At 68.7% G+C, this 57,671-nt stretch carries 45 protein-coding genes and 1 tRNA gene (1 of these 46 running past the window's edge); 21 read left to right on the top strand and 25 right to left on the bottom strand.

The features are described 5' to 3' along the window. Positions 1 to 600, top strand: the 3' portion of a protein-coding gene (locus tag ACFO60_RS24905) for a response regulator (RefSeq protein ID WP_380844205.1). The gene continues 54 nt to the left of window position 1, outside the view; only the last 600 of its 654 coding nucleotides appear in the window; the start codon falls outside the window, past its left edge; its stop codon occupies positions 598 to 600. 226 nt (positions 601 to 826) lie between these two features. Beyond that, positions 827 to 1,504 (top strand): DUF4328 domain-containing protein, encoded by a 678-nt coding sequence (locus ACFO60_RS24900; RefSeq protein ID WP_380844024.1) that lies wholly within the window; start codon positions 827 to 829, stop codon positions 1,502 to 1,504. On the opposite strand, the gene ACFO60_RS24895 is transcribed toward ACFO60_RS24900, so the two are convergent. Then, the gene (locus tag ACFO60_RS24895; protein WP_380844022.1) at positions 1,398 to 5,363 is read right to left on the bottom strand and encodes a DNA polymerase III subunit alpha; all 3,966 of its coding nucleotides are present in this window, start codon (positions 5,361 to 5,363) and stop codon (positions 1,398 to 1,400) included. The genes ACFO60_RS24900 and ACFO60_RS24895 overlap by 107 nt on opposite strands. Continuing rightward, positions 5,363 to 5,629: a DUF6504 family protein gene (locus tag ACFO60_RS24890; protein WP_380844020.1), complete on the bottom strand. Its 267-nt coding sequence runs from the start codon at positions 5,627 to 5,629 to the stop codon at positions 5,363 to 5,365. Before ACFO60_RS24890 ends, ACFO60_RS24895 begins: the two co-directional genes overlap by 1 nt. Before the next feature lie 315 nt (positions 5,630 to 5,944). Between ACFO60_RS24890 and ACFO60_RS24885 the strand changes: the two genes are divergently transcribed. From ACFO60_RS24885 to ACFO60_RS24865, 5 genes are all read left to right on the top strand, one after another. Beyond that, complete coding sequence (locus tag ACFO60_RS24885; RefSeq protein ID WP_380844018.1) at positions 5,945 to 7,093, top strand: ABC transporter substrate-binding protein; 1,149 nt, start codon at positions 5,945 to 5,947, stop codon at positions 7,091 to 7,093. Positions 7,094 to 7,126: 33 nt separating this feature from the next. After that, the gene (locus ACFO60_RS24880; RefSeq protein ID WP_380844016.1) at positions 7,127 to 8,014 is read left to right on the top strand and encodes an ABC transporter permease; all 888 of its coding nucleotides are present in this window, start codon (positions 7,127 to 7,129) and stop codon (positions 8,012 to 8,014) included. A gap of 49 nt (positions 8,015 to 8,063) precedes the next feature. After that, a complete protein-coding gene (locus tag ACFO60_RS24875) occupies positions 8,064 to 8,936 on the top strand; it encodes an ABC transporter permease (protein ID WP_380844014.1) in 873 nt (290 codons plus the stop codon). Further along, positions 8,933 to 10,009 (top strand): ABC transporter ATP-binding protein, encoded by a 1,077-nt coding sequence (locus tag ACFO60_RS24870; protein ID WP_380844012.1) that lies wholly within the window; start codon positions 8,933 to 8,935, stop codon positions 10,007 to 10,009. Before ACFO60_RS24875 ends, ACFO60_RS24870 begins: the two co-directional genes overlap by 4 nt. 83 nt (positions 10,010 to 10,092) lie before the next feature. Then, positions 10,093 to 11,925 (top strand): serine/threonine-protein kinase, encoded by a 1,833-nt coding sequence (locus ACFO60_RS24865; protein ID WP_380844010.1) that lies wholly within the window; start codon positions 10,093 to 10,095, stop codon positions 11,923 to 11,925. Between the two features lie 90 nt (positions 11,926 to 12,015). Here ACFO60_RS24865 and ACFO60_RS24860 read toward each other — a convergent pair whose 3' ends face one another. After that, positions 12,016 to 13,368: an MFS transporter gene (locus ACFO60_RS24860; protein WP_380844008.1), complete on the bottom strand. Its 1,353-nt coding sequence runs from the start codon at positions 13,366 to 13,368 to the stop codon at positions 12,016 to 12,018. 451 nt (positions 13,369 to 13,819) lie between these two features. On the opposite strand from ACFO60_RS24860, the gene ACFO60_RS24855 reads away from it, so the two are divergent. The 4 genes from ACFO60_RS24855 to ACFO60_RS24840 are packed head-to-tail and all read left to right on the top strand — an operon-like array spanning position 13,820 to position 19,685. Next, positions 13,820 to 14,122 (top strand): CU044_2847 family protein, encoded by a 303-nt coding sequence (locus ACFO60_RS24855; RefSeq protein ID WP_380844006.1) that lies wholly within the window; start codon positions 13,820 to 13,822, stop codon positions 14,120 to 14,122. Beyond that, on the top strand, positions 14,119 to 15,849 hold the full coding sequence (locus tag ACFO60_RS24850) for a VMAP-C domain-containing protein (RefSeq protein WP_380844004.1): 1,731 nt from the start codon (positions 14,119 to 14,121) through the stop codon (positions 15,847 to 15,849). The genes ACFO60_RS24855 and ACFO60_RS24850 overlap by 4 nt, the downstream gene beginning before the upstream one ends. A 10-nt stretch (positions 15,850 to 15,859) precedes the next feature. Further along, the gene (locus ACFO60_RS24845; RefSeq protein WP_380844002.1) at positions 15,860 to 16,876 is read left to right on the top strand and encodes an AAA family ATPase; all 1,017 of its coding nucleotides are present in this window, start codon (positions 15,860 to 15,862) and stop codon (positions 16,874 to 16,876) included. Continuing rightward, positions 16,866 to 19,685, top strand: coding sequence for a TIR-like protein FxsC (locus ACFO60_RS24840; RefSeq protein ID WP_380844000.1), 2,820 nt, complete (start codon positions 16,866 to 16,868; stop codon positions 19,683 to 19,685). Before ACFO60_RS24845 ends, ACFO60_RS24840 begins: the two co-directional genes overlap by 11 nt. Here the strand turns inward: ACFO60_RS24840 and ACFO60_RS24835 are convergent. Continuing rightward, the gene (locus ACFO60_RS24835) at positions 19,638 to 22,043 is read right to left on the bottom strand and encodes a GH1 family beta-glucosidase (RefSeq protein WP_380843998.1); all 2,406 of its coding nucleotides are present in this window, start codon (positions 22,041 to 22,043) and stop codon (positions 19,638 to 19,640) included. The two genes, ACFO60_RS24840 and ACFO60_RS24835, sit on opposite strands and share 48 nt — an antisense overlap. A 302-nt stretch (positions 22,044 to 22,345) precedes the next feature. On the opposite strand from ACFO60_RS24835, the gene ACFO60_RS24830 reads away from it, so the two are divergent. After that, positions 22,346 to 23,308, top strand: coding sequence for a quinone oxidoreductase family protein (locus tag ACFO60_RS24830; protein WP_380843996.1), 963 nt, complete (start codon positions 22,346 to 22,348; stop codon positions 23,306 to 23,308). 268 nt (positions 23,309 to 23,576) lie between these two features. Here ACFO60_RS24830 and ACFO60_RS24825 read toward each other — a convergent pair whose 3' ends face one another. The 6 genes from ACFO60_RS24825 to ACFO60_RS24800 all read right to left on the bottom strand — a co-directional run bounded on the left by ACFO60_RS24825 (position 23,577) and on the right by ACFO60_RS24800 (position 29,501). Continuing rightward, positions 23,577 to 24,578, bottom strand: a complete 1,002-nt coding sequence (locus ACFO60_RS24825) for an SHOCT domain-containing protein (RefSeq protein WP_380843994.1) — start codon at positions 24,576 to 24,578, stop codon at positions 23,577 to 23,579. Positions 24,579 to 24,664: 86 nt separating this feature from the next. Then, entirely contained in the window at positions 24,665 to 25,735 is a 1,071-nt protein-coding gene (locus ACFO60_RS24820; protein WP_380843992.1) for a PucR family transcriptional regulator, read from the bottom strand. After that, positions 25,735 to 26,535, bottom strand: a complete 801-nt coding sequence (locus ACFO60_RS24815) for an ABC transporter permease subunit (protein ID WP_380843990.1) — start codon at positions 26,533 to 26,535, stop codon at positions 25,735 to 25,737. Before ACFO60_RS24815 ends, ACFO60_RS24820 begins: the two co-directional genes overlap by 1 nt. Next, complete coding sequence (locus ACFO60_RS24810) at positions 26,516 to 27,421, bottom strand: ABC transporter ATP-binding protein (protein WP_380843988.1); 906 nt, start codon at positions 27,419 to 27,421, stop codon at positions 26,516 to 26,518. The genes ACFO60_RS24815 and ACFO60_RS24810 overlap by 20 nt, the downstream gene beginning before the upstream one ends. Before the next feature lie 140 nt (positions 27,422 to 27,561). After that, positions 27,562 to 27,927 carry a thiol-disulfide oxidoreductase DCC family protein gene (locus tag ACFO60_RS24805; protein ID WP_380843986.1) on the bottom strand — a complete coding sequence of 122 codons (366 nt, stop codon included), beginning with the start codon at positions 27,925 to 27,927 and terminating at the stop codon, positions 27,562 to 27,564. Positions 27,928 to 27,956: 29 nt separating this feature from the next. Next, positions 27,957 to 29,501: a cobyric acid synthase gene (locus tag ACFO60_RS24800; protein ID WP_380843984.1), complete on the bottom strand. Its 1,545-nt coding sequence runs from the start codon at positions 29,499 to 29,501 to the stop codon at positions 27,957 to 27,959. Positions 29,502 to 29,754: 253 nt separating this feature from the next. Here ACFO60_RS24800 and ACFO60_RS24795 point away from each other — a divergent pair, with 253 nt between their 5' ends. Beyond that, positions 29,755 to 30,714 (top strand): aminoglycoside phosphotransferase family protein, encoded by a 960-nt coding sequence (locus ACFO60_RS24795; protein ID WP_380843982.1) that lies wholly within the window; start codon positions 29,755 to 29,757, stop codon positions 30,712 to 30,714. Between the two features lie 263 nt (positions 30,715 to 30,977). Continuing rightward, entirely contained in the window at positions 30,978 to 31,916 is a 939-nt protein-coding gene (locus ACFO60_RS24790; protein WP_380844203.1) for an alpha/beta fold hydrolase, read from the top strand. A 277-nt stretch (positions 31,917 to 32,193) separates the two neighbouring features. Here ACFO60_RS24790 and ACFO60_RS24785 read toward each other — a convergent pair whose 3' ends face one another. Together ACFO60_RS24785 and ACFO60_RS24780 are read right to left on the bottom strand one after the other, a co-directional pair. Then, positions 32,194 to 33,141 (bottom strand): cobalamin biosynthesis protein, encoded by a 948-nt coding sequence (locus ACFO60_RS24785; RefSeq protein WP_380843980.1) that lies wholly within the window; start codon positions 33,139 to 33,141, stop codon positions 32,194 to 32,196. A 172-nt stretch (positions 33,142 to 33,313) separates the two neighbouring features. Next, positions 33,314 to 34,066 carry a phosphotransferase enzyme family protein gene (locus ACFO60_RS24780; RefSeq protein ID WP_380843978.1) on the bottom strand — a complete coding sequence of 251 codons (753 nt, stop codon included), beginning with the start codon at positions 34,064 to 34,066 and terminating at the stop codon, positions 33,314 to 33,316. Positions 34,067 to 34,294: 228 nt separating this feature from the next. Between ACFO60_RS24780 and ACFO60_RS24775 the strand changes: the two genes are divergently transcribed. The 4 genes from ACFO60_RS24775 (at position 34,295) to ACFO60_RS24760 (ending at position 40,809) form a co-directional block, all read left to right on the top strand. Continuing rightward, positions 34,295 to 35,038 carry a ZIP family metal transporter gene (locus tag ACFO60_RS24775; RefSeq protein ID WP_380843976.1) on the top strand — a complete coding sequence of 248 codons (744 nt, stop codon included), beginning with the start codon at positions 34,295 to 34,297 and terminating at the stop codon, positions 35,036 to 35,038. An 858-nt stretch (positions 35,039 to 35,896) separates the two neighbouring features. Beyond that, entirely contained in the window at positions 35,897 to 38,272 is a 2,376-nt protein-coding gene (locus ACFO60_RS24770; RefSeq protein ID WP_380843974.1) for an endo-1,4-beta-xylanase, read from the top strand. Between the two features lie 231 nt (positions 38,273 to 38,503). Continuing rightward, positions 38,504 to 40,234: an HAD-IIB family hydrolase gene (locus tag ACFO60_RS24765; protein WP_380843972.1), complete on the top strand. Its 1,731-nt coding sequence runs from the start codon at positions 38,504 to 38,506 to the stop codon at positions 40,232 to 40,234. 278 nt (positions 40,235 to 40,512) lie between these two features. Then, on the top strand, positions 40,513 to 40,809 hold the full coding sequence (locus ACFO60_RS24760; protein ID WP_380843970.1) for a hypothetical protein: 297 nt from the start codon (positions 40,513 to 40,515) through the stop codon (positions 40,807 to 40,809). 234 nt (positions 40,810 to 41,043) lie between these two features. Here ACFO60_RS24760 and ACFO60_RS24755 read toward each other — a convergent pair whose 3' ends face one another. Then, positions 41,044 to 41,262: a hypothetical protein gene (locus ACFO60_RS24755; protein WP_380843968.1), complete on the bottom strand. Its 219-nt coding sequence runs from the start codon at positions 41,260 to 41,262 to the stop codon at positions 41,044 to 41,046. Between the two features lie 428 nt (positions 41,263 to 41,690). Here ACFO60_RS24755 and ACFO60_RS24750 point away from each other — a divergent pair. Further along, a tRNA-Arg gene (locus ACFO60_RS24750) sits at positions 41,691 to 41,764 on the top strand. Positions 41,765 to 42,067: 303 nt separating this feature from the next. Beyond that, on the top strand, positions 42,068 to 42,379 hold the full coding sequence (locus ACFO60_RS24745; protein WP_380843966.1) for a hypothetical protein: 312 nt from the start codon (positions 42,068 to 42,070) through the stop codon (positions 42,377 to 42,379). Positions 42,380 to 42,481: 102 nt separating this feature from the next. On the opposite strand, the gene ACFO60_RS24740 is transcribed toward ACFO60_RS24745, so the two are convergent. From ACFO60_RS24740 to ACFO60_RS24720, 5 genes are all read right to left on the bottom strand, one after another. Beyond that, entirely contained in the window at positions 42,482 to 43,327 is an 846-nt protein-coding gene (locus tag ACFO60_RS24740; RefSeq protein ID WP_380843964.1) for a protein phosphatase 2C domain-containing protein, read from the bottom strand. Further along, complete coding sequence (locus ACFO60_RS24735; RefSeq protein ID WP_380843962.1) at positions 43,328 to 44,173, bottom strand: sigma factor-like helix-turn-helix DNA-binding protein; 846 nt, start codon at positions 44,171 to 44,173, stop codon at positions 43,328 to 43,330. It lies immediately after the preceding gene. Positions 44,174 to 44,389: 216 nt separating this feature from the next. Further along, positions 44,390 to 44,830, bottom strand: a complete 441-nt coding sequence (locus ACFO60_RS24730) for an ATP-binding protein (RefSeq protein WP_380843960.1) — start codon at positions 44,828 to 44,830, stop codon at positions 44,390 to 44,392. A 93-nt stretch (positions 44,831 to 44,923) separates the two neighbouring features. Then, a complete protein-coding gene (locus ACFO60_RS24725) occupies positions 44,924 to 45,766 on the bottom strand; it encodes a helix-turn-helix domain-containing protein (protein WP_380843958.1) in 843 nt (280 codons plus the stop codon). A gap of 205 nt (positions 45,767 to 45,971) precedes the next feature. Further along, entirely contained in the window at positions 45,972 to 47,354 is a 1,383-nt protein-coding gene (locus tag ACFO60_RS24720) for a Shedu anti-phage system protein SduA domain-containing protein (protein ID WP_380843956.1), read from the bottom strand. A gap of 898 nt (positions 47,355 to 48,252) precedes the next feature. Between ACFO60_RS24720 and ACFO60_RS24715 the strand changes: the two genes are divergently transcribed. Continuing rightward, positions 48,253 to 48,375: a hypothetical protein gene (locus ACFO60_RS24715; protein WP_380843954.1), complete on the top strand. Its 123-nt coding sequence runs from the start codon at positions 48,253 to 48,255 to the stop codon at positions 48,373 to 48,375. Between the two features lie 25 nt (positions 48,376 to 48,400). Here ACFO60_RS24715 and ACFO60_RS24710 read toward each other — a convergent pair whose 3' ends face one another. The 7 genes from ACFO60_RS24710 to ACFO60_RS24680 all read right to left on the bottom strand — a co-directional run bounded on the left by ACFO60_RS24710 (position 48,401) and on the right by ACFO60_RS24680 (position 56,998). Further along, positions 48,401 to 48,781, bottom strand: coding sequence for a very short patch repair endonuclease (locus tag ACFO60_RS24710; RefSeq protein WP_380844201.1), 381 nt, complete (start codon positions 48,779 to 48,781; stop codon positions 48,401 to 48,403). A gap of 398 nt (positions 48,782 to 49,179) precedes the next feature. After that, positions 49,180 to 50,466: a DNA cytosine methyltransferase gene (locus ACFO60_RS24705; protein WP_380843952.1), complete on the bottom strand. Its 1,287-nt coding sequence runs from the start codon at positions 50,464 to 50,466 to the stop codon at positions 49,180 to 49,182. A 90-nt stretch (positions 50,467 to 50,556) separates the two neighbouring features. Then, a complete protein-coding gene (locus ACFO60_RS24700; protein WP_380843950.1) occupies positions 50,557 to 51,894 on the bottom strand; it encodes a hypothetical protein in 1,338 nt (445 codons plus the stop codon). After that, positions 51,894 to 52,466 (bottom strand): hypothetical protein, encoded by a 573-nt coding sequence (locus tag ACFO60_RS24695; protein WP_380843948.1) that lies wholly within the window; start codon positions 52,464 to 52,466, stop codon positions 51,894 to 51,896. Before ACFO60_RS24695 ends, ACFO60_RS24700 begins: the two co-directional genes overlap by 1 nt. A 32-nt stretch (positions 52,467 to 52,498) precedes the next feature. Beyond that, positions 52,499 to 54,154, bottom strand: coding sequence for a DEAD/DEAH box helicase (locus ACFO60_RS24690; RefSeq protein ID WP_380843946.1), 1,656 nt, complete (start codon positions 54,152 to 54,154; stop codon positions 52,499 to 52,501). Continuing rightward, on the bottom strand, positions 54,151 to 56,466 hold the full coding sequence (locus tag ACFO60_RS24685; protein ID WP_380843944.1) for an ATP-binding protein: 2,316 nt from the start codon (positions 56,464 to 56,466) through the stop codon (positions 54,151 to 54,153). Before ACFO60_RS24685 ends, ACFO60_RS24690 begins: the two co-directional genes overlap by 4 nt. A gap of 91 nt (positions 56,467 to 56,557) precedes the next feature. Next, positions 56,558 to 56,998: a hypothetical protein gene (locus tag ACFO60_RS24680; RefSeq protein WP_380843942.1), complete on the bottom strand. Its 441-nt coding sequence runs from the start codon at positions 56,996 to 56,998 to the stop codon at positions 56,558 to 56,560. Positions 56,999 to 57,671 lie beyond the last annotated feature (673 nt).

Below are 57,671 nucleotides of genomic sequence, written 5' to 3'. Positions count from 1 at the left end.
TTCCAGATGATCCTCGACGCCCAGCCCGACATCGAGGTGGTCGCGGCCGTGGCCGACGGCGTCGCCGCCGTCGAGCAGGCCCGCCGCCTGCGGCCGGACGTCTGCCTGCTGGACATCCGCATGCCCCGGCTGGACGGCCTGGAGGTCACCAGGATCCTGGCCGGCCCGGGGGTGCCCGACCCGCTGCGCGTGGTGATCGTGACCACCTTCGACCTCGACGAGTACGTGTACGGGGCGCTGCGCGCGGGCGCGTGCGGGTTCCTGCTGAAGGACAGCGGTCCGGCACTGCTGATCGAGGCGGTGCGCGCCGCCGCCAACGGCGACGCGCTGGTCTCGCCGTCGATCACGGTGCGGCTGCTGTCGCACCTGGCCGGGCCGCTGCCCGTCCAGTCGAGGCCGCCGCGCGAGCCGCTGACCGAGCGAGAGATGGACGTCGTGCGCCTGATCGCGCGAGGGCGGACCAACCAGGAGGTCGGCGGCGAGCTGTTCATCTCCCTTTCCACGGTGAAGACGCACCTGGCGAGCATCTTCGCCAAGCTGGGCGCCCGCAACCGCGTGGAGATCGCCGCGTGGGCCTGGGAGGCCGGCATCGTCCGCTGACCGGCGTCGGGCGGTCGCCGACGGGCATGTATCGATCAAGACAGATGTGCCCTTTTCACAGCTCACGCCCGGTTCGGACAAACCCTAGATCATCTCGTGGAGATCCAGGATCTTCTCCGCCGCCTCGCCGATTAGCGGAGAGGCGCACGGGATAGGAGTGAGTCAGGCGTCGCGCTACGTCGCAGACGAAACCACGACTTTCAGCGCATGCCGGGGGGAGACACTCATGCGCTATGCCCGATCCGCGGTGAGCAGGTCGGCGGTCGGCGTCTACCTGGCGCTGGCAGCCCAGATCGCCACCCTGACCTGCCTGGTCGTCTTCGAGGAAGCCCGGGGCAAGCTGCTCGCGCGGCAGGTCGCGCAGCTCGGCAACGACCCGCACGCGCCCGGGGCCGAGGCCGTCGCGGGCGCGGTGTCCTGGTTCGCCGTGCTGATCCTCCTGGTGGTCGCGGCGACCGTCGCCGCCGGCTTCTCCTACTTCGCCTGGCTGCGCCACGCCGGCGCCACCCCGCGCATGATCGCCATCGCCTGGTTCGTGCCGGTGCTCAACCTGGCGGCGCCCGCGCTGCTGGTGCACGCCCTCCGGCAGGACTCCGGGCTGCGGGAACCCCGCCGCAGGTCCTGGCTGGTGCTGCTCACCGCGTGGTGGGGGTGCTGCCTGGCCATGGTCTTCCTCATCTTGATGCGGCTGCCGGTCACGCACTCGCCCCAGGGCAGAGATCTGACCGGGCTCGGCCCGGCCGAGCTGGTGGTGGCGGTGGTCGCCGCGCTGCTGTGCGCGGCGACCGTCAGAGAGATCACCCAGGCGAGGGCCAGCGCCCGTCCTCCTTCGATCGCGCACTCTTTGAAGCTTCTGCCCGCTCTGCGGTCGCTTCCCCGGCATACCTATCCGGCCGGGGAATGAATCCCAGCGGCCCGGAGCTTCCAGGGCTGGCGTGCCAGAGCTTGCGGGGCGGGCCGGTCACGCCCGGAGCGGCGCCGAGGTCGGCGTAAGGGGACAGCCGATAGCCGTTGCCGTACTCGATGCGGCGCCCGCCGACCGCGGCCTTCTCGTCCCGCGCGCCGCGAGCCCCTTGCGCTGGACGCCCCTCGGACGCCGGACGCCCCTCGGACGCCGGACCGGAAGCGGCCCCGGCCGCCTCTGAGGTGACGCCGAGCGCGGCCCGCACCGCGTCGAGGCCCTCGGTGCGCCACAGCCGGTCGAGCTCGACGAGGTTCCAGCAGTCGACGGCGCGCAGCGACACCGCCCGCGCGCCGACCCGGCGCAGGACCCCTCGGGCGACCATCATCCAGGACCCGAACACCGTGGCGGCGCAGCGTCCCTGGACCGACTCGAAGAAGGTGAGGTCCACGGGGCCGGTCGAGTCGTCCAGCGTGGTGAAGATGATGCGCTGCCCTGAGCGGATCGCCGGGGTCTGCGTGGCGACCTTCACCCCGGCGACCAAGATCTCGGCGCCGTTGCGCAGCGTGAGCAGCTCGCGGGACCTGACGACGCCGATCGCGTCGAGCAGCTCGTCGTAGAAGCCGATGACGTGCCGGCTGACGTCCAGGCCGAGGATCTCCAGCTCGGCCTCCACGGCCTCGGCCTCGGTCATCTCGGGCAGCTCGCCGGGCTGGACGTGCTCGGTGAACGCCATGGGGATCTGCACGGCGGACGGCGGCCCGCCGGCCCCCGAGCCGGCGGCCGCTCCGGCCGAACCTGCCGGACCGGATCCCGGACCCGCGCCCGTGGAACCGGGGGCGGTCGGACCGGAGGTCAGGCCGGTGCCGGTGGGACCGGCTGCGGTCGGGCCGGCGCCATCGCCGACGCCAGCGCCGACGCCGACGCCGGGGGCGGGGCCGGCGGGACGTGAACGACCGCCCGGGCGGGCCTTGCGGCGGGTGGTCACGCCGGTGGAGGAGGCGCGATCGAGGGCGCCGATCTGGGCGATGAGGTCGCGCCTGGTCAGCTCGCCCGGACGCCAGCGCGGGCCGCCGGGGTGCAGCCCGTGCAGCGCGTCGAGCCCGCCGATCTGCACGATGCGCTCGGCGACCGGCCGCGACGGCCGGGCCCGCTCCCAGAAGTCGGCCAGCGAGGTGTAGGGCTGTCCGGTCACCATGCGCTCGACCTCCGCCTCGCTGATGCCCTTGACCGCCGAGAACGGCACCCGCAGGCCGTACCCGGCCGAGAACGCCCCTGAGTCACCGGCCTGCGGTGCGTCGTCGCCGTCACCGGCCTGCGGCGCGTCGCCGGCCTCGGGGACGCGTTCGACGAGCCAGTGGCGACCGGAGTGGCCGACGTCCAGGGGCAGGACGGCCACGCCGCACTTGCGGGCCTCGTCGAGGATCACCCGGCCGGGGTACATGCCGGGGTCGTGCGTGAGCACCCCGGCGAGGAACGCCGCCGCGTGGTGCCGTTTCAGCCACGCCGACTGGTAGGTGGGCAGCGCGAACGCCGCCGCGTGCGCCTTGCAGAACCCGAACGAGCCGAACGCGTCGAGCACCTGCCAGGCCCGGTCGGTGGTCGCGCGGTCGAACTCGGGGAGCACCTCGGCCTCCCACCACGCGCGCACCCGCTCGCGTCCCTCGGAGCCGCCGAGGGCGCGGCGGACCCTCTCGGCCTCCGCCAGGCCGCAGCCGGTCATGACGTCGACGACCCTCAGCACCTGCTCGTGGAAGACGACGACGCCGTTGGTCTCCTGCAGGGCCGGCCTGAGCCGGGGGTGGGGGTAGTACGGTTCGCGCCAGCCGTGCCGGGCCTCGAGGTAGGGGGTGACCATGTCGGAGTTGACCGGGCCGGGACGGAACAGCGAGATGTCGACGATGAGGTCGTGCATCGTGCGAGGTTCGAGTTTGGCCACCAGCTCGCGCTGGCCGGGCGACTCGATCTGGAAGCAGCCGAGGGTGCGGCTCGCGCAGATCATGTCGTAGGTGGCGCGGTCGTCCAGGGGGACGTCGCGGTCGAGGACGATGTCCCGGCCCTCCACCCGCTTGATCTCGCTGAGCGCGTACGCCATCGCCGACTGCATGCGCACGCCGAGCACGTCGAGCTTGAGCAGCCCGGCCTCCTCGACGTCCTCCTTGTCGAACTGGCTCATCGGGAAGTCGAGCAGGCTGCGCTCGACGGGGGTGCGGTCGCGCAGCCCGGAGTTGCCGACGAGTACGCCGCACGGGTGCAGGGCGATGTGGCGGGGCAGCCCGTCCAGCCGCTCGGCGAGCCGGAACATGGTCGAAAGGGCGCGGTCGTCCAGCCCGCTGCCGCGCAGCTCGGGCAGGTCGGACAGGGCTGCGCGGATCTGCCGGGCCCGGACGTGCGGGAACGCCTTGGCGATGACGTCGGTCTCGTGCGGCGGCAGCCCCATGGCGGCGCCGACGTCGCGGATGGCGCTGCGCGCGCGGTAGGTCTCCATCATCGAGACGCACGCGACACGGCTCTCGCCGTACCGGTCGAGGATGGCCTGGTAGCAGTCGAGGCGCCGCGCCGACTCGACGTCGATGTCGATGTCGGGGAGCCCTTTGCGGCCCTCGGACAGGAAGCGCTCCATGAGCAGGCCGTGTTCGAGAGGGTTCACCTCGCCGATGCGGATGAGGTAGTTGACCAGGCTGCCCGCGCCCGACCCCCTGATCGCGCAGCGCACGCCCATCGAGCGGATCAGGTCTGTTATGCCGGACACGACGATGAAGTACCCCGACAGCCGCTTGTGCTCGATGATGCGCAGCTCGTCCGCCAGCCGCTCACGCGCCTGCCCGGATCGTTCCATGCCGCGCGCGTACAGCCCGTCCTCGCACCGGCGGCGCAGCAGAGGGACCGGGTCTTCCTCGACCTCCGGCAGGTGCACCCGTTCGGGGTCGTTGCGCAGGGCGAGGACGTCCAGCGGGTCGAGCGCGCACCGCTCGGCGACCCGCCGCGTGGCGGCGAGCAGCCGGACGGCCTGGTCGTGGTCGCCTCCGCAGACCCGCGCGGCGACCTGCCCCATCTCTTTGCCGCTCTTGAGGTAGGCGTGCGAGGCGGAGTGCTCCAGGTGGCGGGAGTGCAGCGGCACGAGCTTGCGCGCGGCGTCGAGCACGTCGCCGACGCGGTAGTCGCCCGGGTCGAGGTGGCGCACGGCGTTGGTCAGGACGGCCGGGACGCCCATCGACCGGGCCAGGGCCAGCATGCGCCGGGCCGTGCCCGCCTCGTGGTGGCCGTACTGGTCGACGACCTCGACCACCAGGTCGGGGACCGCCGCCCGCCACGCGGCGAGCAGCGCGCGGGCGTGCTGGTCGCGGCGCGCGGCGACCGCCCGCCCGACGTCGGACCGGGGGCCGAGCATGACCAGCAGCCCGTCGGCGTGCCGGGCGACCAGTTCGCGGGTCACCCGGGGCTCGCCCCGCCGCCCGGCGTGGTGGGCGTCGGTGGTGAGCCGGCACAGGTGCGCCCACCCGCCCGTGCGCGCGAGGACGGTGACGCGTTCTTCGCCGTCGCCGCCCTCCCCCGCCGGGTGGTGCGGCGCCGGCCTCCAGGACGCCGCATCTCGGGACGCCGTACCCCAAGACGCCGGGCCTCGGGACGCCGGGCCGGCGTCCTCGGCCGGGTCGCTCAGCGCCAGGTCGACGCCCACGACGGGCCTGACGCCGGCGTCGAAGCACGCCTGGACGTGCTTGACCGCGCCGTACATGCCGTCGCGGTCGGTCAGCGCGAGAATGTCCATCTGGTGCTCGGCCGCCCGCGCGACCAGCTCACCGGGGAACGCGGTGCCGTACCGCAGCGAGTAGGCGGAGGCGACGTGAAGGTGGGGGAACATCAGTCCCACGCCCTGAGCAGCAGCCAGCCGCCGGCGGCGGTGTCGAATCGCAGCTCGTAGGTGCCGACCTGCGTGCCGGGGCTTGCCTCCACCCGCCAGAAGCGGCGCTCCCCAGGATCGTTCTCGGAGACCTTCCACCACTCGCGGGAGGTCACCCAATGGTCGAGGACCCGGTGGACCACGTAGAGACGGTCGCGCCAGACGAAACGGGCGGGTTCGCCGTCTCGCGTCCACACCTCGATGGGATCCCCGTAGATTCTGCTCAAGGCGCTCCTTCTCCCTGGGCTGCGGAGGAACTTGTGAGCACCCGGGGGAAGGCGGGCGATGCTACATCGAACATATGTTCTCAGAGCTCGCAGGGCAAATCACCCCCAGCCCGCGCGTCCCCTCGCCCCCTGGCGGGCCACGGCACACGGCCGCGCAACGACCGCGCACGACCGCGCACGACCGCGCACGGCCGCGTCACCGTTTGTTCACACAACGACACCCGAACGCAGCGAAGTAGATGCGTTTTGTTGTCCGGGCCCACCTATGTTCATCCCATAACTCCGAAAGTGGGATTCAAGGTGCAAACACCTCAAATGCGGCTCGTCGGGCTGGCAGCCGTACTGACCGTTGCGACTTCTCTGGGCGCGGCGTGCGGCGCGGCACCGACGGCCGGCTCCGGCGGCGGCGAGGCCTCTCTCGGCGGCGCCGTCACGAAGGCGACCTCCGCCGCCGACCTCGGCGGCCTGGACAAGCTCGTCGAGGCCGCCAAGAAGGAGGGCCAGCTCAACGTCATCGCCCTCCCGCCGAACTGGGCGAACTACGGCGAGATCATCAAGGCCTTCTCCGACAAGTACGGCATCAAGGTCAACAGCGAGAACCCCGACGGCTCCAGCGCCGACGAGATCAACGCCGTCAAGACCCGCAAGGGCCAGGACCGCGCCCCCGACGTGCTCGACCTCGGCCAGGCCTTCGCGCTCAGCGGCGCCCAGGAGGGCCTGTTCGCCCCGTACAAGGTCCAGACCTGGGACAAGATCCCCGAGGGCCAGAAGGACGCGAACGGCACCTGGTACAACGACTACGGCGGCTACGTCTCCATCGGCTGTGACGCCAAGCGCGTCAAGACCTGCCCCCAGAGCTTCGCCGACCTGCTCAAGCCCGAGTACAAGGGCCAGGTCGCGCTGAACGGCAACCCGACCAAGGCCGGGGCCGCCTTCGCCGGCGTCTACGCCGCCGCCCTCGCCAACGGCGGGACCTTCGACGACATCCAGCCGGGCCTCGAGTACTTCAAGAAGCTGAAGGCCGCGGGCAACTTCAACCCCGTCGAGTCCACCCCGGCGACCGTCCAGAACGGCGAGACCCCGATCAGCATCGACTGGGACTACCTCAACGCCGGCTACACCGACGAGTTCGTCAGCAAGGGCGTCGACTGGAAGGTCGCGGTGCCCACCGACGGCCAGTACGCGCAGTACTACGCCCAGGCGATCAACAAGGACGCCCCGCACCCGGCCTCCGCGCGGCTGTGGCAGGAGTACCTCTACAGCCCCGAGGGCCAGAACCTCTACCTGAAGGGGTACGCCCGCGCCGTGCTGCTGCCCGCCATGCAGACCGACGGCTCCGCCGACGCGACGCTGGTCGGCAAGCTGCCCAAGGTCGACGGCACGCCGCAGTTCCCGACCGACGCGCAGGTCACCAAGGCCAAGGAGGCCCTCGCCTCCGGCTGGAGCGACGCGGTCTCCGGATGACCCACCCATCGACGATGCGATCGGCTCTCCCCCATGGCTGAAACGCACTCGGCGGCTCCCGCCGGCCTTCCCGTCAAGGCCGGCAAAGGCGGGAGCCGTCCGCGCTCCAAGGGCTGGACCGGCGCCCTGCCGCTGCTGGCGTTCGTGGGGCTCGCCTTCGGCATCCCCACCGTCGCGCTGCTCGGCGGGGCGTTCACCTCGGACGGCTCGCTGAGCACGGCCAACCTCACCGAGTCGCTCCAGGGCGCCTACCTCACGGCGCTGCTCGGCAGCGTCAAGCTCTCGGCGGTCGTCGCGATCGCCGGGGCCGTCGTCGGCACCTTCCTCGCGCAGGCGGTCGTCACCTCCCGGTTCCGCGCGCTGCGCGAGGCGGTGCTGACCGCCTCCGGCGTGCTGGCCAACTTCGGCGGCGTCCCGCTGGCCTTCGCCTGGACGGCCACGCTCGGCAACTCCGGCGTGCTGACCAGGCAACTGCACCTCGGCGACCACGGCTGGAGCCTCTACAGCTTCTGGGGCCTCGCCCTGGTCTACCTCTACTTCTCGGTCCCGCTGATGGTGCTGGTCGTCGTCCCGGCCCTGGACGGCCTGCGGCCCCAGTGGCGGGAGGCGGCGCAGAACAACGGCGCGAACGCCTGGCAGTTCTGGCGCTACGTCGGCATCCCCGTGCTCGCGCCGAGCCTGCTCGGCGGCGTGGTCCTGCTGTTCGGCGGCGCCTTCGCCGCGTACGCGACCGCGGCCGCCATGGTCGGCACCGTGGTCCCGCTGGTCACCCTGCAGATCGCCGACGCGCTCACCGGGAACGTGCTGATCGGCCACGAGAACGTGGCGCTGGCCCTCAGCCTCGACATGATCGTGGTGGCCGGCCTGGTCATGGCCGTCTACCTTCCCCTCCAGCGCAGGAGCGCCCGATGGCTCCGCTGACCCTCTTCCGTCCCGGGCTCGGAACGGCCCCCGCCCGCCGGAGCGTCCGATGGCCACGCTGACCCCCGCGGTGCTCCCCGACGTCGGCACTCCCGGCGCCTCGCCGCCCGGCCGCCCGCGCCGCGTGCGCGTCTGGCGCGGCGTGGTGCTGGCCGTCGCCGCGCTGTACTTCCTGACGCCTCTGCTCACGTCGTTCGTGTTCACGGTGAACGACCCGATGCGCGGCTTCACCCTGGACGCCTACCTGGAGATCTTCTCGGCCGAGGGCTTCGGGCAGAGCCTGCTGCTCTCGCTGGGGCTGGCCCTCGCCACGATCGTCGTCGTGCTGGCCCTCACGCTGCCGGCGATGCTCGCGGTGCGGCTCAGCGCGCCCCGGCTGCGGCCGATCATGGAGGTGGTCTGCACGCTGCCGCTGGTGGTGCCGCCGATCACCTTCGTGGCCGGCATCAGCACGGTGCTGCGCTGGGGTCCCGACTACCTCGCGACCACGCCCTTCTACCAGACGATCATCGCCGTCCAGAACCCCGCCTTCCCCGTGGTGCTGGTCATCGCCTACGTCGTGCTGGCCCTGCCGTTCGTCTACCGGGCGCTGGACGCCGGGCTGGGCGCGATGGACGTCCGCACGCTGGTGGAGGCCGCCAGGAACTGCGGGGCGTCGTGGCCGCACGTGATGCTCCGCGTGATCATCCCGAACCTGCGGACCGGGCTGGCGAGCGCGTCGTTCCTCACCCTGGCTCTGGTGCTCGGGGAGTACACCGTCGCCCGGCTGCTCGGCTACCAGCCCTTCCCCGTGTGGATCGTCACGATCTCCGGCTCGAACGCCGCCATGTCGGTGGCCGTATCGATCTTCAGCCTGCTGTTCGCCTGGCTGTTGCTGCTCATTCTTTCCACCGCCGGCACCAGGCAAAGGAGTGGTTCGTGAACGGGGCTCGGGTGGAGTTCCGGGGGCTTCGCCGCGCGTTCGGCGCGACCGTCGCCCTCGACGGCCTCGACCTGACCGTCGAGCCGGGCGAGCTGATCGCCCTGCTCGGCCCGTCGGGTTGCGGCAAGACGACGGCCCTGCGCTGCGTCGCGGGGTTCGAGAGCCCCGACGCCGGCGCCGTGCTGGTCGACGGCGAGGACATCACGAACGTCCCGGCCAACCGCCGCGACGCCGGGATGGTCTTCCAGTCCTACAGCCTGTTCCCGAACCTCAACGCCTTCGACAACGTGGCGTTCGGGCTGCGGGTGCGCAAGATGCCCGCGGCCAAGCGGCGCGCCCGCGCGGCCGAGCTACTGGAACTGGTCGGCCTGCCCGCGCACGGCGACCGGTACCCCCACCAGCTCTCCGGCGGTCAGCAGCAGCGCGTCGCGCTGGCGCGCGCGCTCGCCCTCGAGCCGCGTGTGCTGCTGCTGGACGAGCCGCTGTCGGCGCTCGACGCCAAGGTCAGGGTCACGCTGCGCGAGGAGATCCGGCGGCTGCAGCTCTCGCTGGGCATCACGACGATCTTCGTGACGCACGACCAGGAGGAGGCCCTGTCGGTCGCCGACCAGGTCGCGGTGCTCAAGGAGGGACGGCTGGAGCAGTCAGGGCCGCCCGCCGAGATCTACAACCACCCGGCGACGCCGTTCGTGGCCGAGTTCGTCGGGACGATGAACCACCTGCCGGGCCGGCTGGACGGCCAGGAGGTGGAGGTCGCCGGGCAGCGGCTGCCCGTCCACGGCGCGACGCCGGACACCCCGGAGGTCGACGTGCTCGTCCGCCCCGAGACCGTGCTGGTCACGGCGGCGCACGACGGCGAGGCCCTGGTGGTCACCTCCTCCTTCCGCGGGTCGACGGTGCGGCTGCTGCTGCGCCTCACCGACGGCACCGAGCTGCTGGCCGACCTGCCCGCGTACGACGCCGCGCGGCTCGCCCCCGGCGGGCGGGCCGCCATCCGCCTCGTCACACGCCCCGTCCTCGTCGCCCCCCGCTCCACCGCGGCGACGCCCGCCGCCGCGGCCGTGGCGGAGTGAAACGCCGGGTGAGACGCTGAGACCGCGGCGGCCTGATCTCGATAGGCTGGCCGCCGCGAACAGGTGCATAGCGGTAAGGCGACATGGTGAACAACCTGAGTCCGGACGACCCCCTCCAGATTGGTCGATACCGGCTGATAGGCCGGCTGGGCCGAGGCGGCATGGGCACCGTCTACCTCGGCCAGGACGAGACCGGGCAGCGCGTCGCCGTCAAGGTGATCAATCCCGAGTACAGCCAGCACGAGCAGTTCCGCGTGCGCTTCCGCCGCGAGGCCGAGTCGGCGAGCCGGGTGCGCCGCTTCTGCACCGCGGCCGTCCTGGACGCCGCCCTCGACGGCGACCAGCTGTACGTCGTCACCGAGTACGTCGACGGGCCGAACCTGTACGACGCCGTGCAGTCGTCGGGGCCGCTGCGCGGCTCCAGCCTCGACGCGCTGGCCGTCGGCGTCGCCACGGCGCTGACCGCGATCCACAGCGCGGGCGTCGTCCACCGCGACCTCAAGCCGTCCAACGTGCTGCTCTCGCCCGTCGGCCCGCGGGTCATCGACTTCGGCATCGCGAGGGCCCTGGACACGCTGAGCGGCATCACCGGCACCGGCCAGCTGATGGGCACGCCCCGGTACATGGCCCCGGAGGTCCTGCGCGGCGCTCCCGCCTCACCGGCCTGCGACGTGTTCTCCTGGGGCTGCCTGGTCGCCTTCGCCGCCAGCGGGCGCGCGCCGTTCGGCGGCGAGTCCCTTCCCTCGATCGTCTACCAGGTGCTCAACACCGAGGCGTCCCTGGAGGGCCTGGAGCCCGCGCTTCGCGGGCTGGTGGCCGCGACGCTGGACAAGGACCCGGTCAGAAGGCCCACCGCGCAGCAGATCCTCGACCAGATGGTCGGCCGCACCACCCCCGAACGCGCACAGCACACCGTCGTCCAGACCTGGCAGACGCAGACCACCGCCGCCGCCCGGCCGGGCACGACCGCGACGAGCGGACAGCCGGCCACCTTGGCAGGACAGCCCGTGACGGGGACGGGATACCCGGCGACCGTGGCGGGGCAGCCGCCGACCATCGCGGGGCAGCCGCCCACCGTCGCGGGGCGGCCGCCCACCATGGCGGCGCCGCCGCCCAGGCCGGGGGCCGCCGGGGTGGCCGCGATCGTCGGGCAGAAGAAGCTGATCGTCCTCGCCGTCATCGTGGTCGCGGTGGCCGCGCTGGGCCTGCGCGCGTGGCTCTCGCCGTCCGGGCCGCCGGCCGAACTGAGCTACAACCTCTACAGGGACGACTTCAACGAGGGCGGCACCGGCTGGGGCGGCGGCGAGTACACCGGCAAGGAGTACAACACCTACGGCTACGCCCCCGGCGGGTTCTACGCCGTCGACGTCGACGACCAGCACACCGAGCGCATCGAGAAGGCTCCCCTGCCGTTCGTCCCCAAGCAGCCCGCCACCCCGGTCCCGTCCGCGACCCCGACCCCGACGACGCCCGAACAGCTGCTGCTCACCGTCACGACGAGCCTGCGCGAGTTCAAGGGGCCCGGCGAGTACGGGCTGTTCTGCCGGGCCGACGAGGAGTCCCGGCAGAGCCGGTACGAGTTCCTGCTGACCGCGCAGGGCGAGGCGCGCATCCGACGGATCACCAAGGGCACCGGCGGCAACCTCACCCCGCCGGTCGCGGTGAGCGACCTGAAGCAGGGCGCCAAGCTACAGGCGGAGTGCGCCACGACCGACCAGGGCGTGCGGCTGCGGATGTGGGTGAACGACGAGCCGGTGCAGTCCTACGTGGACAACTCGGGCGCGCCCGCGAGCCTGCCGAACGGCGACGTCGGCTTCCTCGTCCGCGTGCCCGAGAAGTCCGGCGCGACGCTGAAGGCCTCCTTCGACGACTTCACCGTCCAGGGACCCGCCCTCGCCGCCCCCAAGCGCGACTGACGTCCCCAGGCGCGTCCGCGCCGTGCGGCCCGGGGCCGGGTCGCCTGGGCCGCCGGGTTGGGCGGGTTGGGCGGGCCGTGGCGGGACGCCTCACGTGGCCACCGGCTGCGAGGCGGCCGGGACGGGCACGGGGCCGCGGTTGAGCGCGGCGGCGTGGGCGATCTCCTCCTTGATCACCTCTTCCGTGGGCCACGTGGTCACGGCGACCGCCATGAGCAGCAGCCCGCCCAGTGCCCAGACGCCGACGACGAGCGGCACGGGGAACCGTTCGGCGAAGGCGCCGGCGATGAGCACGGCCGCCGCGTGGGTGAGCTGGATGCCGCCCAGCATGATGCCGAAGGCGCGGGCGCGGTAGGCGTTGGGCAGCATCTGGACGAACAGCCCGTTCAGCGGCACCAGCACCGTGTTGACGGCGGCGGCCGCCAGGAGCACCAGCGTGATCACCACGGGGAACGGCGGCGAGGCGAGGACGCCCACCAGCAGCAGCGGCCCGGCGAGCAGGAGCGGCTTCAGCAGCCGCAGCCGCCGTTCGGGCCCGGTCATGCGGGTCACGATGGCCCCGATGACGGCGCCGATCGGCAGCGCGGCCATCAGCAGGCCGGTGATCTGCGAGCCGCCCCCGTAGGTGGGCGCCCACGCGGCGGCGAGCCCTTCGGGGACGATGGTGATGCCCACCACGCTGAACACGACCAGGGCGGTGGGCCGCATGACCCGGTGACCGAACACGAGGCCCAGGCCGTCGCCGGTCTCGCGCAGCAGTGAGCGCCGCTCCACGTGCGTGACGGGAACCGGCCGTGGCCGCACGCCCCGCCAGAGCAGCACCGTCGAGGCGGCGAACGTGGCGGCGTTGATCAGCAGCGCGACCTGCGGGTCGATGGCGGTGACGGCGCCGCCGACCGCGTACCCGGCCACCTGCGCGGCCTGGCCGGCCATGTTCTGGAAGGAGAGCCCGACGACGTACTGGTCGCCGCTGAGCAGCTGCGCCACCATGGCCGAGCGCGCGGCCTGGAACGGCGGGGTGAGCAGCGATGCTCCGAGCAGCAGCAGGAGCAGCCCGGGCAGCGGCATCTGCGGCACGGCCATCAGGCCCACCAGCGCCATCCGCGTGACATCACAAATGATCATGACGCGGCGGTACGGATAGCGCTCGGCGAGCGCCGCGAGCACCGGCCCGCCGGCCACCCAGGGAAGGTAGCTGATCGCGAACCCGATGGCCGACAGCAGCACCGACCCGGTGTTGCTGAAGACCAGGAAGGTCACGGCCACCTTGGCGAAATAGTCACCTACCCAGGACAGGACGGCGGCACCGAACAGCGCGCGGTACTCCGCCACTCCGAACACGTCCCGAAACGTCGCCGGCCGGTCGCCGGCGTCGACGTCCACGTCGTCCGTGACCGGCCTCGAATGTTCCCCGGCCTCGATCTCTCCAAGCTTCTCGCTCACCGGCGCTCAATCCTCGTGTCCAGGGTCGCAGGTGGCGTGGTTCAGCGTGGGAGCCCGCGTCACGCCCGTCGGATTCGCATAGCTCCCCACGACGCCACGTCGCCTTTCTCCCGCTTCGACATGGCAAAGCTACAAAAAGTCATGATTGCAGAACAAGGCGGAGTCTGTACGGTAATCAGCCGTGGATACCCCGGAGACCCTGGGGTAACCCCTAGTCCCCCCCTACTACCTAAAGAGGCGTACCTACCATTAAGTCCCGGTTTAGTGGCTTATGCGGAGCTAAAGTCACTGTTGACACAATTCGCTCCGCTTCGTCCACCCCCGCTGGCAAGTAAGCAATGCGCACTTCGTCTTGATACATTGCCTCTCGCATGGTCAAGGGCGGACGATCGACCTGCCGGGCGAACGGCCGGAGGTCAGGAGCAATATGAGCGATCTTCTGCGATGGCGGATGGACGACGGCTCGGTGATCGTCGAGATCGACGAAGCCGATCGCGGCGGTTTCCAATCGGCGTCCATTTCCGACGACGGCATCGTCTTCGAAGCGCACGCCCGGTTCGAAGACGCGCTCCAGAACATCAAGAAGGCCGCGGCGAAGACGCTCGCCATTCTGCGGGAAGACGTGCTCAAGCCCGACGACGTCGAACTCGAATTCGGCGTCAAGTTCAACGCCGCCGTCGGCGCCGTCATCGCCAAGACCTCCACCGAGGCGCACATGACCGTCAAACTGAGCTGGTCGCGTACGCGACCATGACCGCCCCGCATGGATGGCACGCCCGCATCGAGAACGAATCGGGACACGTGCTCGGCTCCGGGTTCCTCGTCTCCCCGACCCAGGTACTGACCTGCGCGCACGTGGTGCACAGCGAGAAGGCCCCCGTGGTCGTGTTCCCCTGTGCCGCCGGAAGACCCCGGGTCCCCGCGCGCGCGTCCCTGCCATCCGTCTGGAACGAGCGTGATCGCTATGGCGACGTGACGGCCCTGACGCTGGACCACGCCATCACCTCGATCAAACCCGCCGAATTCGCTCCCCTGGACGCATTGCAGAAGACACCCGGCCCTCTGCTCTTCACGTACGGCTTCCGCAAGGAGAACGCGGCTTCCGGCTCGCACGTCGGATTGACCACGTACGCGGAGATGATGCTCGAGGACGAATGGCAGCAGATCGACGTCGTGTCCGGCCACGCCGAACGTCTCGATCGGGGGTTCAGCGGCGCGGCCGTCTACTTCGCCGGCGTCGGCGGCTCACCGTTCGCCGGGAAGGTGATCGGCATGGTCACCGACGCCGATCTGAGCCCTGACCGCCGCATCGGCCGCATGCTCCCGATCTCCTCCATCCGCCGGTACCACGAGCCCTTGGACGATCTCCTGCCACTGCCGTGGCTGGACCCGGCCGCTCGCGGGGAGCTGCGTCGCATCGTCACCGGCATGACCCTCTCCGACCGCCTCGGTTCCCTCTACCTGTGGACCTTCCGCACACCACTCGAGCGCGAGTTCCGATCGCCCTGGGACGCCGTCCGGTCGGTGGCGGAAGACGTGGACGACACCGACGCGCTCGCCAGGTTCATCGAGGCACTGCGCCGGTCGGCGACCGGCGAGGGGAAATGGCATCTCGGCGAATGGCAACGGCGGCATCTCGACCCCCCGGGACCGCACGGGTCCCCGCAGGGCGCCGTGTCCATCATCGTCAAGGTCGAGCAGAGCGGCCGCGACAAGGACGCCTTCCGGCTGTCGTTCTCGATATGGGGCACGAACGTGCCCTCGTACAACGCGGTCCTCCCGGAGCCCGTCCCGGCGAGACGCGTCCGGGCCGAGGTGGAAGGCGCGCTGCCCGACCTCATCGGCCGCGTCGAGGGCGAGAACTTCCTCATAGAGTTCGCGCTGCCCAAGCAATGGCTGCGGGGACGAGCGCGAGTGGACGAATGGTTCCGCGACCCCGAGGACAGAGCCCGGCTCGGCCTGAACTATCCCGTCGTCGTCCGCGACGAGGGTCGCATGCGCAGGGCGGGTCAGCGAGACCTCGCCATACGGCGCTGGGCGAAACTGCGCGGCCGCGGGCCTGGACGTCCCGAGCTCATCCACTGCCACGACCGGCAGGACGTCGAGCGCCTCACCGCATGGCTGTCACGCGACGAGCACGCCCTCCTCGTCCTGGCGAGATGCCCGGAGCGGACCGAACTGGAAGTGGCCCTGCGCTCAGGCGTCCCGATCATGCTCTGGTCCGCACCGGGAGCGACGCCGGGCACCTCCGCGCGGCGGCACAAGTGTCACGAGCCGGACCCGTCCTGCCGCGAGGAGGACTTTCTGAAGGAACTGGCCGGCCTCGTCACGGCCACGCATCCCGACCGGCTGCCCATGCTCGTCCGGGAACTGCGCATCGACGCGGCACATCCGGAGAACGCACAGTACAAGCGCAGGTACACGCTCTTCTGGGACGACCCGGACCGGAGCCTCCCCCCATCCCTGGCCATGCCCAACTGACGAGGTCACCGTGTCGGACTGGTACATCTACCGCGGAACAGCCGAGCCGCACGACGGCATCGAGACTCTGCCCCCACCGCCGCTCTGGCGCTCCTTCACCGCGGGTTCCCGCCTCCCCGTTCCTTCCTACCGCCCGCAGGACGCGCATCGGGCGATCAGCTACCGTCCGACCGCGGAAGCGATCGAACAGGTGAACGCCGCTCTCTATCTCCGCCGTCCGCTGCTGGTGACCGGCCGGCCGGGAACGGGCAAGTCGCAGCTCGCCGACTCGGTCGCCTTCGAACTCGGCCTGGGCCCGGTACTGCACTGGCCGATCACCAGCCAGGTCACGTTACGCGCCGGCCTGTACCACTACGATCCGCTGACCCGCCTGTACAGGCAGAGCCGCGCGGAGGCCGAGGGGGGCGGCACGGACGACGACATCGGGGAGTTCATCCGCCTCGGTCCGCTCGGCACCGCCCTGCTTCCCCATGACCGGCCTCGCGTGCTGCTCATCGACGAGATCGACAAGAGCGACATCGACCTGCCCAACGACCTGCTGACCGTCTTCGAGAAAGGCGAGTACGAGATTCCCGAGCTCTCGCGCCTGGAATCCGAGACGGCCTCCGTGATGACCGCCGACAGCGGCAGCGGCCGCGTGCCCGTCACCCGCGGCGTGGTCCAGTGCCAGGCGTTCCCGCTGGTCATCATGACCAGCAACGACGAACGGGAGTTCCCGCCCGCGTTCCTGCGGCGCTGCGTCAAGGTACGCCTCCCCCAGCCGGACGCCGAACGCCTCGGCATGATCGTCCAAGCCCACCTCGGTCCAGAGCTCTCCGAACAGAGCCGGGACCTCATCGAGCGCTTCCTGCGGCGGCGGGAGATCAGGGAACTCGCGACCGACCAGTTGCTCAACGCCGTCTACCTCCTCAGCCACACCAACCTGTCCGGCGAGGACAGGCTGCAACTGGCGGAGAGGATCACGCCGTACCTCGATCCCGGGGAGGACGAAGAGGAGACGGACGAAGTCGGCCGTCATGTCGTTTGACCGGTTCCGCACCCTGCTCATCGAAGCGGGCCTCCAGCCGACACCGTACGAACTGGCCGAGATCCTCTGGCTCGCCTGCCACATCACCCCGGCCGTCGTGGACGACAGCCTGACCTCGACGCCCGCGCCGGACGGCGGAGGCGGCGCACTTTCGGGTGACACCTCCGGCAGCGCCCTGACCGGCCGGACGCGATCCGGCTCCCTCCACGCCTCTTCCACCTCGTCGGCCCACGTCTTCGACGCACGGCGCGTCACCGTGCCGACCGCGCCCATGCTGGCGGAGGTGCTCCGCCTTCAGCGGTCGCTGAGACCGCTGAAGCGGCGCCTGCGTTCCAAGCGCCTGACCGTCCTCGACGAGGAGGGCACCGCCGAGTTGATCGCCCGCCAACATCGTCGCTCGCGCGTCTGGGCGCCGGTCTTCTCTCCCTCCTCCGAACGCGGCCTCGACCTCGCCCTGATCTTCGACACCGGTCAGGCGATGTCGGTGTGGTCGCCCTTGGAGAAGGAGCTGCAGACCATGTTCGCGCAGCTCGGAGTGTTCCGCACCATCCGCCCGTGGCGTCTGACCGACGGCGGGCATGGCCTGCGGGTCTCGACGATGACCGGCCCGCGATCACCGCGCCGCCCGGCGACGCTGGTGGACCCGTCCGGCCGGACGATCACGCTCGTCGTGAGCGACTGCTCGGGGCGTCACTGGTGGCAGGGACGCGCCCAGCCGCTGCTGCACCGGCTCGCGCTCGCCGGGCCGACGGCGATCGTGCAGCCGATGCCCGAACACCTCTGGCACCGCACGGCGGCTCCCGCCGTCCCGGGGACCGCCACGCTGGACCGGCCCTACGCGCCGAACAACGCCGTGCGTTTCCAGCCGTTCGACGAGGAACCTCCGCCGGCCGGCAGGGTGCCCGTGCCGGTGCTGGAGATCGACCCGATCTGGCTGGCGAACTGGGTCCGCCTCGTCCGCGGGGTGGCGGGGGACGGAGCCCCCGCGGCGATGACCTACGTGAGCCCGTACCGTCCGCCGTCCAGCATGCCGCTCCCCGACCTCGCTCCCGTGCCTTCGTCACCCGAGCGAGTCCGCAGATTCCGTGCGACGGCGTCCGCCGAGGCCTACCGGCTCGCCTGCTACCTCACGCGCGTGGATCTGCACCTGCCCGTGGTACGCCTGGTCCAGGCCGCGACGTTCGCCAGACCCTCGCCGAGCCACCTCGCCGAGGTACTGCTCAGCGGGCTGGTGCGCGTCAAGGACCCGGCTCGCGACGTGTACGAGTTCGTGCCGGGCGCGCGCGAGGAACTCGCCCTCTCGCTCACCCGGTACGAGCGGCGAAGGCTCGCCGGCGTCCTGCCCGCGGTCAACAGAGAGCTCGCCCGGCGCAGCGGGACCTCCCCCCAGACCTTCGCGGCCTATGTCGAAGTCGCCCCCGGCACCGGGGACCACGACCTCGTCCCGTCCGCACGCCCGTTCGGCGAGACGACGACCGACGAGAGCGCCGCACCGGCTTCGGCGAGACCTCGCGTTGATGCGCCGTCCCGGCCGCTGACGCCTTCCCGGGCGTCGAAAGCGGCGTCCGGCCCGCTCAGGGGAGAGAGCGAGCCGGCGCCCCTCGCCCCGGGTCCGTACTTCTACTTGAGCTACGCGCACACTCCCCGGCACGACCCCAACGATCGTTATGACCCAGATCAATGGGTCGAAAAGCTGTTCACCGATCTCTGCCGGCATGTCATGGCCCTGGCGGATCTGGAGCGCGGCGCGAGGCCCGGATTCATGGACCGGGAGATGACGGGCGGCCACTACTGGCCCGATCGACTCGCGGCAAGCCTCGCCACCTGCCGGGTCTTCGTGCCGCTGTACTCGCGGCGCTACTTCGAGAGCGAGATGTGCGGCAAGGAATGGACGGCCTTCTCCGAGCGCATCCTGTACCACCAGGCACGCGGTATGGAGAGAGCCGGCGCCATCATTCCGGCCCTCTGGGTCCCGGTGCCCGTGGAAGAGCTTCCCGAGGCGGCGCGATCGATCCAGTTCAACGATGCCGGCCTCGGTCCGAGATACGCCGAGCACGGGTTCTACGGGATCATGAAACTCCGGCAGTACCGCACCGCCTACGACACGGCCGTCTACAATCTCGCGCGCCGCATCGTCGAGGTAGGGCGATCCGTTCAGCTCACTCCGGTCGAGCCGCCGCACTTCGAATCCTTGTCGAGCGCGTTCCATCGTGAAAACCCCACCGGCGAACCCTCCCGGCTCTACATCGCCGTGTGCGCCTCATCCCTCTACGAGTTGCCCGAGGCTCGGGGCCCGTACCACTACGGGCACCAAACCGAAGAGTGGAACCCCTACCGGCCTCAGCTCGGCAGGCCGCTGGCCGATCACATCGCGGATGTGGCACAGGTCTGTGGCTACCGGCCCTCCACGACGCCCCTGTCTGAGCTGCCCCACGAAGAGGCGACAGCGAACGACGCGGTGCTCGTGCTGGTGGACCCGTGGGCCGTCATGTCCCCCGAGCTCCTGCCGCTCGTCCGGCGACTCGGTGACATCAGGCGTGCCGGGGGGACCGTGCTCATGCCGTGGAACGCGGACGACCCGGAGACGATGGACGCACGGCCCCGGCTGCTCGATGCTCTTGAATCCGTACTCGATCCCGGCGGCTCCGGCGAGGACGACTTGGATTGGACATCGCAGGGGCCGGCGACGCTCGACCAGTTCACCCGTGCTCTGTCCGAGATGCTCCGGGCCACGGTCCCCCGGCGTCCGGCCGGCGCACCGTCAAGCGGACCCCCGGACGATCAGTTCGGTGGGGAGGATGATCGATGAGACGGGGCCGCCGTCGAGTTGGCGCAGGAGGAGGCGGACGGCCGCGCGGGCCTGGTCGTCCAGCGGGGCGTGGACCGTGGTGAGCGGGGGGATCGTGTAGGAGGCCGCCTCGATGTCGTCGAAGCCGACCACCGCGACGTCGCCGGGCACGCTGCGGCCGGCCTCGTGCAGGGCGCTCAGCGCGCCGACCGCCATCAGGTCGCCGGCGGCGAAGACCGCGTCGAGGCCGGGATCGTCCCGCAGCAGTTCGCGCATCGCCCTGGCCCCCGACGACCGGGTGAGGTCCCCCATGGCGATCATCGAACGGCGGCCGGCGGCGCGCAGGGCCTCGCGGTAGGCGGCCAGCCGGTCCTGCGCGGCGGTGCTCTCGAGCGGCCCGGAGATCATGGCGACGCGGCGCCGTCCCTGGGCGAGCAGGTGGGCGACCGCCGCCTTGGCGCCGCCGGTGTCGTCGGCGGCCACGTACGGCACGGTCACCGGAGCCGAGGGCCGGCCCAGGGAGACGATGGGGACGCCCGTGCGCGCCAGCGTGCTCAGCAGCGGATGGGCGCCGGCGGCGGAGGCGATCACGATGCCGTCGAGGTGCCCGGCCACGACGAGCCGCTCGGCGCGCCGGCGGCTGTCGAGCGTGCCGCCGAGCATCAGCGTGACCTGCTTGCCCGACGCCTCCAGCGCGTGACCCGCCGCGCGGACGACGGCCGCGAACAGCGGGTCGTCGGCCCCGTCGGGCGTCCCCGGCACGACCAGCCCGATGGTGTCGGTGCGCTGGGTCACCAGGCTGCGCGCCGCCGAGTTGGGCACGTAGCCGAGCTCGTCGACGGCGTCCATCACGGTCTGGCGGAACTCAGGGCTGACCGTGGCCTGGCCGTTGATCACCCGGGAGACGGTCGAGCGGGACACCCCCGCCCGGGCGGCGACCTCCTCCAGGGTGGGACGCCTGGTGCGCTCGCTCCGCAGCCCGTTGTGCCGGATCACCTCTCGGTACCACAGGGCGCTGTCCTTGAGCAGCCTGCGCTGGGTGTCGAAGTCGACGTGCAGGAGGCCGAAGCGCTTGCTGTACCCCTCGGCCCACTCGAAGTTGTCCATCAGGGACCAGACCAGGTATCCCCGCAGATCGGCCCCCGCCTCGATGGCCTCGTGCGCGGCCCGCAGGTGGCTCTCCAGGAACGCGGTGCGGTCGGCGTCGTGCACGCGCTCGCCGGTCACCGCGTCGTCGAAGGCGGCGCCGTTCTCGGTGACCAGCAGCCCGACCCCGGGATAGTCGCGCGTGAGCCGCAGCAGGAGCTGGGACAGGCCCGTCGGCACGATCGGCCAGCCGGTGGCCGTCGTCGGGGCGTAGGCGCCGGTGAACTCGATGCCCTCGGTGCCGGGGTAGGCGGGGTTGGCCGGCTCGCCGGGACCGGACCGCACGACGCACGGCGTGTAGTAGTTGACCCCGAGCAGGTCGATGGGCCGGCCGATGTCCGCGAGGTCGCCGTCGCGGATGTGGCCGAGACCGGCGACGCGCTCGATGATGGGCAGCACCCGCTCGGGATACTCGCCGCGCAGCACCGGGTCCAGGAACTGCCGGTTGATGAGCGCGTCCACCCGGTCGACCGCGTCGGCGTCCTCGGGGGACGGTTCGAGCGAGGGGTCGTTCACCTGGCCCGGGGTCAGCACGGGCGCCAGGTTGACGGAGATGGTGACCTCATGGGCGCCGCCGCCGCGCAGCACCTGTACGCCGAGCCCGTGGGCGAGCAGCAGGTGGTGGGAGGCGCGGAAGGCGTCCGCCCACGAGGTGCGGCCGGGCGCGTGGACGCCGATGCCGTACCCGAGGGTGGCCGACACCCACGGCTCGTTGACCGTCATCCAGGTGCGGACCCGATCGCCGAGCCGGTCCTGCACGATCTTGGCGTAGTCGGCGAACCGGTACGCCGTGTCGCGGTCGGTCCAGCCGCCACGGTCCTCCAGCGCCTGGGGCAGGTCCCAGTGGTACAGCGCCGCGTACGGAGCGACGCCCGCCTCCAGCAGCTCGTCCACGAGCCGCTCGTAGAAGTCCAGGCCCGCCGGGTTGACCCGGCCGTGGCCGTCGGGCTGCACCCGGGACCACGACACCGAGAAGCGGTAGACGGAAAGGTCCAGCCGGTCCATCAGGCGGACGTCGTCGGCGTAGCGGTGGTAGTGGTCGCAGGCGGTGTCACCGGTGTGGCCGTCGGCGATCGCGCCCGGCGTGCGGCAGAAGGTGTCCCAGATCGACGGGCCACGCCCGTCCTCCTTCACGGCCCCCTCCACCTGGTAGGCCGCCGTCGCGGCCCCCCAGACGAACCCGTCGGGGAACGCGAGCGTCTGCCCGCGGGGTGCGGCGCTTGTCGCGGACATCCTCGGAGGCTCCCGTCTGCTGTGCTGGCGGCCGGTCGGCGCGGCACCGCGATCGGAGAACCCGTGGCGGCGGCCCGGAACTGAGGGCCGACCGGCGAGAGGCCCGGAATGCGGTGGAACGCGGCACAGCCATTCTGACCGCCCGGCCGTGCGTCCGCACCTGCGTAACGGCCCGAATGTGAGAACGGCCGGGCGTGACACCGGGCGGGAACGGCCGGCGGGACACTGAAGGGGAACAAGGAATGATCCGCCGGTGGTTGCCCATCGACGGGACATCGTCCGACGCGAAGGAGTTCACCGTCATGCATGCCATCGTCGTCTCCGACCCCGGAGGCTCTGCCGCGCTCGCCCACGCCGAGGTGGCCGATCCGGTTCCCGGCCCCGGTGAGGTGCTGGTGGACGTCGCCGCGATCGGCGTGAACTTCATCGACGTGTACCACCGCGAGGGCCGCTATCCCATCCCGACGCCGTTCATCCCTGGCTCGGAGGGCGTGGGCGTCGTCGCCGCCGTCGGCCCCGGCGTGACCGGCGTCGCGGCCGGTGACCGGGTCGGCTGGCAGGGCGTGCTCGGCGGGTACGCGGAGAAGGCCGTCGTCCCCGCCGACAGGACGATCCCGCTGCCGGACGGGATCGGCTTCGAGCCGGCGGCGGCCGTGCTCCTCCAGGGTCTCACCGCCCACTACCTCGCCACCTCGACCTACGCCGTGCGGCCGGGCGACGACGTGCTCGTCCACGCGGCGGCCGGCGGCGTGGGGCTGCTGCTCACCCAGATGGTCAAGCTCCGCGGCGGCCGGGTGATCGCCACGGTGTCCAGCGCCGAGAAGGAGAAGCTCGCCAGGGACGCCGGCGCCGACGAGGTGCTCAGGTACGAGGGCTTCGCCGACGCGGTGCGCGGCCTGACGGGCGGCCGGGGCGTGCACGTGGTGTACGACGGTGTGGGGGCGACGACCTTCGACGGCAGCCTCGCCTCACTGCGGCCGCGCGGCCTGCTCGCCCTGTACGGCGCGTCCAGCGGCGCGGTGCCGCCGTTCGACCCGCAGCGGCTGAACGCCGGCGGCTCGCTGTACATCACCAGGCCCACCCTGGCCCACTACGCCGCCACCCGCGAGGAACTGCTCGGCCGGGCGGAGGAGGTGCTGGGCTGGGTGGCCTCGGGCGAACTCAATGTGCACATCGGCGGCCGTTACCCGCTGGCCGAGGCCAAGCGCGCGCACGACGACCTGGAAGGCCGCCGCACCACCGGCAAGCTTCTCCTGCTCCCCTGACACCCGGGGTCCCACGTGGGGTCCCTGACACCCGGGTCCCCTGACACCCGGGTCCCCGACACGCGGGGTCCCCTGACACTCAGGGCTCCCCGGCACGCGGGCGGCGCCGCTTCCGGCCGATGTGCCGGCCGCTTCCCGGACTCACCCGGAGGCGGCGCCCAGGTGGAAGACCAGGACGCCGAGGTAGATGCCGCCCGCGATCGCGATCACGTGCAGCGCGATCGCCCAGGCGCGAAGTGCCGTCTCGTTCTTCATCGCGTCCTCCGCTTCAGTGGGATCCGTTGAGCAGGCGGGCCTTGGCGGCGGCGTACTCGGCGTCGTCGAGCCTGCCGTCGGCGTGCAGAGCGGACAGCCGTTCGAGCTGGCCGACCAGGTCGCTCGGCGCGGCGCCTGCCCGCGCGTCCTGCGGGGTGAAGTCGGTGAATCGCGAGCCGGCCCCCCAGGGCGTGCCTGCGGGGCGCGGGGCGTCCACCGGTCCCGCGTCGGCCGGACTCGGCGCGTCCGCCGGGACCGCCGAGTCGGCGGAGGCCGCGGAGCCCGCGGCGTCGGCGGCGTCGGCGGCGGCAGGGTCGGCAGGACTCGCGGCGTCCGCGGGGGCCGGGTCGGCGGGGCGCCGGGTCGATCGCGCGGGGCGGCGGTCCGGCGGCGCGTCCCGCGGCACGTCGCCGGGCGGGTAGTCGACCGGCGGCCTGACGTCGCGCTCGCGCCCACGGCCGCGGCCGCGGCGCCGGTCGTCCTCCTCGCCCGGCAGCACCACCGAGGTCGTCCACCGCACGGTTCCCGGACCCGTCCTCCCCCGCGAGACGGACGCCGCCTGCCCCGGCGCCGTCCCCCAGAACACCGACCGCAGGGCGCTCCGGTTGAACAGGAAGAGCAGCGGCACGCCCCCCATCAGGACGAACAGCACCCCGCAGACGACGAACGCCACCTCGACCGAGGGGGTGGACCAGGCGCTCTCCAGGAAGGCGTAGCCGAGACTGAGGAACAGGGCGGGCCAGGCCAGCATGGTCAGCCGCGGCCCCACCGGCAGGGCGCTGAAGGCGTAGACGCCGAGGCCCACGACGCCGCCGAAGATCGAGACGGGGATCAGCCAGGCGACGCCGTCAGGGCAGGGGGTGGCCACGACGTACGGGCCGCCTGATCCGCAGCTCCCGCCGATGTTCATGACCGCGCGGGAGCCGAGGAACAGGACGGTCAGGCCGCAGGAGACGCCGCCCAGCCCCACCAGGATGCCGATCGACCTTCGGACGAATTGAAGGGGGGTGATCACGCTCCGTATGGTAGGCCAGAGCCCTCATAGCGGGACAGGACTTATCACACCGACGCATCACCGGCCATCGACCGACATGCCACCGTTCATGGTGTGGCGCCGGGGGGCCAGCCGAGCAGGCGGGCGCCGAGGACGGCGGTCTCCAGGGTGAACCGCTGCGTCGGGTCGTCGGGCGAGAACCCGGTGAGCCGGCGGATGCGCTCCAGCCGGTAGGTGACCGCCCGGGTGCTGATGCCCAGTTTGCGTGCGGCGGCCGTCTGGTTGCTCTGCGCCGCGAACACCGCCTCCAGCGTCTCCAGCAAGGGCTCCGCGCCGCCCCGCGCGCCCAGCAGAGGGCCGAGGACGGTGGTCACCAGGTCCTCGATCGCCTCCCGGTCGCGTAACAGCACCGGGAAGACCAGCAGGTCGGCCGCCTTGAGGACCTGCGGGCGCAGGCCCAGCCGCTCCCCGAGCCCGATGGCGTCGCCGGCCTCGCGAAAGGAGGTCACCACCCCGCCCGGGCCCCGATGCGGGCGGCCGATGCCGACCCGCCACCCGCCGGTGAGCGAGGCGCGCACGTGGTGGGTGAACTCGCCGGTGGCCGCCGCCAGCGTGCCGGGCGCGACGCACACCAGCAGGCCGTCCCGCGCCGCGACCAGGATGTTGTGCGAGCCGAACCGGCCGATGAGCGCCTGCTCGATGCGGCGGACGATCGGATCGCCCTCGCCGATCGGCTCGGCGTCCTTGGCCACCGCGACGACGTACGCCTGGGCGAACCGCAACCCGAAGTGCTCGGCGCGCTCGGCCAGCCGGTCCGCCCGTCCTTGCAGCAGGTCGTCGATGAACTCCCGCCGTGCCTGCTCCTCCTGGCGGAGCGCGTGCTGCTGCGCCTCCTCGTACCCGTCGAAATAGGCTCCGAGCGCCCGCCGCGCCGCGCCGATCAGCGGCGTCTCGACCGGCCCTGCGGCCAGCTCGGAGGCGAGCAGGCACGCCTCCGCCAGGGAACGCATCGGCACGCCCCGCTCGGCGGCGGCCTTCCCGAGCGCGCGCAGCGCCTCGACGGCGTCGCGGCCGGGCAGGCGGCCGGTGGCCGACGCGGCGGTGAGCACCGGAAGGTACCCTTCGAGCAGGTCGGAGGGCACCCCGGTGGCCTCGCTCACATGAGCGAGTACGTCCATCACACTCCTACGTCACGCCGGTCGAAGGACAGCACAGCGGTCAGGACGAGCACGGCCGTCCCGGCGAGCAGCACCAGGGCGTCACCCACAGGAAGGCCGTTGACCAGCGGATTTCCTTCGCTGTAGTAGCGGAACGGCGACAGCCGGCTCAGCCATCTCATCACCTCGACGTCGGCGGCCAGCGCGTTCACCACGTAGCCGGCGACCGCGTACGTGCCCGCGACCGCCATGGCCGCCCCCTTGCGGCCGGTGGCCGCCCCCACGGTCAGCGACAGCGTCCCGAAGAACAGCACGATCAGGTACATCATGACGTGCGCGGCGAGGATCGAGCCGAACGGGACGCCCAGGTCCACCGAGGCGCCCACGGCGACCAGCACCAGCAGGGACACCACGGCGACGGCGAGCAGCCCGGCGGCCAGGGCCGCGAACCGCTCCAGGACCAGCCGCTTGCGGTCCAGCGGCAGCGTGAGCGTCAGCTCCAGGGTCCCGGACTCCTCGGGCGCCGCGATCGCCTTGTTGCCGAGGATCACCGCGCACATGATGAACAGCAGGGGCAGGAACAGCTGGTAGACGATCGCCTGCAGGAAGCCGCTGCCGGAGGTGATGTTCTCCATGCCGCCCAGGAGCTTGCGCACGCTCTCCGGGTACTTGGACATGGCCACCTGGCTGTAGAGGTCGGGGTTCGCCCGCATCTGCGGGAAGAAGGAGGTGTACATCGCGGCGAACGCGCAGATGCCGATCGTCCAGCCGATGAGCGCGCGGCGGTACTCGCGCAGCGTCTTACGCACCAACGTGGGCATGGTGCACGTCCTCGCTGTAGTAGGTCAGGAAGATCTCCTCAAGGTCCGGCTCGGCCGAGACCAGGTGGACGACGGTGAAGCGCGCCGCCGCCTTGATGAGCGCGTCGGGCCGGCCGTCGATCGTGCAGTGCAGGCTCGCGCCCTCGATCTTCAGGTCGCGCACGCCGGGCAGGTCGCGGAACGCGTCCTCCGGGACCGGCGCGTCGAAGTGGAGCTCCACCCTGCGCACGGCCTTCTCCCGCAGCGCGGCGACGTCCTCCACCGCGACCAGCCGCCCGCGCCGGACGATGCCCACCCGGTCGGACACGTGCTCGACCTCGGCCAGGACGTGCGACGACATCAGCACCGTGCGCCCGGACGTGCGCACCTCGCGCACCATCGCGAGGAACTCCTGCTGCACCAGCGGGTCCAGGCCGCTGGTCGGCTCGTCCAGGATCAGGAACTCCGGCTCGTGCATGAACGCCTGGATCAGGCCGACCTTCTGCTTGTTGCCCTTGGAGAGCTGGCCCATCCTGATCGACAGGTCGGCCTCCAGGCGTTCGGCCAGCGTCTCGATCATCCCCTTGGCGACGCCGCCGCGGACGCCCGCGAGGAAGTCGAGGTACTCGCTCGCCTTCTCGCGCCCCTCCAGGGCGAGCTCGCCCGGAAGGTATCCGATGCGCCCGCGGACCGCCGCGTCTCTCGGATCGGCGCCGAGCACCCTGACGACGCCGCTCGTGGGCCTGATCACGTCCAGGATCAATCTGATCGTGGTCGTCTTCCCGGCCCCGTTGGGGCCGAGGTAGCCGAACACCTCGCCGGGACGGATCTCGAGGGTGAGGTCCTCGAGCCCCCGGCGCTTACCGTAGAACTTCGTCAGTCCCTCGGTCTCCACCACTGCTGTCATGCATCGCATCCTGACGCCCGGCCCCGCGCCCGCGACAGGCGCACTCCCGGACACTTGCGCCCCAGTTCCTTTCCACACCCCGGCAACGCATTTCCTCCAGGAACCGGCAAGATCGCGCCGCCGTGCGGCGGGTCAGCTGGTCAGGTGTCTCCGCCGGCGGCGCAGGCGCCGGTACCGCCCGGCAGGCGGTGGCGGTGGCGGGCGATGAGGCGGTAGGCGCCCTCGGCGACCCAGCTCACCGGCGGCGTCAGCATCACGCGGCCGGCCGCGCGCCACACCGCCCGGGGTTGCAGCGCGAGCAGCACCGCGACGGCGCGCGCTCCATGGGCGCGCAGCCCGCGCGGGCCGAGCAGCTGCACCGACCGCGTCACCTCGTCGAGGGTCAGCCCGTGCTCGGCCAGGTCGAGCTCCTGCCAAGGACGCGTCTCGGGCATGAAGGGAAGGTGCTCGCGGCCGAGGTCCACGCACCGCCGGCAGAACCCGCAGTCGCCGTCGTACACCAGCATCCGTCGATTCTCGCACGCGCCCTGCGGGGTCAGCGTCCGCCGGGCGGTAGCACGGGCAGCCCTTCCGGCGCGCCTTCCTCCATGAGGGCGAGCAGGGCGCCGGTGTCCACGTATCGCTCGATCATGTCGCCGAGCGCGTCGAGCTGGCGTTCTCTGAGGGCCGCGAACGAGACATCGGGCGCGGGCACGAACCGCCGGCCCGCGGCCGTGGCCACCTCGGCCAGGAACGCGCGGCGGAACCCGTCGTTCTCCAGTGCTCCGTGCCACGTCGTCCCCCACACCGCCCCGACGCGGCAGCCGTCCAGAAACGGCTCAACCCGGGCGCCGTCCAATAGCGACGCGGCCCTACCGCCGTGGCCGTTCCAGGAGGAGACGGTCACGGCACCGTGGTGGATCTCGTACGCCTCGACGCGGCAGCCGTACGCCTCGCCGACCGGCCGGGCCAGGGTCTTCTCGGCGGCGAACTCGACGGTCGCGGGCAGCAGCCCGAGCCCTTCGACCAGCCCGGCGCCCGACTCGACCTCGTCGCGGATGGAGCGGGCGAGCATCTGGTAGCCGCCGCAGATGCCGAGGATCGGCCCTCGCCTCGCCAGCAGTTCCGCGGCGAGGCCGGTGCCGCGCAGCCACTCCAGATCGGCGACGGTGGCCCGCGAGCCCGGCAGGACGACCAGGTCGGCCTCCCGGATCTCGCCGGCCTCGGCGGCGGAGGAGACGAACCGCACCACGACTCCCGGCTCGGCGGCGAGCGCGTCCACGTCGGTGAAGTTCGAGATGCGGGGATACCGGACCACCGCCACCCGCAGGACGTCCCCGCCCACCGGACCCGGCACCGCCGCGTGGCGCCGGCCGTCCAGGGCGAGGGAGTCCTCCAGGTCCATCCACAGCCCGTCCAGCCACGGCAGCACTCCGTACACCGGCCGCCCCGTCAGCTCACGCAGCATGTCCAGCCCGGGTTCGAGCAGTTCCCCGGCCCCCCGGAACTTGTTGATCAGAAAACCGCTGATGAGCGCCTGATCGCCGGCGTCGAGCAGGGCGAGCGTGCCGTACAGCGCGGCGAACACCCCGCCCCTGTCGATGTCCCCCACGACGACCACCGGGATGTCCGCGGCCCGTGCGAGCCCCATGTTGGCGATGTCCCCGCGACGCAGGTTGATCTCGGCGGGGCTGCCCGCGCCCTCGCACACCACCACGTCGTACGCCGCGCGCAGCCGGTGGTAGGACTCCAGGGCGACCTGCCTGAGGTGGTCTTTGTAGGCGCCGTACTCCATCGCGTCGACGTCGGCGAGCGGCTTGCCGAGCACGACCACCTGGCTGCGCCGGTCGCTGCCCGGCTTGAGCAGGATGGGGTTCATGTCGGCCGTCGGCGCAACCCCGGCCGCCTGCGCCTGAGCGACCTGCGCCCTGCCGATCTCGGCGCCGTCGGCGGTCACGAACGAGTTGAGCGACATGTTCTGCGCCTTGAACGGCGCCACGCGGACGCCGCGGCGGGCCAGCCAGCGGCAGATGCCCGCCGTGACGACGCTCTTGCCCGCGTCCGACGTCGTCCCCGCGACCAGCAGCGTCCCTTTTGGCACGGACCAAGGATGCCAGGGACGCTCCCGGCACCGGAACCCGCGGTGACCCCAGGCAAATTGAGTGGCCGTCACCTGGGCCTTTCCACTTTGATGGTGGCACCCATCCCATCCATCCCGTCTCGGCGTCGGGGAAAGCGAGGCGACATGAACGTCGTACCAGCGAATGAGGCGAGATGAACGGCGCCTCAGTGAGGGGGACGGCATGACCGCCGTCCCGAACTCCGTTCCGAACTCCACCCAAGAGGGAAGGCGCGTGAACGCCGCCCCCGCGACGGGCGTGCGACGGCCCTGGCAGGACGTGCCGGACGAGTTGCGCCACGCCATCGAGTCCCACATGGCGTCCGAGGTCGCCCAGGCCGTGACGCAGACCGGCGGATTCTCCCCCGGCGTGGCCGCCAGGCTGCTGTTCCAGGACGGCCGCCGCGCCTTCGTCAAGGCCGTCGGCCCGCTGCCCAACCCGCACAGCGCGGACATCCACCGGGCCGAGGCGCGCGTCGCCGCGCTGCTCCCGCCCGAGGCGCCGGCGCCTCGGCTGCTCGCCTCCTTCGACCTCGACGGCTGGGTGGCGCTGCTCTTCCAGGACATCGAGGGCCGCCAGCCCGCGCAGCCGTGGCGGGCCGACGAGCTCGGGCGGGTCCTGGACACTCTGGACGAGATGGCCACGCGGCTGACGCCGTCCCCGATCGCCGCCCCGTCCGCGCGCGAGCGGCTCACCGGCATGTTCGAGAACTGGCGCACCGTGGCCGCCGCCCGCGACAAGGGCGAGGACGACCTCGCCGGCCTGAGCCCCTGGGTGGTCGCGCACCTCGACGACCTGGCGGAACTGGAGAGCCGATGGCCCGAGGCGGCGGTGGGCGACACGCTCGTCCACGGTGACATCCGCGCCGACAACCTGCTGCTGACCGACGACCAGGTCTTCGTGGTCGACTGGCCGTGGGCGTTCCTCGGGCCGCGGTGGTTCGACGTGGCCGCGATGCTGCCCAGCGTGCGGATGCAGGGCGGACCGCCCCCCGAGCAGGTGGTCGCCGAGCACCGGGTGACACGAGAGGCCGACCCTGCCGCGCTGACCAGCGTCCTGGCCGCGTTCGCCGGCTACTTCGCCTGCCAGGCGCGCCTGCCCGCCCCGCCGGGACTGCCCACCTTGCGCGCTTTCCAGCACGCTCAGGGCCAGGCTGCCCTCGAGTGGCTACGCGAGCGAACCGCCTGGTCCTGACCCGCCCACGCGCAAGCCGCACCACCGCGCCCCTCGACCAGCCGCGCGAGGGGCGCGACCGGCGAGCACTCAACCGCTCGCCCGCTTCACCGCTTGCCGTCGATCAGGGCTTCACGTCGAGGAGTCCCCTGGCGCGTACCGCGCGGAAAGCTCAGAATCCAGACGCCGATCGCCTTTCGGGGATAATCCAATTATACCATGGAATTCCGCTATTCGCACATTTGCTATCAATGCACGGAATTCACTACCTTTAACCCGTGGGAATGACAGAAGGAATGCACGTCGCCTCTGGCGACCTGCGGCTATGGACGGAAAGATTCGGCGATTCCCGGAACCCGGCGGTTCTGCTCGTCATGGGCACTTCAGCACCGGGCATCGGATGGCCTGAGGAACTGGTGGAAACGCTCGTCGACGGCGGACTACAAGTCGTCCGTTTCGACCATCGAGACACCGGGCGATCCACCTGCGTGAACTTCGCCGAGCATCCCTACACGCTGGCGGACATGGCGGCCGACGCCATCGCCGTCCTGGACGGGCACGGCATCGCCGCCGCGCATGTCGTGGGCGCGTCGCTCGGCGGGGCGATCGCACAATGGCTGGCGGCGCACGTCCCCGCGCGCGTGCTCAGCCTGACCGTGATCATGTCCGGCCCGATGGGCCACAGCGCCGGGCCCGCGTGGGCGCGCGCCCTGGCGGGGCAGGCGCCCGATCCCGACGACCTGCCGCCGCCCGCGCCGGCGTTCCTGCGGCACCTCGCCTGGCGGGCGGGCCGGCCCCAGTCGACCCGTGAGGACCACCTCGCCGCGAGCCTCGAGACCTGGCGGGTGCTGAACGGCGACGTCCTCCCCTTCGACGAGCAGGCCGCTCGACGATTCCTGGAATCCGCCTATGACCAGGCCGACGACCCCGCCGCGGCCGCGAACCACGATCTGGCCGGGAGGCAGATGACCGAGGACCGGCTGGTGCCGCTGTCCTCGATCACGGCGCCGACGCTCGTCGTCCACGGCGCCGAAGACCCTCTCCGGCCGCTGCCGCACGGCGAGGCGATCGCGGCCCAGATCCCACGAGCGCGCCTGCGGACGATCCCCGGCATGGGACACGGCTTCTTCTCCCCCAGCCTGCCCGGCCAGATCGCCGAAGCCGTCCTCGACCACATCACGCCACAGCCCGCCCGTCCGTCAGAAGAGCGGAAACCCGCCTGAACGGCTCGCCCGCCGCCATCCACTCGGTCGCAGCCCTTCGAACGACGGAACCGACGCCCTCATCCCTCGCGGGAGCGACGACCTCGATCTCGACAACCAGACGGACGCCCCCACACGACGCACTCCCCGGCGGAACCGGCCGCCTCTGATTCCAGACGGGATGAACGGCCTCGATCTCCACGGCGAGATCGAGGCCCTCATCAGGGCGAACGCCCTGACCCATGTGGACCCGACGCCCCCACCCCGGCGAGACCGACGCCCCATCCCCTCGGCGGGATCAACGATGTCCATCTCCACGGCGTGACCGGCGGCCAAGGGCCCAGGCCCCGGCGACGGCGAGCACGGCCGCCGCGAGGTTCACCGCGCGGGCCAGCCGCACCGACCTGGCGATGTCGCCGACCTCGGGATCGCGGCCGTCGCCCATGACCGGACGGTGCTCGACCCGCCCCCCGTACACGTTGCGACCGCCCAGGCGCACGCCGAGCGCTCCGGCGAAGGCCGCCTCGCACCGGCCGGAGTTCGGGCTCGGGTGCCGGCCGCCGTCCCTGCGCAGCACCGCCGCCGCTGCCGCGGGTGAGCCGCCGGCCAGCGGCGCGAGCACGCAGGCCAGCACCCCGGTGATCCGTGCCGGTACATAGTTGGCCACGTCGTCCAGTCGCGCGGCGGCCCAGCCGAACCTCTCGTAACGGTCCGACCGGTGGCCGACCATCGCGTCCAGCGTGTTGATCGCCCGGTACGCCAGCAGGCCGGGCACCCCCGCCACCGCTCCCCAGGCCAGCGGAGCGACCACGGCATCGGAGGTGTTCTCCGCGACCGACTCGACCGTCGCCCGGGCCAGCTCGTCGGCGGACAGCGCGGACGGATCGCGACCGCACAGATGCGGCAGCCTCGCCCGCGCGGCGGCCAGGTCGCCCGACTCCAGGGCACGCGCCATGTACGCCCCCTCCCTGGCCAGGGTGGTGCCGCCGAGCACCGCCCAGGTGGCCGCCGCGGTGAGCACCACACGGGCCGCCGGCCTCCGCCGGGTCAGCCGTTCGGCCGCCACCGCCAGGACCGTCACCGCGCCCACGCACGCGGCCACGTGGGCCACGCCCCTGCCGCGCGTCCTGTCGTACAGGCGCCGCTCCACGGCCGCCGCGGCCCGGCCGAACACGGCGACCGGATGCGCGCCGCTGCGCGGATCGGCGAACACCGCGTCCAGCGCGACCCCGGCCGCCAGCCCCACAGCCCTGCCATGCGCGGGCCCCCATCCCGAACGCGCATCGGACAGGAGCGACCGCACACCACCTGAACGCGCATCGGGCAAGACCGGCGATACACCGCCTCGCCACGCGCGAGCCAAGATCGAAAGCACGAGCCCCGGACGCACGTCAGGCGGGATCGGCATGGATCTCCGCCTAGACCAGATGGGCATGCAGATCGTCCCAGTTCGCGTCCAGCCAGGCACCCGCCCTGCGGATGCGCTCACCCGCGCCCTCTCGCCACATGCGAGCCCAGCCGCCGCCCTCCCGCTCCGCCCACGCTCGCATCGCGACGTACGAACGGCCGAAGCGGAGCCTGCTCACCTCCAGCAGCCGGCGCCGATCGCGTGCCGAGAAGCCGTACGCGTCGCAGAACAGCCTCAGGCGCGGCCCCGCGTCCAGGCGGCGCTGCAACGGGTCACGGTCGACGGGGTCGGCGATGGGCGCCCAGTGCCGGAGCACGGTGGCGGCGTCGAAGAGCCGCGTCGTCGGCCGGGCCATGTCGAAGTCGATCAGCGCACAGGGCCTACCGTCGCGAAAGACCACGTTATCTGGGGTTATATCGCAATGCCCGATCAGCTCGGGTGGCCTGTCATCCTTCGCCCCGTCGACCCATACCGCGCCCGGCGGAGGGACGAACCCGGCGACAGCGTCATGGAAGCGGCGCACCAGCGCCGCGAGCTCGGTCAACGTCGCGTCGCTCACCGCCCACGGCGCGAGCGGACGCACCGCCGCCTCACCCGGGACGAACGACAGGATCTCCCGTCCTCGCTCGTCGACACCGTGCACGCGCGGGGCATCCTCGAACCCCACCGCCTCCAGATGGCGCAGCAGGGCATGGACGGCAGGACTGGACGCCCTCATCGGCCGCCGCACGGTGTCGCCCACGCGCACGACACCCTCCGTCACATCACCACCGTTCAGGGGGACTTCAGGAGCAACCGTGCCGACGAACATGGCGCACCAGCATAGCCCTCCCCCTTCCCCCAGGCGCCCCCTTTTCGACCACTCCCGAAACGGGACAACCGGTGCACCGGAAAGCCGCACCTTCCGAGACCTCCCCCGCGTCCGAGACGGGCCCCGCCGGTCGCGTGTTACCCGGATCGATCACCAGCCGCGGTTGTCTACCTTTACCTCATGCCCATCGTGCTGGCCTTCGCCGCCTTCGTCACCACACTGCTGGGCGGCCTCGTCGCCCAGCGCGTCCGCGACAGGCGGCACATCGTGCTCGGCGCGGCGGCAGGAGTCATGCTCGGCGTGGTCGCCTTCGACCTCATCCCCGAGAGCCTGGAGCTGTCACCCCACCGGCTGTTCGGCGTCCCGATCCCCGTGCTCGCGCTCGCGGCGGGATTCCTCGCCATCCACGTGGTCGAACGGTCGGTCGCCGTCCACGACGTCAAAGACGGCCACTACGCCAGCCACAGCCATCGCCACGCCGCCGTCGGCCTCGGCGCCGGGTCCGCTCTCGTCGTCCACAGCTTCATCGACGGCACCGCGATCGGCGCCGCCTTCCAGTCGGGCGGAGAACTCGGCCTGGTGGTGGCGGTCGCCGTCATCGCGCACGACTTCACCGACGGCTTCAACACCTTCACCCTGACGACCCTGTACGGCAACGCCCGCCGCCGCGCCATGACCCTCGTGCTCCTCGACGCCGCCGCTCCCGTACTCGGCGCCGCGCTGACCTTCCTGGTCGACATCCCCGAGCCGGTACTCGCCGGCTATCTGGGCTTCTTCGCCGGTTTCCTGCTCTACCTGGCGACCGCCGACATCCTCCCCGAAGCGCACACCACCGACCACCCCACCGCGGCCACCCTCCTGGCCACCCTTGCCGGCACCCTGTTCATGTGGCTGGTCATCGGCCTGGCCGCACACAATTCATAGAGGCTTGTCCCGCAGGCCCGAGCGAATCCGCCCAGCGCGCGGCAGCGCGGCCGTGCGACGGCTCGGCAGCGCGACGGCTCGGCCGAGGCCGGCCGACTCCTCGATCCCGAGCGCGGAAAGGAGTCGCCACCCTGATCACAAGGCACCCGTCCCGTTACCGAAGTCTTTCCGCGACCACTTCGTGGCCGCCCACGGGACCGGCGTCTCGCCGATACGGATGCCGACACCGCTTCCCCCCGCGCATTCACAATCTGGGCGAAGGACAGGCTGCGGGTGAGACCAGCGAACGTGGTGTCGGCCCAAAGGTCTCACGCACTGCTGTCGACGGACGTCCACGCAACGACGAATGTGCGAGCGTCAACGACTTGTCGCGACGGACTCCCTTCCACAGCTGAGGACGACGTTCGGTGGCGTTGGTGGGAGTAAACACAATCAGGTCCGCCCGGTCAAGGATCTGTCACCTGGCTCGACGGGGCCGGCGGACCCGGACACGCGTCTGTCGAGCGATTTCGCCCGCCATCCGCACGTGGCGATCAGGAACGCCGCGCTGAAACATTCACCACCGCGACCGACAAGAACTGCGTCCCGAAACTTTCAACGTCATTGTCACGAACCATGCAGGCAAGCCCCGCCATCGCCTTTCCATGTACCCGAAAGTTTCAGTGAGGTCTTGACACATTTCAGAAGTGTTTCCACACTGAGCACCCAGGCCGCCCTTGTCAGTCGGTGGTGCGTGTCGCATGGGCCCTGGCCGCGACGTCCTGTGGTGTGCGTCTCGATGATGACGATGACGCGACGTCGAGTCCGCAGATGATTCCGCATTCTCTCCGTTCCCTTATGCATTTCTGGAGTTCACGCATGGGCATGTACGACTCGGCCCCACCTGGGGCCCGCCGTCGCGTCGGCGGTATCCGCCAGGCGCTGATCGCCGGCGCCCTGGGCGTCTTCGGCCTGACCACCGCGCTGATCGTGCCGGGCACCGCCGGCGCCGCCGAGAGCACCCTCGGTGCCGCGGCCGCGCAGAGCGGCCGCTACTTCGGCACCGCCATCGCCTCGGGCAAGCTCGGCGACTCGGCCTACACCAGCCTCGCGAACCGCGAGTTCAACATGGTGACGGCCGAGAACGAGATGAAGATCGACGCCACCGAGCCCAACCAGAACCAGTTCAACTTCTCCAGCGGCGACCGGGTCTACAACTGGGCCGTGCAGAACGGCAAGCGCGTGCGCGGACACACCCTGGCCTGGCACAACCAGCAGCCTGGATGGATGCAGGGCATGGAAGGCAGCAACCTGCGCCAAGCCATGATCAACCACATCAACGGTGTGGTGGGCCACTACAAGGGCAAGATCTACGCCTGGGACGTCGTCAACGAGGCCTTCGACGACAGCAACGGCGGCCGGCGCAACTCCAACCTCCAGCGCACCGGCAACGACTGGATCGAGGTCGCCTTCCGCACCGCCCGCGCCGCCGACCCCGCCGCCAAGCTCTGCTACAACGACTACAACATCGACAACTGGAGCTGGGCCAAGACCCAGGGCGTCTACAACATGGTCCGCGACTTCAAATCCCGCGGCGTGCCCATCGACTGCGTCGGCCTGCAGTCCCACTTCAACAACCAAAGCGCCTACAACAGCAACTACCGCACCACCATCTCCAGCTTCGCCGCCCTCGGCGTCGACGTCCAGATCACCGAACTGGACATCCAGGGCGGCTCGGCCAGCACCTACCAGGCCGTCACCAACGACTGCCTCGCCGTGCCCCGCTGCGCCGGCATCACCGTATGGGGCGTCCGCGACACCGACTCCTGGCTCGGCTCCGGCGCCACCGCCCTGCTGTTCGACGGCAGCGGCAACAAGAAGGCCGCCTACAACTCCGTCCTCAACGCCCTCAACGCCGCCACCCCCAACCCCACACCCACCCCAACACCGACACCGACCCCCACGGTGACACCCACCGTGACCCCCACCCCGACCCCCACTCCCACCGATCCCGGTGGTGGCGGCAACGGCGCGATCAGGGGCGTAGCCTCCGGTCGCTGCATCGACGTGCCCAACGCCACCACCACCGACGGCACCCAGGTGCAACTGTGGGACTGCAACGGCCAGACCAACCAGAACTGGTCCTCCACCTCCGCCGGTGAGATCAAGGTCTACGGCAACAAGTGCCTGGACGCGGCCGGCACCGGCAACGGCGTCAAGGTGCAGATCTACTCCTGCCACGGCGGCACCAACCAGCAGTGGCGCCGCAACTCCGACGGCAGCATCGCCGGCGTGCAGTCCGGACTTTGCCTGGACGCCACCGGCCAGGGCACCGCCAACGGCACCAAGATCCAGCTCTACACCTGCCACGGCGGCAACAACCAGAAATGGACCTGGAGCGGCGGCACCAGCTCCCCCAGCCCCACCCCGACGGTGACGCCGACGGTGACCCCCACGCCGACGCCCACCCCCACGTCGCCGGGCCGTCCGGCCATCGAGAACAACTACTCGGTCACCCGTGAAGGCGCCTACGGCACCAACCGCTACACCGTGTACCGGCCGTCGAACCCGGCGGCCGTGGAGGGCACCATGCCCGTGCTGGCCTTCGGCAACGGCGCCTGCGCGCACACCGACGGCAGCGAGGTGGTCCAGATCCTGACGTTCATCGCGGCCCGCGGCTTCGTCGTGGTGGACACCGCGTCGGTCGACGGCTCGTCGAACGGAGTGGCGAGCGGAAACCCGATCCCGTCGCTGCTGACCGAGGCGATCACCTGGGCCCAGCAGGAGAACGCCCGCAGCGGCTCGCCGCTCTACCAGCGCCTCGACCTCTCCAAGGTCGCCACCGCCGGCCACTCCTGCGGCGGACTCGAAGCACTGATCGCGGCCCAGGACCAGCGGGTCAAGAGCGTCATCTCGCTCGACAGTGGCTTGTTCGCCGACGGCTCGTTCGGATACTCACGCTCGGAACTCAACAAGCTGCACACCCCGGCGCTGTTCATGGACGGCGGCAGCTCCGACATCGCCTACGACAACACCCGGGCCAACTACGACCTGGTCCAGGTACCCGCCGTACTGGCCGAGCACCCGCAGGCCGGTCACACCGGCTTCATCACCGGCTCCCAGAGAACCGACGGCATGACCACGGTGGTCCACTTCCTGGACATGACCCTCAACGGCAACGCCACAGCACGCTCGTACATCCTGTCGACCCTGGCGAACACATCCCCCTGGGTCGTCCGCACCAAGAACTTCTAATATCTGACGCCCCACACCCGCCGGCGAACCGCGACGAGCGGCCCGCCGGCGGGCTACGCCCACGACACCGGGTGTACGCGCGACCAGGCGCCGCCGGCCGGCACCACGAGCTGGTGAAGTACGACTACGACCGCGAAAAACCCGTGGGCGGTTCCTGGCGTTGTCATGAAGTTCGTCCAAGGTTCACGAACCGGGACGGAACGATCGGCACGGGCGGGTAGTCGTCCGGGCATGCGCTTCCACGTACTGGCATGCGACTTCGACGAGACGTTGGTGCGACGCGGGCGGATGGCCGACGCGACACTGACGGCGCTGGAACGGCTCTCCCGCATCGGGGTGCGACTGGTGATGGTGACCGGTCGCCGGCTGGACGACCTGCTGGAGATCTTCGAGCACCCACGGCTGTTCGACCTCATCGTCGCCGAGAACGGCGCTGTCCTGTACGACCCCGGGCGGCGCGCCACGGAGAATCTGGCCGCGCCTCCGCCGGAGCGGCTCCTGGAGCGACTGCGGGCCGAAGGCGTCACTCCACTGGCCGCCGGGCGGGTCATCGTCGCCACTGAGGAGCCGCACGATACCAAGGTGCTCGGTGCCATCCGCGACCTCGGACTCGAACTCCAGGTCAGCTACAACAAGGGCGCCGTGATGGTGCTGCCCGCCGGCGTCACCAAGGCGAGCGGCCTCGCGGCCGCCCTGAAACGGCTGAAGGTCTCGCCGCACAACGTCGTCGCGGTAGGAGACGCGGAGAACGACCACGCCTTCCTCTCGAGCGCCGGGTGCGGCGCGGCGGTCGCCAACGCGCTGCCCGCGCTCAAGGACACCGCCGACCTCCGCCTGGCCGGAAAGGACGGCGAGGGGGTGGTGGAACTGGCCGAGATGATGATCGCCGGCGACCTGGACGCGCTGGAGATCCCCCGCGGGTACGTCCTGCTCGGCCGCCGCGAGGACGGCTCGGAGGTGCGACTGCCGCCGTACGGCACGGGGGCGATCGTGGCCGGCCCCTCGGGAAGCGGCAAGTCGACGGCGACGACGGCGCTGCTGGAACGGCTGGTGGAGTGCGGTCACCAGTGCGTCGTCATCGACCCCGAGGGCGACTACAGCGAGTTCCCCGGCGTGACCGTTCTCGGAGACGCCGATCGGGCTCCCGGCGTGGAGGAGGTGCTGCGGCTGCTGGAGTCCCCGGACCACAGCGCCGTGGTGAACCTGATCGGCATGCCGCTGCGCGACCGTCCCGGCTTCTTCACCGAGGTCCTCCCCCGCATTGCCGCCCTGCGTGCCAGGCTGGGGCATCCGCACTGGGTCGTGGTGGACGAGGCGCACCACCTGATGCCGGCCGACCTCCCCGAGATCGCGGTGAAGCAAGCGCGGGACATCGGGTCGCTGCTGATGGTCACCGTGCATCCCGAGGCGGTGAGTCCGGCCGCGCTGCGTCTGGCCGACACCCTCATCGCCGTCGGCGACGACTCCGAGGCGACCGTGGCGGCTTTCGCGCAGGCCCGGGGGACGCGCGAACCCTCCCCGGCGTCGTCAGGGACGGGCGACCTGGTGGTGTGGCGGATCGGGGAGGACCGGACGGAGCGGGTGGAACTGGTGCCCGGCCGCGCCGAGCGCACCCGGCACCGGCGCAAGTACGCCGCCGGGACGATGTCCGAGGACGACAGTTTCTACTTCACCGGGCCGGAAGAACGGTTACGGCTGCGGGCGCGCAACCTGCACACCTTCGTCGAACTGGCCGAGGGCGTGGACGAGGACACCTGGCTGCACCACCTGCGCGGCGGGGACTACTCGCGGTGGATCCGCGACTCCCTCGGCGACGACGACCTCGCCGGAGACGTGGCCGATGTGGAGGGGAGCCGGGACGCCGACGCGGCCGGGAGCAGGCAGCGCGTCGTCTCGCTGATCGAGCGGAGCTACACGCTGCCCGCCGAACCCGCCAGCTACACCCCCGACGACGACGAGTAGGGCGGCCGACCTTGCCTCAAGACCGCGCTCGCCCCGGCCCTCCGCGCCGGACGGAAGACACCACGCACCATCCTGGCCCCCCACCAGGCGTAAGACACCACAGACCCCTCCTGCCCCCGCACTGGGCGGAAGACATCACAGACCATTCCGCCCTCTCAAACCCAGCGGAGATCGCAGACCATTCCGCCCCACACCCAGCGGACACCACAGACCGCTTCGACCTCTCACACCGGACAGACGACACCGGCGACCATGTCACCGCAGCGTCCCGCACGTCGGTGCGCATCGCGCGCACCGGGGCGTCGGCCCTACTGGCGGCCTGCGCCGTGATCGACCTCACCGGCGCGCCGCAGCACCTTCCCCCGCTCACCGCTGCGATCTACGGATGCGAGGTCCTGATGGCCGGCGGCGCCGCCATCCTCGGATGGGCGATGACCATCTTGACGCGGCGCGGCCGGACGATGTCTCCGCCGGTCGAAGAGCGGCTGTCGGCCCTGCTCCTCGTCCAGTGGCTGCTCGCCGTCTGCCTCGCCGTCTCGCTGGCGACCCTCGCCGCCATGACCCTGGTCAGGTGACCAGCCGCCTAGAGCGCGCTCGCCAACCGCATCTGTGGCCGCTCAGCTAGTCACGCTCAGTTTCGGCGGCCTCCTGGTCGCACAGGCCGCAGCTGCCCGAGGCCCCTTACGGCCGGCCCGTGAGGCGCGCGGCTTGAGCGTGAAGGAAGCCGCCCGGCGCACCTCCATCGGCCACAGCGAATCGCGCCGACACCATATCGAGGCCGGCTTCGAGAGCATGAGCTCACTCGATCGCTACTGCTGGAACACGATGTGCCAGCCGAACCAGACCAGCAGCCCCAGCAGAGCGGCGCTGGTGGCGAGCCTCCAATGTTTAACCGGGTAGATGCCCAGCCACTCACGGAGCCGCTCCGACAGCGTGTCCCCCTCGCGGTGGTTCAGAAGCGCGATCGTCTCCAGTACGGCGAACGACCCGAGAGCCAGCCCACCCCACACCAACCACGCCGTGTTCACACCACCACCGCGATCCGCGCCCTGCCGCCACCACGCACAAACGCCACAATAACCCCAAAGATCACCCCCCAACAGGGCCGACCGCCCAACACCCCAGAAGTGCCACCACCCAGAGCCGCCATCAGACCTGGAGGATTCACCCCGCTCGCCCACTCCCCCGCCACGCCGCGACCAAGTCTCACCACCGCCCCCGACCCCGACCCCGGCACCGCCACCCGGCCACGCGTCTCTCTCACAACACAGCCACCGACCCCCGGCAACGCGACCGGGCCATGTGTCTCTCTCACGACCGGCGGTACCCTGCCATGCTCCTGATCGCCGACCGCACCACCCACCGGCTCATACAATCCATACGAAGGACACGGGCGGGCGCGCCACGTCCCAAGCGGTACGCGGACGCTCCCCAGATCATGCACAATTATCCGAGAGCGCCCTTAGCTCAGCTGGACAGAGCATCGGACTTCTAATCCGACGGTCGCAGGTTCGAATCCTGCAGGGCGCGCCCTCAGGACCAGGTCGCACCCCAACTGACCTGGTCTTTTGCATCGGCCGGCCACCGCCCCCACCCGCAGCCGGATGCCACCCAAAGCAGCCCGAGCCACCCTTCACGGGATATCAACGGGATGACGCTAGCGACGTTCCCGCAGGTCACATGGCACTTCCGGTGCCTCTGCGGGATGAAACAGCGCACCCGGAGTAGACCGAAGGGCTGGAGCCTGTAAACGACGGCTGAATATTTTAGGTTCTGGATCACTTTTGGTGCCAGGGCCACGGAGGGGCACCGACTCCACGATCATGAGCGGTCGTGACTGACGATCTCCTCAACGACCTCTGGCTCGGCCATATCCCTGACGTCGCGGTCAACACCCTCACCATCAGCGCCAACCGCGTGACCATCCACGCCACGACAACCACGGGCGGGGCGGCGTATCCGTCGTGCGGGACGGCATCGGCCCGCGTGCACAGCAGCTATGTGCGCCGCCTCGATGACAGCCTCGAAGTCCTTGACCTGGTCGACCTCACCGACCATGAAGCAGCCGTTGGGGAACACATCCTCGAATCGGATCGAGATGGCGCCTCGGATACCCGTCGCTTCATTTCTTGTCGATCCCCCTAGACGGCTACAGCGAGGCTGCTGAGACGAACTGCCTAGGGGGCTATGCAGAAGAAGATAAGTAAGGTGCGGTGCGGTTGTCTAGAGGGATGGACACAAAGAGTTTCATGTCGCTCGCTCAGCGTCTTCGCCAACCTTCACAAATACGGCGGTAGCGTCATCAATCGGCTTTCCGCGAGGCCAGCGAGTGCCATCCGGGTCAGAGCGTTCGGCTTGTCGAACGTGGCGGATCAGTTCAGCAGGGCCGTCGGCGTCCAGGCGATCGAGAGCTTGTCGCCAGGTGGCCAAGCCGAACCGGTCGACCAGGCGGGACGCGCCGTCGCTGAGCAATGCGGCTGCACGGACCTGGTCAGCCCGTAGGGCACCGGTCTCGGCCTGTTCGGCGACGAGAGGTTCCACCGAGGCCACCCAGAATCCGTCGTCCCGGTTGCGGTGCTGCCGCATCGCTTCGACGTACTCACGATGCGCCTGCTCGTGCTCCGGACTGCCGCCAGGAAGGGCGTCCATGCGGCTGCGGTACCGCGCGCCAACCTGCGCCTCGCGGTCATCGCAGACGACCAACGGCTCAGCCGAATCGGCGATGTCCAGGATGAGGACTGAGTCGGCGAGCACCAGCCACTGCAGCATGTCGCCGGTACGGCGAAGCATGACCACGGTGGCCGAGGGTGAGCCGGCGTGGGCCAGATCGCAGATGAACTGGTGCATGGAGGTCACGGCCTTGATGCCCTCACCGAGGATCTCGGTCAGAGTCCCAGCGCTTTGCGTCATCGAGGCCAGCAGCGTCGAGCCGAGCATGCGCGAATACCATGCCACACCATGGGAACAGCCGGACTCCGACCCGGCGGGCGTACCCGCGCCGTCCAGCAGCACCACGGCATCGGGCGTCGCCGCGACGAAGTCCTCATTCGGCCGGCCCTGGCTGACAGGCTGGGTGGCGAAGGTGACGCGCACCTAGTCCCCCTCGTGCCGGTAGAGCGGGCTGGCCAATTCCGCCTTCACCGGTTCCCCGGTCGCCGGGTCGTACTCCACCCCCACCACCGTGGAGAACCGGTCTTCGCCGACCTGACCCCAGAGCGTGTTGATGTCCGAGACGATCAGGCTGACGACGCCGAGGGTGCCTTGCGGATGGATACCGGTGAACACCAGCACGTTGCCCTTCCCATCCGGCCGGGCCAGTCGGCCGAGGTAGGCGTAGTCCACGTTGGTGGCTGGGTCGCTGTCCTCTCCGGACCGGTAGGTGGTGCCGGTACGGCTGTCACGGATCGTCCACGGCCCATCGTCGGCCTTGCCCCACTCCAACACCGGATCGGACTCATATGTCTGCGCCATCACCGGCGAGAGCCGCGGCCCGCAGATCACGATCAGATTGGGCCGGTTGAGATCGATGTCCCCGCCAAGGGGGACGTGCTCCAACTCCACCGACAATCCGAAGCTCCGGGCCAAATCCTCCAACCGCTTGCCCGCGGAGACATCTTCCATCGCCACGACCGGACGCGCCTTGATCGCGTCCTGCTTGAGCGGGGTGGCGATCGTGAGCGTGCCTGTGCCGAGGAACGCCCCTTCCGGGGCTGGGCCGGTGTGCCGGATCTGGTGAATCCTGCCCCGGGTCAGGCCGGCGGCCTCGGCGATCTGGGCGTACGACATGCCTTGGGCGTGTAGGTCCTGGATCACCCGGCGCCGCAGCCGCGCGAGTTCGGCCACTTCCTGCTGGGCGGCGTTGAGCCGCTCGGTGGCCGCGCGCAGCAGGACGTACGGGTCCTCGATCGCGGCGATACGCTCAAGCTCGCTGGATGGCACGGCCGGTTCCTCTCGGTGATGCTCCACCGAGTCTAGGCCCCTAGACGCTTTGTCGTCTATTCCCCTAGACAGTACGCGTTTGAGCTGCTCACCACTTTGAAGGCTTACCGCCCTTATGTACCACCTGCGATTAGGCACTCCCCGCGGACTCACGGTAGACCCCACTCAGCGAGCCACACGCGACAAGGACCACGCTCACACCGGAAGGGCAGCCAATCAAGCACGTGATGCCTCGGAGCCCGGCAGAGGTGCGGCCGGAGCGTTCTTGCCCGCATTGACCAGCAGCAGCGCCCATACGGTGCGGCCTCGTTCGTCGCCGCGGATGCCGTAGGTGTCGGCCAGGGCGCCGACGATCATCAATCCCCGGCCGCCCTCCTCATCGTCCTCCGGGGAGAAGACGCTGGGACCGTGCGCGGCGCCGGCATCAACGACGCCCAGCCATACCCTGTCGTGCTGGGCGTGGATCATCACCTGAAACTGCCCGCCGAACCTGCCGCTGGCGGTGTGACGCACGGCATTGGCGGCCAGCTCGCTGACGATGAGTTCTGCCGACTCCACGATCGGCCAGCCCGCGAGGAAGGTCGTGATGAATCGGCGGGCTTCCCTGACCGAGGGGGAAGTGCCGAGGAAGGACCGGGACATGCGCCATGCGCTCATGGATACGCTCCAACGTCTAGAGGGCTATACACCCACGTCGCGAGCGTATGACCTGCACTTGGTCATCTTCAAGGAATTCGACGCATAAATGCGTCACTTCTCTAGCTGGGCCGCCAACTTCCGAAAGTCCGCCCCGATTTCACCCAGAACATCCCGCAGAGCATCCCCGTACACCGCCGCAGCCGCGAATGCCTCGAAAGCGTCCTCATGCATGGCAATCTCACCCGGCTCGGTCAACGTGAGATCACCCGTCAGGCTCTCCACCACGCTCACGGCTCCATCGACGAGCGTGAACCCATGCAACGGAAAGGCCGGCGCTTCAGTCTTCCAAGGCACAACACCCAGCCGAACATGCGGCAACGTCGACACCTGAACCAACCGATCAAGCTGGGCGAGCATCAACGACGGTGACCCGGGCCACGTCCGCACCGCCCCCTCCGTCAGCACGAACGCGAACTTCCGGCTCTCTTCAAAGAGCACCGCCTGCGCCTCAACCCGCACGGCCGCCGCCTTGGCCGCGTCCTCCTCATCCACATCCCGGCCGACCGCCAACGCCAACCGCGCGTACTCGGCCGTCTGCAACAGCGCCGGAATCATCGCCGAAGAGAACACCGCGACCCATTGAGCCGAACGAACCTGGGCAGCATTCGCCGCCTCCCGGCCGGCCAACCCACCCCGCAGCCGCGACACCTCATCCCGCAACCGCGCCAGCAGCGCATCCAGCTCGCCGCGGTCCCTCTCGCCAAGCCCCAGAGCAGCCGAAACCCGCTCAACAGTCTCCGGTGTAGGAAGAAGCTGCCCCGTCTCGATCCGCGAGATCGTCGGCTGCCCGACCTGCGCCCTCTGCGCCAACTCCTTACCCGTCAGCCCAGCCTCCCGACGCAGCCGCCGAAACAGCTCCCCCAACCCCCGCAACCGATCCCGCCGCTCCTCCACACCAAGCGTTCTACCACGCTTCAGCAACTCAGCTACCAGTGATTAGAGGCCACCACGAAGGAAGTTGCCTGAGTGTGGATCCCGCTCGAGCCAGCGGCCAAGGCCACGCTGCGACTCTGAGGCCGGTGGATTTGCGAAATGACCCGACACACCCCTATATAGGCCATCACTAAATCCGCCACCACGTCCGACAAGGATGATGAATTCAAACTTCACGACTTATTTCACTTTCAAAGCTCAGCATCCCCTCGGCACTTTCGAGCAGATCTGCATACGTCACCACGCGCACTCGACTCAGATGCGCATTATAGGATCGAATCGCCTGGTCCACTTTCCCGTGATCAATACCATCGATTTCTACACGGCTTGGATGCCCGATTACAGCCACCCCTCGAGCTCGCCGATAGTCATAATCTAGCCCCAGTTCATTATGGTGCACGGTCTGAAGTGTGGCACCCGTTTCGTCGATTGTTCTTATATAGCTAATACACTGACTCACGGCTTCATGCACTTCATTTGATACAACTAGGTGATTCCGATGCCGCTTTACAATCTTAGCCTCCGGGCCTTTCAGTTCAAAAATCTCAAGACTTCCATCTGCGCAAATGAGAGGGATATCATGCTCATCCAAAGGCATCAAATTCCTTCTGGAGGCGATCCCGGTATACTGTCCCCCGAACAGCCAGTAATTATTACCTATCGCTTTCTGCATGCGCGTTTCGTTGACTCTGGGATCAAGCGATAGAGCGATCAGTTCGTTCACAATCTGCCGACGACGCTCGATTACCGCCAATTCGGCTGCCGAAAGTCCAATAGGTGTGGACGTCAGGCCCGACATGACACTTCCCAGGTCATTACGGAGCGCTAGCAATTCTCCAAACCTCACAGAGTCGAGCCCAGTAGCATTCTTAAGGGAATCCAAATGCGATACGCGTTCCGCGATAACTGATACGAAGTTGTCAAACCCCATATCAGGTCGAGGTTCCGACACCTGCACATCTGGCAGAGGTGTTGCAGTCAGATAGCAGACGGCATCATAGAGTCGATCGCGGAGCAGTCTATCAAAAAACTCCCCGAATCGATCCTTATATGAAGCTGCCGAGCTAGATCCGTCCTCCGTTTGAATAAGCGTGGCAGGCTTGGAAATCGGCCTCGTTGACCCTTCGGCTTCCTCAAGCAAGAAGAGAACACCCAGACAGGGCTTGTGCATTTTTAGTGCACCGGTGCTGTATTGCCGATCGACGTCAGCACCCCTGCTCAGCAGCTCCGATATTCGATTCCTATAATTGTTACCCAAACCCTTTCCCGCCATCCCCTTTATCTCTATCGCGGCCACCGGGATACCGTCTGCAACCACGACTAGATCCCATCGATCATCTACGCCATAAGAGCCGGGAAGTCCCAGCATCTCATTAGTCCTGATAGCCGATGCGTCTATCCCTGCTTCTATGAGTTTACTTGCGACGAGTTGAACTAGATGGGGATAGCCGCCGCTAATTACGCGCCCGACATGCAGCTCATGATTGGACCGAGCGCGCGATTCCCAGCTGCGTCGTATAGCTTCTTCTGCTGGATGAAGCGTTGTCATGCCCTAGCCTTTCCGCCTGATTTGCACTATAAGCAGCTCAACAAACATAACCCCTCGTAAAGCAATAGGTTACGTTTCTTACAACTCACGCCACTGTAGCGAAAAACTGACTGACAATGCAATGCTTAGCTATCACGAGGTGGCCTACACTGCGCCAGATAGCGAGTGCGCGCCCAGGAGAAGCACTAAACCTGTGCGGTATCAAGCCTCATTTTAGCGGTGAACGCATAAAGTGAATGCGAAATCACTCCCTTTCGCCACGGTTGACAACTGCATCTCGCTGTGGGCGCCCCAACTACCTCACCGTTTGGAACGCAATACCAGCCATGCCGAATGGCGGGCCGCGTTACCTACCTTGGTTGCTTAATGACAAGTTCACTGGCAAGCACCGACGATAGGACCTTTTAGTGGTGGCACAACAGTCCTCTCTTGAACACCCACCCGGGAGGAAGACACCAGATGCCCGACCAAATCTCCAACGTGCAGCTCAGAGTCTGGCCCAACGGACACCGGCTGACCCGCGCTGAGATAGCCAAGATGGTCAAGAGCACGCCTATCGGCATCACGGAATGTATGGCCTGCGATAAGGAGGGCATCCGTCGCTGGGAAGCCGGCGAAGTCTCCTCCGCAGTCCTCCTACCGGCTGCCCCTGATCCAACTCACCGGCCTGCAATCCCACAACCTCGGCTTCCGCCCGCAGCTACCGAGGCAGCGAGACATCCCTGATCGCCCTCCTCGTCCCGGTGGATGCCCTCAAGGCCGAGGCGGAGTTGTACCGCAACATGATGGAAGTCACCCAACAACCCAGGCGTCCCTCGTCGGGAAGGGAGCCATCGAAGCCCTGACCGAAGCCGTCGACCTGCTCTGCCGTGCTCATCCCGTCGTCCCCGCCACCACCTTGCGCGACCGCACACGCAGGCGCCTGGCCCAGGTCACCAGGCTGCTGTCCGGACGCATCACCCTCGACCAGCAGCGCGAACTCCTGGTCATCACAGGATGGCTGACCGCGCTCCATGGATAAACGTCAGTCTCGCAGATGAACTGGGTTAAGTGTCCCTCCTCCTGGTAACAGCCTCGGCGATCCGCTCGGCCGCTTCATGCGGTGACTCGTGCTCCCAGACCCGTATGACTAGCCAACCGGCCTCGGTGAGGACGCAATCTGTTTCTCGGTCCCGGGCCTGGTTCTTGGCGAACTTGTCATTCCAATACTGATCGTTCTGCCGAGAGGCCCTGTAGTGCTCGGGGCACCCGTGCCAGAAGCAACCATCGGAGAACACCGCGACTTTGGTCCTCGTGAAGACTATGTCAGCACGCCGCCTGAATCCTTTGATCGGCTCGGCATCAACGCGGTAGCGGAGACCGAGGCGATGAACGGCCTTGCGTAGGGCGAGTTCTGGTCCGGTGTCCTTCCTCCGGTTTTCTCGCATTGAAGCACGTACCGCTTGTGAACTCGCCCAAGATTTGCCCGCCTGCACGTCGTCAGGAAGGACGAGGCCCCGTCCGATAGCGATCTTCCACGCTGCGGCGAGGTTCAGCGCTCTGGTCGGTTCTTCAACTTCACCCAGATACTCGAACTCGGTCCGGCCCGCGTTCGACCATCGGAGGTGGGCGCGGATGCGGCGCGCGCTCCGCGGAAGCTTGAGCTCGACTGATGCCCGGGCGAATGTGCCGTTTCCTAGGTCCACCCTGCGTCTGTTCGATCCACCTGCGGCGCGGTCTTGCTCGGCTGTACGGGCGGATCTAGGAAGGTTCCGTGCGGGGCGCCAAGCGCTATCGGGAGGAGGCTGCTTCTTCCAGCACCCCGCGTCTAGGCGTTCCGTCGGGCTCACGTGGATTTCTCCGCTTCGTCGAGGACGACCGCGACGGCTTCGGTGAAGACTTGCCCAAGTAGTACGGGAACGGCGTTGCCGAGTTGCCGCATCTTCTCTCCGCGGGATCCAGCCAGAGCCCAGTTATCAGGGAAGGTCATCACTCGCGCGGTCTCACGCACGGACATGTAACGATGGGAACCGTCATCTAGCATGACCACCGATTCTCCGCCCGGCACGCCGTGAACGCCGGCCTTCACAGTCTTCGCGGGGCGGTCCAACTCGTTGGGGGTGTGACCTACGTAGATTCGTGCGTCTGGCCAGCCGATGTGATCGACGAAGCCGCCGAGCCGTCTCTCCTTGCGATCCAGATGATCGACGGGGATAGGGGGTAGCTTCTTCTGCCCGTCGATCCCTTTGATGGCGTCCCTGAGTGTCCGCCAGGCGGGTGCCCGCTCGCCGGTATCCCCTCGAGCTGACTGTCGTGGAATCCTCGCCATGACTGTCTCCCGGACGTGTCGGGGGACTTCCGGGTGCCTATCCCAGTATGTGCCGTCGGTCATTGACTCATACAGACTCGATTCCGAGAACCGCGGCCTCACTAGTTCCTGGAACCTTGTCATGTCCACACCCAAGTCCCGTCGGAAGGCGATGATGATGACGCGATTTCTGGTTTGCGGGACCCCGTAGTCAGCGGCGTTCACTGCGAAATGCGCGACGTCGTATCGCTCATCCGCCGGTCCGCTGTCATCGTCGATCATCTCGCGTAGCCGCGCGTCGTGCTCGTGCCAGGCGCTGCCTTCGGGGCGCTGCTCGCGCGGCAGCGTAAACTCCCTCTTGATGTACTCGAAGTACGGAGCGAACGATGGGCGTAGAAGTCCCCGCACGTTCTCGCAAATAATGGCCTTGGGGCGCATCTCTCTAACGGCCCGGAACATGTGCGGGAAGCCATTGCGGTCATCCTCGTCCCCACGGCCGTTTCCCCCCAGACTGAATGGCTGGCAGGGCGGTCCGCCCGCTAGAACGTCGACTTGGCCGTGGAGGTGTTCGAAGTCGACCTTGGCTACGTTGCCACGCAGAAGCGGTGGATCTTCCCCAAGATCGGGAATGGGAGGATGACCTTCTCCAACGTCATAGGGTCGCGCGCCGTTGGCGACTAGCGTCGCGCACGCATGCTTGCCGAGCTCGTTGAGGAGCAAGGGTCTGAAACCCGCTCGCCCGACGGCCATCACCAGCCCTCCTCCACCCGCGAACAGCTCTACGCTCGTTCTGCCTTGATCGGCGAAGGCTCCCAGCTCTGACATCGGAAAAGTGTACCGCGGAGTTGTTGATCGCCACCACCTTCTCCTTGAAAAATCGGACGCACGTTCGAAACCTTGCGCCGCAGACCGCGCTCACCCGTTGGGCAACCGGGCAGCGCATATGTCCGGATCGCAGACATGGCGGATCGTCATGGTGTCATGTTCAAGCCGGAGGACGACCGCGAGTTCGCAGCCGAGGACCATGCCCTGCTCGACTGTTTCGAGTCGAACGCTCGACATCTGCGCCGCTGCGGTGCCTCGTCGGAAGATGATCTGACGGCCGCTGCCGTCAACGGCGAAGGTCCTGTCCATTGGCGCCTGACGTAGCCCCAACCTCCATGTGATCCATGGGCTGATGACTACCCCACTGCCTCGCACGATGTCCTTGTCCACCTTGAGACGGAAGGCGAGCAGGGCTGATTCCTCGTTGTAGACCGCGTTGCGCGGTTGTCGTGGCTCCTTCTCGTCCACGCTGATCGCGCCCTGCTCGATGAGACCGATCCGTCCGTCACCGGTGAATCCGATACGGGCGCTGATCAAGCACCGGTGGATACGAGAGTCGCTCACAGGGTAGCGACGGCGCAATTCGGCAGTCAGGTCCCGGCGCGAGAGCGGCCCTAACTCGGTCAAGATTGCGATCATCGCATCCAGTGCGTCGGAGTAGTCGTACTCGCCGCCGCGAGGCCACTCAGTGAGCGCCCACGTGCCCTCCGGGCGTACCTGACGAAATCGCGTGTCTCGCCGAAGCGCTTCGGTCGTCGCTTGAGTCGTCTGTCCGATCGCCTCGGAAATCGTCTCCGCGCGCCTAGGTTCACCCTGGTCGGTTAGCCATACGTAGGCCGCGTCTGGCTTCTTGGCGCTCCTGCGGACCCAGACGCCCGTATCGTCCAGGACCAATAGGCTCCTAGCGGCGGACATGATCGCGTGTATGTCGAGAGACTCTGGTATCCCGATGATCGCCGCATGATCCCTCAACTCGTTCTTCCTGTACGGGGCTTCTTCGACCAGATCCCGTAGGAGCGGGTTCAGAGCATCGGGTCCGAGCGCCCAATGGTCGCTCAGTTCCTCCGACCACGCCTTGGGGTGGCGCAGACCCTCCGCGATCAGGAGCGAGGTACGAGCGATACCGCTGTCATCGCGCAGACTATGCGACAGCTCCTCATCGGATATGACGGCTCGTGTCTCCAGAAGTTCACGGATCTTGATAGACCATTTGGGGTCAGCTCGATACGCCACCTCAAGCAGCCGGCGTCCAGACTCCGAGACGATCTGCTGAGCCCTCTGATGCGTAACTCCATACGCTCGGCCGATGCGGCGATATGTACACTTGTCCAAGCGCATCTTGAGCATGTCGCGCGAGCGTGGGTCGAGCGCTCGCCACGCCGCGACTAACCAGCCGTCTCCCGCTGCTTCCTCGCCCGTCTCATCCATCAGAGCGCGTCCACATGAACGATCTCCAGCTGACAGCGTGCGGCAATCTTGATGTTTGTCGCCTGTTCGTCAGAGGGGATGGGCTTCTCGAATGAGCTCACGACGCACAGGATCCATGGTGTGGCATCGCCGAACACCTCGGCCTTGATCGCGGCCCAGACGAGGTGCTTGAGCTGCTCGGACGGCGCCCACGTGAAGTACCGCTCCTCCTCTCCGCGGCGGACACGCACGCGGAGAGGTTTAATCCCTCGTTTGCCGGGCACAACCTCCCAGTCTGGTCCCAGAGCTCGTTTCACCAGGTCCTCGGCCCCTGAGAGCGGATTCGCGACATACTTCGCGTACCCGCCAACTCCATACCGAGCGCGCGCGTACTCCTTCATCGGGCTTTCCTTGATCCAGACGCGGGCTCTCGCGTCCCCCATGAACTCGCGGAGTCGGCCGCCTACCTCCGGGTCGTCCAGCCACCGGCCGTAGATGGCGCTGCGCTGGTCGCTGCTCAAGTATACCCAGCCGAGTTCTTCGGCTTCGGCGAACATCTTTGTGACGATCTTGTTCTTGAGCTCGGGACTCATGGTGCTGGGAGAGGGCATGGCATGATTCCTGTTCATTCGGGAAATTGCAGGCGCACTTCGTCAGCGGCGGTTTCAAGGCTGGCCGCGTCATGAATCCAGTGGTCTAGCAGCGTTCCGGCGGTTTCGTCGCTGAACTCGATCCGGGAGCCGTGGGGTAGAGGCACGCGGAGGTCCTCGTGTTCGCAAGCTTCCAGGGCGCGACGCAAGTCCAAGGTCGCTGCGACACGGCGGATGTCCGTGACGAAATCCAGGACCTTCAGTGCCTTTTTGCCTGGGCTGAGCCGTAGGCCACGGCCGAGTTGCTGGACGAAGATGCGTCGGCTGTGCGTCACCCGGAGGAAGGCGATCAGGTTCACATCTGGCACATCGACGCCCTCGTTGAACACGTCAACGCACGTAATGATCGGCACCCGCCCGAGTCGGAACTCGTTGAGGAGGATGTGGCGACGCTGGCGGGCCAGGCCGCTGTGCAAGTACGACGCTCGTCGCCAGGCGTTATCGGCCGTCGCCAGCATGGTGGCCACCCGCTCCGCGTGCTCGATCGTCTGACAGAACAGGATCGCCCGTGGATCTGGAGTCGCCCGCCATGCCTCGCGCAACTGCTCGATGATCTCCTCATCTCGCTGAGGCAGAAACAGGGTTTTGTTCAGCTCTTTGATCGAGTACCCATGCTTACTGCTTCTGCGAATGGTTTCCCAGTCGAGGTTGTCCACGAACAAGCGGTAATCAACCGCTGATAGGTAGCCAGCCGCCATCCCTTCGGCGATGCCCATCGTGTAACTCGGCCGGCCGAACCTCGCGGTGATGTCGAACTTGTCGCCTCTCCAGGGTGTCGCGGTGACGCCGAACTGACCGGACTGGACGCACAGGTCGAGCAGTTCGGCGAAGCGTCCGTTCTCACCCACATGGTGGGTCTCGTCGATCATCACGAGCTCGGGCGGCCACCCGGCGCGAACCGCGCCGAGAACCGACTCCACGGTGCCAACCAGGACGCCGTCGAGCGACGCCGGTTTCGTCTCGCCCGTCAGCAGACGCGTGGGAGTTCTCTTGTCGAGGTGGCGCCACAGCGCGCGCTCCAATTGCTCAACCAACTCCTTCATGTGCGCGGCGACCAACACCCGCGCGCCGGGCTTCGCTTCTAGGAAGCGACGGATCACTTCCCCGCCCACGACCGTCTTGCCGAGGCCGGTAGCGAGCACGAGCAACGCGCGGCCGGTGTGCGACAAATCCCCCCACACGGCATTAGCTGCCGAAAGTTGATAATCCCGCAGCGCATACTCAGTCGGGACCCGATCCGGCATCCGCTCCCAGATGGCCGCCAGAGTCGGACCGTCCCAAACAGTGATCTTGATGCCGACCGATTCAAGCATGCGACGACGTTCCTCCGCTGAGCGGTTCAGCCCCAGATTTGTCACGAGCACCGCGCGATCGGCCGCGTACCAGGTACGTGCCCGTTCGATATCGTCGATCCCCGAGCGGTCGATCGCTCTCCGGCTCGACCACTTGGATTGGAACACCCACTGCTCACGATCTCGTACGGCCAGGATGTCCGCGCCTTGATCGTTCGCGCCGTCCACAATACGGACGTCCACGAATCCCAGATGCCAAAGCGCTCTCTCGACGGCATGAGGAAGCCCGAAGGGGCCACCTTCGAGGAGCGCCTCCGCCGACAGGAAATTGCCGCTCATGACTCGCCGACGATCTCATCGGAGAGCAGTTTTACGCTCAGACGGGTCCGGAGCAGTTGCTGCGGGCCGAGATCAGAACCGTCGAAGCTGACCAAGGTGGCGATGTCCGTCAAATAGCCGACCACCTTGGCGAGGCTGATTCGGCGCGCCGACATCGAGGACACCGAAACGTACGGGCCGACGAACACGTTGCCGTCCATGAACGCCTCCGGCCAAGACTCCAGCAGCCTCACCATGAACAATGGTGGGACGTACATCAGGAACTCGCTGGTCTCGCCCAGCCTCCCTGTTAGAGTGACCTGACCATTCGCGATCATCGCGTTCTCCGTCGCGGTGAGTTCGTCCGGGGACAGGTACTGGTAGGCGCGGGCCGGATCGATGTCGACCCTGCTGGCCATTCGCACCCGCAGGTCGGTCAGCAACTCCCTCGCCTCGCCGGCTACGACGTCGGCTTTCAGCGCGTGATCAGGGAGGCACCTCACTCGAAGATCGGCGATCAACTGAGCGTGGGTCAGGCCGGTCTCCGCCTTCACCTTCAGAACCGTAACCAGTTCGACGAGCAGCAGGTCCGCCGGTTCGACCCCGAGTTTAGAAAACACTTCGTGGTTCCCATCGATGAACGCCGTCGCCTTGCCACCCGCGCTCTGGACGACAAGTACGGGAGTGACGAGGCCTTGGTCGTCGGTGAGCTGAGTGTCCTCCAGAAGCCTCGTCTCGACTTGCAGGAAGCCCACCACAGGAGATCCGAAATCGCGCGACAACTCAGGCATGGCTCGGGAGTTCGTCCGGTACCGAGCCAGCCGATCTTGCGCGGTCTCCTTGACCGTGGGAGTTTGTGTGACGGACGAGTCGCTCGCCGCGGCATCAGGTTTGGAAGGGGCAGTTCGCGAGCCGTTGATGTCGATGCCTAGCGCGTCGAGCACGGCGGCCTCGTCCGCCCGAACAGGCGAATTATTTTGCGCGACGTCGAGCTTGGCCTTCTTTCCCTTCGAATCGTGCGCGACAACGGCGTCCCACCACAGCTGATCCGTCTGATACTCGGCATCTCCGCGGTGGAAAAACTCCGCCCAGCGCCGAGTGGTGTCATGGATCGGACGGGCGCCGTCGCCGGGGACAAGATAACGGAGCCCAGCGTCGTTCCGGCGGTAACCCTTGAACAGCCTGGCGAGCGGGCTCGGGTTCTCCGGGTATCCCAGGCGCTTAGCCTTCTCGGGCTGCAGAGGACCAGGACCTCTTAGGTAGTCGATGGCGGCGCGCCAACTACGGTCTCCGTACTCGAACGCGTTCTTCTGGTACGTCACCGGAACGTGGTCGAGATGGATCTCACCGATGATTCGGCCACCCTGATGCGCCATCTCGACCGGATACTCGATGTCGACCAGCCCCTGAGGATCATTGGGGTTGAACCACTCGAACAACCGCTTGTCCCACTGCAAGATTTTCCGGCCGTTCCGCAGGAAGTCGATGCCGTACTCGCGCTTGTGTAGATGCCGCTGGATCCCAAGCCACCCGTGAATGCGGCGCTCGCGCAATGTGAGCCGTTCGCCTTCGCACTGTTCGCACTTGCCCTTGTTGGGGACTTGCCAGTTGCCGCAGTCGGCGCAGGCATCGGCAGGCTCGAATCGCTCGTCGATCTCGATGTATGCCGGGATCCGCTCAGAGGAAGCGCCACTTCCGAAGACCACATATCGATCGTCGCCCCAGCGGCAGTGCCGCTTAGGCTTGACCCGTTGCCCGCCGATCCAAAGCTCGTAGTTATGCTCGTCCAAGATGTACGAGTAGGCGCGACCGAGCGTGGACCGTAGATTGGCGGCGTTCCTAGTCAGCCAATCCGCGCGATCCGAATGAAGTCGAGAGATCTCAATCTTCGTGCCGTGCTCGTTTGGGTCGGACTTCGGCTCGCTGATGTCCTCGGCCTCGAAGTCGTCCTTGATCCGGTCGAGGTCGATCTCGACGCCAATCCAATGTGAGTCGCCCGGCCGGGTCGTCAAAACACGAGTGCATCTGCCCAAGCGCGCGGTGCTGACGTTGAAGCCCATGCCGAACAGGCCCAGCTTGTCGAACCGGTCATTGTTCGACCAGCCGGCTCGAACCGCGAGCTCCAGCTCCTCGTAGCTCATCCCGCGCCCAGTGTCCTGAATTACGACCTTCGCCTCGTGGGACCTCGCGCCGTGGGATGGCAAGCTCACGCTCACCTTGAAGCCACCCGCCCACGGAATGCCTGATTTCACGATCTCCGCGAAGTCGTCGAAGGCGTTGTCCACGAGTTCGGCGATGCACTGCCACTCATCAAACTCGATCTCGCCTAGCATCTTCAAAATGCGAGACGATGGAGTGATTTTCAATTTTCCTCCGTACTTGAATTGAACGCTAGCAGCCCAAAGTTGCGAGAGTTCCCATCCGTCAAGTTGCGAGCACGGTGCTGACCTTGAATCCCATGCCGAACAGTCCAAGCTCCTCGAACCGGCCTCTATGCGACCGGCGAACCAGAAAGATGGCGAGGAGCCTTAGGTAGCTCATCTCGGGCTCGGTGTCGTGAGTGGCGATCGCGAAGGGGGCGCACTCTTCGTAACGATCTCTGTTCGGCCGGCCAGCCCGAGCGGTCAGCTCTGCGTAGTTCAGCCTGCGCCACCCGGTGTCCTGGATGACGACCTTCGCCGTGGGGAACCTCGTTCCATGAGGCAATAGGCTTACGTGCGTCCTGACGGCGCCCTCCACAGGGATACCGCACTTCATGATCTTTGTGAAGTCATCGAAGGCCTCGGCGGCGAGTTCGGCGACGCGCTGCCGCTCATCGGACTCGCTCAGCAACTTAAGGTCGCGAGGTGGCGGAGTGACTTTCATCTTTCCTCCGTGCTCGGATCAGCACTTGGGCACGCCAAATAGGGCGAGGGAGCGTTTCGTCGCGGTGCGGCGAGGATGTGCTCCAACGCATATGTCGATCAGTTAATTACTCAGGTTATGGCGGGCGGGCGCCTTGATGGGCCTGAACTTGCATACCCGTGCGATGTGTGTTAGGCGCGAGACGCCAAGGTGCTTACGGTGCCACGGTACCGCGGGAAGACATGGTCCCATTTGTGGTCATTCAACGTGGCATCCGGTGCTCCCCCGCAAGAGGAGGGCCCCTTGCCCCGGGGATTCGATACTCGAAGACAATTGTCAACCGGTCCATGCGTTGAGCCAGGTCAAGCCGCGTGAGCAAGTCAAGGACTAGGCACTCTCCTCCCTCGGGTATCGGCTAGTGCGGTGACCACCTTCCTTCACCGGGATGCCGTTTCTCCACCCGCTGGGTGCTGGATGTGGTTGGCGCCGGGTCGGTGAGTCATGGTACGGCGAAGCCGGCGCCGCCGTACGGTGCCCGACCCGGTGAACGTTCGTGGACAGCGCACTAGAGCATGTCTGATAAATGATCACGGTGGTTGGGGTTAGATGATCCCTCGTGGTGAGACGTGGTGAGCTGACCGATAAGGCCTGGCAGCGGATCGAGCCGTTGCTACCCGCCACCGACGGTCGTGGT

This window comes from Sphaerisporangium dianthi (assembly GCF_042654065.1).
GTDB classification, from domain to species: domain Bacteria; phylum Actinomycetota; class Actinomycetes; order Streptosporangiales; family Streptosporangiaceae; genus Sphaerisporangium; species Sphaerisporangium dianthi.
Note: the sequence above shows the minus strand (reverse complement) of the source record. Positions and strands in the feature narration are given on the sequence as shown.

Excerpts from the sequence above, each read along its gene's own strand:
- ACFO60_RS24875 (WP_380844014.1), top strand. The coding sequence starts at position 8,064 with ATGGCCACGCTGACCCCCGCGGTGCTCCCCGACGTCGGCACTCCCGGC.
- ACFO60_RS24895 (WP_380844022.1), bottom strand. The coding sequence starts at position 5,363 with ATGTTCCCCCACCTTCACGTCGCCTCCGCCTACTCGCTGCGGTACGGC.
- ACFO60_RS24685 (WP_380843944.1), bottom strand. The coding sequence starts at position 56,466 with ATGCTAGGCGAGATCGAGTTTGATGAGTGGCAGTGCATCGCCGAACTC.
- ACFO60_RS24835 (WP_380843998.1), bottom strand. The coding sequence starts at position 22,043 with ATGTCCGCGACAAGCGCCGCACCCCGCGGGCAGACGCTCGCGTTCCCC.
- ACFO60_RS24695 (WP_380843948.1), bottom strand. The coding sequence starts at position 52,466 with ATGAGTCCCGAGCTCAAGAACAAGATCGTCACAAAGATGTTCGCCGAA.
- ACFO60_RS24770 (WP_380843974.1), top strand. The coding sequence starts at position 35,897 with ATGGGCATGTACGACTCGGCCCCACCTGGGGCCCGCCGTCGCGTCGGC.
- ACFO60_RS24855 (WP_380844006.1), top strand. The coding sequence starts at position 13,820 with ATGGACGACGGCTCGGTGATCGTCGAGATCGACGAAGCCGATCGCGGC.
- ACFO60_RS24865 (WP_380844010.1), top strand. The coding sequence starts at position 10,093 with ATGGTGAACAACCTGAGTCCGGACGACCCCCTCCAGATTGGTCGATAC.
- ACFO60_RS24900 (WP_380844024.1), top strand. The coding sequence starts at position 827 with ATGCGCTATGCCCGATCCGCGGTGAGCAGGTCGGCGGTCGGCGTCTAC.
- ACFO60_RS24815 (WP_380843990.1), bottom strand. The coding sequence starts at position 26,535 with ATGCCCACGTTGGTGCGTAAGACGCTGCGCGAGTACCGCCGCGCGCTC.
- ACFO60_RS24690 (WP_380843946.1), bottom strand. The coding sequence starts at position 54,154 with ATGAGCGGCAATTTCCTGTCGGCGGAGGCGCTCCTCGAAGGTGGCCCC.
- ACFO60_RS24765 (WP_380843972.1), top strand. The coding sequence starts at position 38,504 with ATGCGCTTCCACGTACTGGCATGCGACTTCGACGAGACGTTGGTGCGA.
- ACFO60_RS24885 (WP_380844018.1), top strand. The coding sequence starts at position 5,945 with ATGCGGCTCGTCGGGCTGGCAGCCGTACTGACCGTTGCGACTTCTCTG.
- ACFO60_RS24720 (WP_380843956.1), bottom strand. The coding sequence starts at position 47,354 with ATGACAACGCTTCATCCAGCAGAAGAAGCTATACGACGCAGCTGGGAA.
- ACFO60_RS24805 (WP_380843986.1), bottom strand. The coding sequence starts at position 27,927 with ATGCTGGTGTACGACGGCGACTGCGGGTTCTGCCGGCGGTGCGTGGAC.
- ACFO60_RS24850 (WP_380844004.1), top strand. The coding sequence starts at position 14,119 with ATGACCGCCCCGCATGGATGGCACGCCCGCATCGAGAACGAATCGGGA.
- ACFO60_RS24700 (WP_380843950.1), bottom strand. The coding sequence starts at position 51,894 with ATGGATGAGACGGGCGAGGAAGCAGCGGGAGACGGCTGGTTAGTCGCG.
- ACFO60_RS24710 (WP_380844201.1), bottom strand. The coding sequence starts at position 48,781 with ATGCGAGAAAACCGGAGGAAGGACACCGGACCAGAACTCGCCCTACGC.
- ACFO60_RS24810 (WP_380843988.1), bottom strand. The coding sequence starts at position 27,421 with ATGACAGCAGTGGTGGAGACCGAGGGACTGACGAAGTTCTACGGTAAG.
- ACFO60_RS24820 (WP_380843992.1), bottom strand. The coding sequence starts at position 25,735 with ATGGACGTACTCGCTCATGTGAGCGAGGCCACCGGGGTGCCCTCCGAC.
- ACFO60_RS24830 (WP_380843996.1), top strand. The coding sequence starts at position 22,346 with ATGCATGCCATCGTCGTCTCCGACCCCGGAGGCTCTGCCGCGCTCGCC.
- ACFO60_RS24730 (WP_380843960.1), bottom strand. The coding sequence starts at position 44,830 with ATGAGCGCATGGCGCATGTCCCGGTCCTTCCTCGGCACTTCCCCCTCG.
- ACFO60_RS24790 (WP_380844203.1), top strand. The coding sequence starts at position 30,978 with ATGACAGAAGGAATGCACGTCGCCTCTGGCGACCTGCGGCTATGGACG.
- ACFO60_RS24680 (WP_380843942.1), bottom strand. The coding sequence starts at position 56,998 with ATGAAAGTCACTCCGCCACCTCGCGACCTTAAGTTGCTGAGCGAGTCC.
- ACFO60_RS24840 (WP_380844000.1), top strand. The coding sequence starts at position 16,866 with ATGTCGTTTGACCGGTTCCGCACCCTGCTCATCGAAGCGGGCCTCCAG.
- ACFO60_RS24880 (WP_380844016.1), top strand. The coding sequence starts at position 7,127 with ATGGCTGAAACGCACTCGGCGGCTCCCGCCGGCCTTCCCGTCAAGGCC.
- ACFO60_RS24705 (WP_380843952.1), bottom strand. The coding sequence starts at position 50,466 with ATGTCAGAGCTGGGAGCCTTCGCCGATCAAGGCAGAACGAGCGTAGAG.
- ACFO60_RS24775 (WP_380843976.1), top strand. The coding sequence starts at position 34,295 with ATGCCCATCGTGCTGGCCTTCGCCGCCTTCGTCACCACACTGCTGGGC.